This is a genomic window from Pseudarthrobacter albicanus, assembly GCF_018224015.1.
GTDB classification, from domain to species: Bacteria; Actinomycetota; Actinomycetes; order Actinomycetales; family Micrococcaceae; genus Arthrobacter; species Arthrobacter albicanus.
The window spans coordinates 1-55,226 of sequence record NZ_JAGPOT010000004.1; the positions used below are offsets into that span (position 1 = coordinate 1).

General features: G+C 65.6%; 59 protein-coding genes and 3 pseudogenes (1 of these 62 running past the window's edge). 31 read left to right on the forward strand and 31 right to left on the reverse strand.

Annotated features, from left to right (window positions below):
- A partial coding sequence (locus tag J9611_RS01125; protein ID WP_211876903.1) for a helix-turn-helix domain-containing protein occupies window positions 1-264 on the reverse strand: 264 nt, incomplete at its 3' end.
- 93 nt (window positions 265-357) lie between these two features.
- On the opposite strand from J9611_RS01125, the pseudogene arr reads away from it, so the two are divergent.
- Both arr and J9611_RS01130 read left to right on the forward strand, forming a co-directional pair.
- Window positions 358-726, forward strand: a pseudogene (arr, locus tag J9611_RS22650) (NAD(+)--rifampin ADP-ribosyltransferase); the annotation flags it as partial.
- Window positions 727-1,485 (forward strand): DUF6994 family protein, encoded by a 759-nt coding sequence (locus tag J9611_RS01130; protein ID WP_372447742.1) that lies wholly within the window; start codon window positions 727-729, stop codon window positions 1,483-1,485.
- A gap of 198 nt (window positions 1,486-1,683) precedes the next feature.
- Here J9611_RS01130 and J9611_RS01135 read toward each other — a convergent pair whose 3' ends face one another.
- Both J9611_RS01135 and J9611_RS01140 read right to left on the reverse strand, forming a co-directional pair.
- Entirely contained in the window at window positions 1,684-2,037 is a 354-nt protein-coding gene (locus tag J9611_RS01135) for a type II toxin-antitoxin system HicB family antitoxin (protein ID WP_211876905.1), read from the reverse strand.
- Window positions 2,038-2,286 (reverse strand): toxin HicA, encoded by a 249-nt coding sequence (locus J9611_RS01140; protein WP_211876906.1) that lies wholly within the window; start codon window positions 2,284-2,286, stop codon window positions 2,038-2,040. It lies immediately after the preceding gene.
- Window positions 2,287-2,454: 168 nt separating this feature from the next.
- On the opposite strand from J9611_RS01140, the pseudogene J9611_RS21665 reads away from it, so the two are divergent.
- A pseudogene (locus J9611_RS21665) lies at window positions 2,455-2,574 on the forward strand (ArsR family transcriptional regulator); the annotation flags it as partial.
- A gap of 95 nt (window positions 2,575-2,669) precedes the next feature.
- On the opposite strand, the gene J9611_RS01145 reads toward J9611_RS21665, so the two are convergent.
- On the reverse strand, window positions 2,670-3,035 hold the full coding sequence (locus J9611_RS01145; protein WP_246527212.1) for a class I SAM-dependent methyltransferase: 366 nt from the start codon (window positions 3,033-3,035) through the stop codon (window positions 2,670-2,672).
- A gap of 152 nt (window positions 3,036-3,187) precedes the next feature.
- On the opposite strand from J9611_RS01145, the gene J9611_RS01150 reads away from it, so the two are divergent.
- Window positions 3,188-3,340 carry a hypothetical protein gene (locus J9611_RS01150; RefSeq protein ID WP_211876908.1) on the forward strand — a complete coding sequence of 51 codons (153 nt, stop codon included), beginning with the start codon at window positions 3,188-3,190 and terminating at the stop codon, window positions 3,338-3,340.
- Window positions 3,341-3,530: 190 nt separating this feature from the next.
- Here J9611_RS01150 and J9611_RS01155 read toward each other — a convergent pair whose 3' ends face one another.
- Together J9611_RS01155 and J9611_RS01160 are read right to left on the reverse strand one after the other, a co-directional pair.
- The gene (locus tag J9611_RS01155; protein WP_211877115.1) at window positions 3,531-4,085 is read right to left on the reverse strand and encodes an NADPH-dependent FMN reductase; all 555 of its coding nucleotides are present in this window, start codon (window positions 4,083-4,085) and stop codon (window positions 3,531-3,533) included.
- Window positions 4,086-4,391: 306 nt separating this feature from the next.
- Complete coding sequence (locus J9611_RS01160) at window positions 4,392-4,973, reverse strand: NADPH-dependent FMN reductase (protein ID WP_211876910.1); 582 nt, start codon at window positions 4,971-4,973, stop codon at window positions 4,392-4,394.
- A 107-nt stretch (window positions 4,974-5,080) separates the two neighbouring features.
- On the opposite strand from J9611_RS01160, the gene J9611_RS01165 reads away from it, so the two are divergent.
- A complete protein-coding gene (locus J9611_RS01165; protein ID WP_211877117.1) occupies window positions 5,081-5,545 on the forward strand; it encodes a MarR family winged helix-turn-helix transcriptional regulator in 465 nt (154 codons plus the stop codon).
- Between the two features lie 66 nt (window positions 5,546-5,611).
- Window positions 5,612-5,734: a hypothetical protein gene (locus J9611_RS22265; RefSeq protein WP_281414505.1), complete on the forward strand. Its 123-nt coding sequence runs from the start codon at window positions 5,612-5,614 to the stop codon at window positions 5,732-5,734.
- A 33-nt stretch (window positions 5,735-5,767) separates the two neighbouring features.
- Here J9611_RS22265 and J9611_RS01170 read toward each other — a convergent pair whose 3' ends face one another.
- Entirely contained in the window at window positions 5,768-6,103 is a 336-nt protein-coding gene (locus tag J9611_RS01170; protein ID WP_211876913.1) for a cupin domain-containing protein, read from the reverse strand.
- A 94-nt stretch (window positions 6,104-6,197) separates the two neighbouring features.
- A complete protein-coding gene (locus tag J9611_RS01175; protein WP_211876914.1) occupies window positions 6,198-6,869 on the reverse strand; it encodes a hypothetical protein in 672 nt (223 codons plus the stop codon).
- Window positions 6,870-6,956: 87 nt separating this feature from the next.
- Between J9611_RS01175 and J9611_RS01180 the strand changes: the two genes are divergently transcribed.
- Entirely contained in the window at window positions 6,957-7,712 is a 756-nt protein-coding gene (locus J9611_RS01180; protein WP_211876915.1) for an ArsR/SmtB family transcription factor, read from the forward strand.
- Between the two features lie 133 nt (window positions 7,713-7,845).
- Here the strand turns inward: J9611_RS01180 and J9611_RS01185 are convergent, their stop codons facing one another.
- Entirely contained in the window at window positions 7,846-8,745 is a 900-nt protein-coding gene (locus J9611_RS01185) for an acyl-CoA dehydrogenase family protein (protein ID WP_246527213.1), read from the reverse strand.
- On the opposite strand from J9611_RS01185, the gene J9611_RS21670 reads away from it, so the two are divergent.
- The 3 genes from J9611_RS21670 (at window position 8,738) to J9611_RS01200 (ending at window position 10,889) form a co-directional block, all read left to right on the forward strand.
- The gene (locus J9611_RS21670) at window positions 8,738-8,992 is read left to right on the forward strand and encodes an FCD domain-containing protein (RefSeq protein WP_307856994.1); all 255 of its coding nucleotides are present in this window, start codon (window positions 8,738-8,740) and stop codon (window positions 8,990-8,992) included. The genes J9611_RS01185 and J9611_RS21670 overlap by 8 nt on opposite strands.
- A gap of 218 nt (window positions 8,993-9,210) precedes the next feature.
- Entirely contained in the window at window positions 9,211-9,450 is a 240-nt protein-coding gene (locus J9611_RS01195) for a DUF2188 domain-containing protein (protein ID WP_211876917.1), read from the forward strand.
- A gap of 248 nt (window positions 9,451-9,698) precedes the next feature.
- On the forward strand, window positions 9,699-10,889 hold the full coding sequence (locus tag J9611_RS01200; RefSeq protein WP_211876918.1) for an aminotransferase class V-fold PLP-dependent enzyme: 1,191 nt from the start codon (window positions 9,699-9,701) through the stop codon (window positions 10,887-10,889).
- Between the two features lie 31 nt (window positions 10,890-10,920).
- Here the strand turns inward: J9611_RS01200 and egtD are convergent, their stop codons facing one another.
- The 4 genes from egtD to egtA are packed head-to-tail and all read right to left on the reverse strand — an operon-like array spanning window position 10,921 to window position 15,351.
- The gene (gene egtD, locus J9611_RS01205; RefSeq protein ID WP_211876919.1) at window positions 10,921-11,907 is read right to left on the reverse strand and encodes an L-histidine N(alpha)-methyltransferase; all 987 of its coding nucleotides are present in this window, start codon (window positions 11,905-11,907) and stop codon (window positions 10,921-10,923) included.
- Window positions 11,904-12,668: an ergothioneine biosynthesis protein EgtC gene (gene egtC, locus J9611_RS01210; RefSeq protein WP_211876920.1), complete on the reverse strand. Its 765-nt coding sequence runs from the start codon at window positions 12,666-12,668 to the stop codon at window positions 11,904-11,906. Before egtC ends, egtD begins: the two co-directional genes overlap by 4 nt.
- A 3-nt stretch (window positions 12,669-12,671) precedes the next feature.
- Entirely contained in the window at window positions 12,672-14,069 is a 1,398-nt protein-coding gene (gene egtB, locus J9611_RS01215) for an ergothioneine biosynthesis protein EgtB (protein WP_211876922.1), read from the reverse strand.
- Entirely contained in the window at window positions 14,059-15,351 is a 1,293-nt protein-coding gene (gene egtA / locus J9611_RS01220; protein WP_211876924.1) for an ergothioneine biosynthesis glutamate--cysteine ligase EgtA, read from the reverse strand. The genes egtB and egtA overlap by 11 nt, the downstream gene beginning before the upstream one ends.
- Window positions 15,352-15,803: 452 nt before the next feature.
- On the opposite strand from egtA, the gene J9611_RS01225 reads away from it, so the two are divergent.
- Window positions 15,804-15,950 (forward strand): hypothetical protein, encoded by a 147-nt coding sequence (locus J9611_RS01225; protein ID WP_211876932.1) that lies wholly within the window; start codon window positions 15,804-15,806, stop codon window positions 15,948-15,950.
- A 35-nt stretch (window positions 15,951-15,985) separates the two neighbouring features.
- Here J9611_RS01225 and J9611_RS01230 read toward each other — a convergent pair whose 3' ends face one another.
- From J9611_RS01230 to J9611_RS01240, 3 genes are read right to left on the reverse strand one after another with little or no spacing between them, the layout of a single operon-like run.
- A complete protein-coding gene (locus J9611_RS01230; protein ID WP_211876945.1) occupies window positions 15,986-16,765 on the reverse strand; it encodes a carbon-nitrogen hydrolase family protein in 780 nt (259 codons plus the stop codon).
- A 49-nt stretch (window positions 16,766-16,814) separates the two neighbouring features.
- Complete coding sequence (locus J9611_RS01235) at window positions 16,815-18,167, reverse strand: APC family permease (protein WP_211876946.1); 1,353 nt, start codon at window positions 18,165-18,167, stop codon at window positions 16,815-16,817.
- Between the two features lie 9 nt (window positions 18,168-18,176).
- Window positions 18,177-19,055, reverse strand: a complete 879-nt coding sequence (locus J9611_RS01240) for a carbon-nitrogen hydrolase family protein (RefSeq protein WP_211876948.1) — start codon at window positions 19,053-19,055, stop codon at window positions 18,177-18,179.
- Between the two features lie 94 nt (window positions 19,056-19,149).
- Here J9611_RS01240 and J9611_RS01245 point away from each other — a divergent pair, with 94 nt between their 5' ends.
- A complete protein-coding gene (locus J9611_RS01245) occupies window positions 19,150-19,914 on the forward strand; it encodes a FadR/GntR family transcriptional regulator (protein ID WP_211876950.1) in 765 nt (254 codons plus the stop codon).
- A gap of 73 nt (window positions 19,915-19,987) precedes the next feature.
- On the opposite strand, the gene J9611_RS01250 is transcribed toward J9611_RS01245, so the two are convergent.
- A complete protein-coding gene (locus J9611_RS01250) occupies window positions 19,988-21,496 on the reverse strand; it encodes an MFS transporter (RefSeq protein WP_211876952.1) in 1,509 nt (502 codons plus the stop codon).
- A gap of 132 nt (window positions 21,497-21,628) precedes the next feature.
- On the opposite strand from J9611_RS01250, the gene J9611_RS01255 reads away from it, so the two are divergent.
- Window positions 21,629-22,324, forward strand: a complete 696-nt coding sequence (locus tag J9611_RS01255; protein WP_211876955.1) for an ArsR/SmtB family transcription factor — start codon at window positions 21,629-21,631, stop codon at window positions 22,322-22,324.
- Between the two features lie 34 nt (window positions 22,325-22,358).
- Complete coding sequence (locus tag J9611_RS01260) at window positions 22,359-22,712, forward strand: SRPBCC family protein (RefSeq protein ID WP_211876957.1); 354 nt, start codon at window positions 22,359-22,361, stop codon at window positions 22,710-22,712.
- A gap of 55 nt (window positions 22,713-22,767) precedes the next feature.
- On the opposite strand, the gene J9611_RS01265 is transcribed toward J9611_RS01260, so the two are convergent.
- The 3 genes from J9611_RS01265 to J9611_RS01275 form a co-directional block, all read right to left on the reverse strand.
- Window positions 22,768-22,926, reverse strand: coding sequence for an ArsR/SmtB family transcription factor (locus J9611_RS01265; RefSeq protein ID WP_211876959.1), 159 nt, complete (start codon window positions 22,924-22,926; stop codon window positions 22,768-22,770).
- A gap of 88 nt (window positions 22,927-23,014) precedes the next feature.
- The gene (locus J9611_RS01270) at window positions 23,015-23,872 is read right to left on the reverse strand and encodes an alpha/beta hydrolase (RefSeq protein ID WP_211876961.1); all 858 of its coding nucleotides are present in this window, start codon (window positions 23,870-23,872) and stop codon (window positions 23,015-23,017) included.
- A gap of 36 nt (window positions 23,873-23,908) precedes the next feature.
- Window positions 23,909-24,154, reverse strand: coding sequence for a hypothetical protein (locus J9611_RS01275; RefSeq protein WP_211876963.1), 246 nt, complete (start codon window positions 24,152-24,154; stop codon window positions 23,909-23,911).
- Window positions 24,155-24,302: 148 nt separating this feature from the next.
- Between J9611_RS01275 and J9611_RS22270 the strand changes: the two genes are divergently transcribed.
- Window positions 24,303-24,428: a hypothetical protein gene (locus J9611_RS22270; protein WP_281414506.1), complete on the forward strand. Its 126-nt coding sequence runs from the start codon at window positions 24,303-24,305 to the stop codon at window positions 24,426-24,428.
- 110 nt (window positions 24,429-24,538) lie between these two features.
- Here the strand turns inward: J9611_RS22270 and J9611_RS01280 are convergent, their stop codons facing one another.
- From J9611_RS01280 to J9611_RS01295, 4 genes are all read right to left on the reverse strand, one after another.
- The gene (locus tag J9611_RS01280) at window positions 24,539-24,841 is read right to left on the reverse strand and encodes an acyl-CoA dehydrogenase family protein (RefSeq protein WP_246527214.1); all 303 of its coding nucleotides are present in this window, start codon (window positions 24,839-24,841) and stop codon (window positions 24,539-24,541) included.
- A 55-nt stretch (window positions 24,842-24,896) separates the two neighbouring features.
- Window positions 24,897-25,715: a DUF1206 domain-containing protein gene (locus J9611_RS01285; RefSeq protein WP_211876964.1), complete on the reverse strand. Its 819-nt coding sequence runs from the start codon at window positions 25,713-25,715 to the stop codon at window positions 24,897-24,899.
- A gap of 243 nt (window positions 25,716-25,958) precedes the next feature.
- The gene (locus J9611_RS01290) at window positions 25,959-26,321 is read right to left on the reverse strand and encodes a VOC family protein (RefSeq protein ID WP_211876965.1); all 363 of its coding nucleotides are present in this window, start codon (window positions 26,319-26,321) and stop codon (window positions 25,959-25,961) included.
- A gap of 61 nt (window positions 26,322-26,382) precedes the next feature.
- Window positions 26,383-26,895: a sigma-70 family RNA polymerase sigma factor gene (locus J9611_RS01295; protein WP_211876967.1), complete on the reverse strand. Its 513-nt coding sequence runs from the start codon at window positions 26,893-26,895 to the stop codon at window positions 26,383-26,385.
- Between the two features lie 490 nt (window positions 26,896-27,385).
- On the opposite strand from J9611_RS01295, the gene J9611_RS01300 reads away from it, so the two are divergent.
- From J9611_RS01300 to J9611_RS22655, 4 genes are all read left to right on the forward strand, one after another.
- Window positions 27,386-27,985 carry a citrate synthase family protein gene (locus J9611_RS01300; RefSeq protein WP_211876969.1) on the forward strand — a complete coding sequence of 200 codons (600 nt, stop codon included), beginning with the start codon at window positions 27,386-27,388 and terminating at the stop codon, window positions 27,983-27,985.
- Window positions 27,957-28,190 carry a hypothetical protein gene (locus tag J9611_RS01305; protein ID WP_504741510.1) on the forward strand — a complete coding sequence of 78 codons (234 nt, stop codon included), beginning with the start codon at window positions 27,957-27,959 and terminating at the stop codon, window positions 28,188-28,190. Before J9611_RS01300 ends, J9611_RS01305 begins: the two co-directional genes overlap by 29 nt.
- 396 nt (window positions 28,191-28,586) lie before the next feature.
- On the forward strand, window positions 28,587-29,462 hold the full coding sequence (locus J9611_RS01310) for a Fic family protein (protein ID WP_246527215.1): 876 nt from the start codon (window positions 28,587-28,589) through the stop codon (window positions 29,460-29,462).
- Between the two features lie 4 nt (window positions 29,463-29,466).
- Window positions 29,467-29,883, forward strand: a complete 417-nt coding sequence (locus J9611_RS22655; RefSeq protein WP_372447743.1) for an acyl-CoA dehydrogenase family protein — start codon at window positions 29,467-29,469, stop codon at window positions 29,881-29,883.
- Between the two features lie 179 nt (window positions 29,884-30,062).
- Here the strand turns inward: J9611_RS22655 and J9611_RS01320 are convergent, their stop codons facing one another.
- Complete coding sequence (locus J9611_RS01320) at window positions 30,063-31,469, reverse strand: amino acid permease (protein ID WP_372447739.1); 1,407 nt, start codon at window positions 31,467-31,469, stop codon at window positions 30,063-30,065.
- 320 nt (window positions 31,470-31,789) lie between these two features.
- Between J9611_RS01320 and hisC the strand changes: the two genes are divergently transcribed.
- From hisC to J9611_RS01345, 6 genes and pseudogenes are all read left to right on the forward strand, one after another.
- Window positions 31,790-32,875 carry a histidinol-phosphate transaminase gene (gene hisC, locus J9611_RS01325; RefSeq protein ID WP_211876973.1) on the forward strand — a complete coding sequence of 362 codons (1,086 nt, stop codon included), beginning with the start codon at window positions 31,790-31,792 and terminating at the stop codon, window positions 32,873-32,875.
- A 14-nt stretch (window positions 32,876-32,889) separates the two neighbouring features.
- Window positions 32,890-34,545 (forward strand): thiamine pyrophosphate-binding protein, encoded by a 1,656-nt coding sequence (locus J9611_RS01330; RefSeq protein WP_211876974.1) that lies wholly within the window; start codon window positions 32,890-32,892, stop codon window positions 34,543-34,545.
- A 69-nt stretch (window positions 34,546-34,614) separates the two neighbouring features.
- Window positions 34,615-34,875, forward strand: a pseudogene (locus J9611_RS22660) (helix-turn-helix domain-containing protein); the annotation flags it as partial.
- A 73-nt stretch (window positions 34,876-34,948) separates the two neighbouring features.
- On the forward strand, window positions 34,949-35,254 hold the full coding sequence (locus J9611_RS21675) for a hypothetical protein (protein WP_246527216.1): 306 nt from the start codon (window positions 34,949-34,951) through the stop codon (window positions 35,252-35,254).
- A 46-nt stretch (window positions 35,255-35,300) separates the two neighbouring features.
- The gene (locus tag J9611_RS01340; protein WP_211876977.1) at window positions 35,301-38,879 is read left to right on the forward strand and encodes a DEAD/DEAH box helicase; all 3,579 of its coding nucleotides are present in this window, start codon (window positions 35,301-35,303) and stop codon (window positions 38,877-38,879) included.
- A gap of 311 nt (window positions 38,880-39,190) precedes the next feature.
- The gene (locus tag J9611_RS01345; protein ID WP_211876979.1) at window positions 39,191-39,484 is read left to right on the forward strand and encodes a hypothetical protein; all 294 of its coding nucleotides are present in this window, start codon (window positions 39,191-39,193) and stop codon (window positions 39,482-39,484) included.
- Between the two features lie 625 nt (window positions 39,485-40,109).
- On the opposite strand, the gene J9611_RS01350 is transcribed toward J9611_RS01345, so the two are convergent.
- The 4 genes from J9611_RS01350 to J9611_RS01365 all read right to left on the reverse strand — a co-directional run bounded on the left by J9611_RS01350 (window position 40,110) and on the right by J9611_RS01365 (window position 44,159).
- A complete protein-coding gene (locus J9611_RS01350; RefSeq protein ID WP_211876981.1) occupies window positions 40,110-40,316 on the reverse strand; it encodes an SRPBCC family protein in 207 nt (68 codons plus the stop codon).
- Window positions 40,317-40,379: 63 nt separating this feature from the next.
- A complete protein-coding gene (locus J9611_RS01355; RefSeq protein ID WP_211876982.1) occupies window positions 40,380-41,468 on the reverse strand; it encodes an IS630 family transposase in 1,089 nt (362 codons plus the stop codon).
- Window positions 41,469-41,496: 28 nt separating this feature from the next.
- Complete coding sequence (locus J9611_RS01360) at window positions 41,497-42,741, reverse strand: amidohydrolase (protein ID WP_211876984.1); 1,245 nt, start codon at window positions 42,739-42,741, stop codon at window positions 41,497-41,499.
- Complete coding sequence (locus J9611_RS01365) at window positions 42,738-44,159, reverse strand: MFS transporter (protein WP_211876989.1); 1,422 nt, start codon at window positions 44,157-44,159, stop codon at window positions 42,738-42,740. Before J9611_RS01365 ends, J9611_RS01360 begins: the two co-directional genes overlap by 4 nt.
- Window positions 44,160-44,289: 130 nt before the next feature.
- On the opposite strand from J9611_RS01365, the gene J9611_RS01370 reads away from it, so the two are divergent.
- Window positions 44,290-45,291, forward strand: a complete 1,002-nt coding sequence (locus J9611_RS01370) for an Lrp/AsnC family transcriptional regulator (protein WP_211877003.1) — start codon at window positions 44,290-44,292, stop codon at window positions 45,289-45,291.
- A 145-nt stretch (window positions 45,292-45,436) separates the two neighbouring features.
- On the opposite strand, the gene J9611_RS01375 is transcribed toward J9611_RS01370, so the two are convergent.
- The gene (locus tag J9611_RS01375) at window positions 45,437-45,700 is read right to left on the reverse strand and encodes a ribbon-helix-helix protein, CopG family (protein ID WP_211877011.1); all 264 of its coding nucleotides are present in this window, start codon (window positions 45,698-45,700) and stop codon (window positions 45,437-45,439) included.
- 230 nt (window positions 45,701-45,930) lie between these two features.
- On the opposite strand from J9611_RS01375, the gene J9611_RS01380 reads away from it, so the two are divergent.
- The 5 genes from J9611_RS01380 (at window position 45,931) to J9611_RS01400 (ending at window position 54,578) form a co-directional block, all read left to right on the forward strand.
- Window positions 45,931-47,046, forward strand: a complete 1,116-nt coding sequence (locus tag J9611_RS01380) for a sigma-70 family RNA polymerase sigma factor (RefSeq protein WP_211877013.1) — start codon at window positions 45,931-45,933, stop codon at window positions 47,044-47,046.
- 37 nt (window positions 47,047-47,083) lie between these two features.
- Complete coding sequence (locus J9611_RS01385) at window positions 47,084-49,750, forward strand: PD-(D/E)XK nuclease family protein (RefSeq protein ID WP_211877014.1); 2,667 nt, start codon at window positions 47,084-47,086, stop codon at window positions 49,748-49,750.
- Window positions 49,747-52,896, forward strand: a complete 3,150-nt coding sequence (locus J9611_RS01390; RefSeq protein WP_211877015.1) for a UvrD-helicase domain-containing protein — start codon at window positions 49,747-49,749, stop codon at window positions 52,894-52,896. The genes J9611_RS01385 and J9611_RS01390 overlap by 4 nt, the downstream gene beginning before the upstream one ends.
- Before the next feature lie 189 nt (window positions 52,897-53,085).
- The gene (locus J9611_RS01395) at window positions 53,086-54,180 is read left to right on the forward strand and encodes a glycerophosphodiester phosphodiesterase family protein (protein WP_211877017.1); all 1,095 of its coding nucleotides are present in this window, start codon (window positions 53,086-53,088) and stop codon (window positions 54,178-54,180) included.
- A 221-nt stretch (window positions 54,181-54,401) separates the two neighbouring features.
- Window positions 54,402-54,578, forward strand: coding sequence for a CsbD family protein (locus tag J9611_RS01400; RefSeq protein ID WP_211877018.1), 177 nt, complete (start codon window positions 54,402-54,404; stop codon window positions 54,576-54,578).
- Between the two features lie 58 nt (window positions 54,579-54,636).
- On the opposite strand, the gene J9611_RS01405 is transcribed toward J9611_RS01400, so the two are convergent.
- On the reverse strand, window positions 54,637-55,226 hold the 3' portion of the coding sequence (locus tag J9611_RS01405; protein ID WP_211877020.1) for an MFS transporter. It continues 769 nt past the right edge of the window; only the last 590 of its 1,359 coding nucleotides appear in the window; the start codon falls outside the window, past its right edge; it ends in the stop codon at window positions 54,637-54,639.

Sequence of the window (55,226 nt, forward strand, 5' to 3'; positions counted from 1 at the left end):
AATCTCCCGGTCCCGGCCCGGGCGCTGGACATCGGACAGGGCCTCGATCCCGCCCTCGGCATAGCGGTTGCGCCATTTCAGGACCGTGGGTGCCGAGAAGCCGGTGGTCTTCTCGATCTGGATATTCGGCATCCCGTCGGCAGCCAGCAGGACAGCGCGGGCCCGCAGGGCCAGGGTTGCCGTGGAGGATTTTCCGCGGGTCAGCGCCTCCAGGGCCTCGCGGTCCCCGTTGCGCAGTTCCAGTGCCTTTGCCAGATAAACCATGGGTCAAGTCTGACAAAAATTCATACCCAAAGGAATCAACGACACGCTACACTAGCATCACGGCATTAGCTGCACAAACTGATGGGGGAAAAGATGAGTGAACAGGGTCATGCGGAGGCAACGGCCGGTCCCAAGGATCCAGGGCCGTTCTATCACGGCACCAAGGCAAACCTGCAGGCCGGGAACCTGTTGGTCCCCGGCTACGCCTCCAACTTCGGGGGACGGAAGGCGACCAACCATATCTACTTCACCCCTACCCTCGATGCGGCCAGGTGGGGCGCTGAAGTCAGCGCGGGCGAGGGATTTGGCAGGATCTACCGGGTGGAACCCACCGGCCCCTTCGAGGACGATCCCAACCTGGGCGACAAGAAGTTCCCCGGCAACCCTGCCCGGTCCTACCGCACGCGAGAACCCATCCGCGTGCTTGACGAAGTCCGGGGCTGGCAGGCGCACTCCCCCGAGATGCGGGTCTTCGATACTTCGTTCGACTACAAAACCGACAAGCCGGCGAAGACCAAACCCGACGCGGACAGAGACAGTCCCAGGCTCCGGTCGCTCCATCAGCTGCTGTGGACCAAGAAACTGCGCTCCGGCGTCCTTTTCGCACCGACCCCGCCACCGGCTCGTCGGGACGGCTACCTCATCTTCACTGACACCTCCGGGGCGCGGCATTGGTACGGCAGCGACGCCATTACCAGCTCCTACACCAACTGGCTACGTCCGAGGCCTCTGGTCGACGCCATCGCCGCTCTCAACGAGGAGCAGCGGGCCCGCTACCTCAACCCGCCGTACACCATCGGCAGTTCGATGATTTGGCCCGTCAGGTCGAAGGACCGACCCACCATAAACCAGGCACGAGGGCTCAGGTCGCTGATCGGTGACCGCATGGACCTCACCCTTGAGTGCATCCGGCGTCACTACGCAGGAGAGCCAGAGAGTCCCCTCACCGATGTCCTCAACGCCTACGCGGACTTCTTCGCGCTCTTCGACGGGTTCACGGAGTTCGTGGACTTCTTCCACTTCCAAGACCTAGTGACTCCCGACTACGACGAGGTTCGGTTCTACCTGCCGTTCGACAACTTCAAGCGTGCCGGGACACCGGCCACAACGGAGGAGTACGTGACGTCCCGTGAGGCCATGCTGGACTTCATTGCCAGTCGAAACCGTCGGATAGCCAAATGGCTTGAAGACAACGGCCCCGACACCGAGATTGGGGAGTAGCGCATTAGATCTTCCGCCGATAGGTGGGCTTGGTCGTACAATTACACGCTCCCGCTGGCCGATGACGCAATCATCCACCAGCTGCCGCCTGAACCTCTTAGGCCGTCAGCCGCTCCATTTCGTACTTGTTGAGGGGCACGCCGTGGTTGGGCGGCCTGGCCCACGGACTGCTCCGCCCCGGCTCCGCGCCGTCTTCAGCTAGGCCGTCAACAACTCAGTGGCGTATTTGTTCAAGGGCACTCCGTGATTGGCAGCCTCAATTGCCAGCTTCCGATGAAGCTCAGGGGGTACCCGAAGGTTAAGCCTGCCACTAAATGTTTGGGTCGAAATGGGTTGCGGCACCGGTTCGCCAGAATCCGTCAGTTCGTCGATGACATCTGACACCAAGCGTTCGACGCCGCGAAGTGCCTCGAACTGATCCTCATCCAGCCACGACAGCGAAGGGAACTCAAGGACAGTGGCAACGAACTCCTGATCCTCCGGCGACCACTGAACCGAGTATCGGTACTGCGCAATCGGCGACGGAACGGCTTCTGCTTTTCGAGTGGACATCTACTTCTCCTTGCTCCGATCAATGGCGGCTATGGCTTGTTTCACCTGATACGGCGTTGCCTTACCGTTCTTGTTCTGCAGATTGATTCTGGGATCCCCCGCCCAGGGCATTTTGAATATCGCGTTGTGGCTCCCAGAACCCGACCTAGGTTCGCCAAAATAGTGAGCGCAAAGTTTGAGCATGTCGGTGTACGAGACATTCTCAGGTGTTTTCCTAGCTTGCTGTTCGATCTTCTCGATGCTCGCCATAAGACCATGGTGCCACTTTTGGCACCGCGACTCAAGCGTTCTTTGCCTCGCCGTTTGCCGATAGGGACCATGGGCCGGTGACCTCAGACCTTCACAGCATCTTCGAAAGAAACGCCTTCGTCCTGTCGTGCCGCGGATGCACCGCAGGAACGTCGACTTGCCGGAGGTCTCCGCGAAGGCGCCAACGACCACCTCTACGGTGTCTGGCCGAGTATCCTTTCCGGCCTCAAGACCTGGCTGGAAACCGGCCAAAAGCTCACCACTCCCGGCTCACTCATGCACACGTGACGCGACGGTCGGCACCCAGCCCACGCGCCGCCGTCGTAATTCCCGACGGTGGCCGCTGGCCAGGTGACCCGTCGGCTGCGCCGCATTGCCCCGGACTATCGGCGAACAAGCCGCCACAGGGACGTGACCTCGGCCTTGCGCGCCTCGAACAGAGGATCGTCGCGGTCCGATGCCTTCGGATGCGTTGGCTTGGTGTCGAGCCGTTCCGTCACCTTCAGCCCGGCCGCCTTGATGGCGGCCAGCAGATCCTCACGCGACCGCAGGCCAAGGTGCTCGGCCAGGTCGGAGAGGACAAGCCAGCCCTCACCGCCCGGCTCCAGATGGTCGGGGAGTCCGTTCAGGAAGCGGAACAGCATCCTGCTCCCGGGGTCGTAGACGGCGCTGTCCAGGCTGGAATGCGGCGTGGCCGGAATCCAGGGCGGGTTGCACACGATGAGCGGTGCCCGTCCGGGCGGGAACATGTCGGTCAGGACGGCCTCAGCACGGTCCGCGACACCGAGGTTCCGGAAATTCTCGCCGGCGCAGGCGATTGCACGCGGTTCATTGTCCCCCAGACTCAGCGCGCGGGACGCACACCTGCTCCGGACCAACGCTGCGGGAGGCGCCCGCGCCCGTGGTTCGCAACAGCGGCAACGGCCAGGATGTCTGCTGGCGGCTGTCCATCGAACAGAACGTCGCGGCCGCCCGGCGGCTGCACTACTGGAGGTGTGCGGACGGCGTGGTGGAACTGTCACGGGTAACCGTCCACGACGGCACGGACGCATGACTGGACGCGGCGGGGAGTAGGAAACGTCAAACGCTCTCTCACCTTTGGCGGCCAACCGACCAACGCTCTCTCACCTCCGGCGGCCGGGATCGACGACGCGCCGAGACAATATAAAACTCACGGCCGCGAGGCCACCCCTTCGAAGGGTGTCGTCGCGGCCGTAAGTTGAGCTTGGCAGTGCGGGGATGTCCTAGCGGACGGTGGCGAAGCCCTTGGTCCACGAGACCAGCTGGTCCACCATTGGGGTAAGGGTGCCGGCGTTCTGCTCGGTCGGCTTGAACTCGGAGAAGTTCTCGAAGTCGTCGAACAGGGAGAACATCACCTGGTTGCGGACGTGAGCCACCTGCAGTTCGGAGAGGGACTCTCGCAGGTGCTCGACGGCGCGGGCGCCGCCCATGGAACCGTAGGACACGAAGCCCGCGGCCTTGTTGTTGAACTCGACGTTCAGGTAAGACAGCGCGTTAACCAGAACCGGGCCTGCGGTGTGGTTGTACTCGTGCACCACGAACAGGAAGCCGTCGAACTCGCTGATCTTGGCGGACCAGGCCTTGGTGACCGGGTTCTGGTAGTTCTGGTAGGCGGCGGGATAGGCCTCGTCCAGCAGGGGGAGTTTGAAGTCGGCGATGTCCACGAGTTCGAAGTCTGCGTCCGAACGGCCGGCAACCTGGGCCGCGACCCACTCGGCGACGGACTTGTTCACGCTGCCCGGACGGCTGGCGCCTGTGATGATGGCAATCTTGGGCAGGCCATTCTCCACCAGGGGATCGGCAGCCGGGGCAACCTCCAGGGCAGCTTCAACGGCAGCCTTCGCGGTAGCGTCACTCACGCTCGGTGCTACCGACGCTGCAGAGTGACTGGCTTTGGACTTGCGGGAAAAAATTTTGAACCAGGACATAAAGCCTCACCGTTCAGGATAGTTGATGTTTCAATGATTATATGCGGCACTTTGATGACGTGTCAACAAAAATTGCCTTGAAGTTCAGGAAGCTGCCGGATTCAAGGAAGGGCTCCTCGGTATAGCCGGGGAGCCCTTCTTGACTGCTGGAAACGCTTAGACGCTGGCGACAGCCAACTGCTCGTCGCGCACAGACTCCATGGCGCGGGACCAGACGGTGAGCTGGTCGACCATCGGGGCCAGGGTGCCGGCGTTCTGCTCGGTCGGCTTGAACTCGGAGAAGTTCTCAAAGTCGGTGAACAGGGAGAACATGACCTGGTTGCGGACGTGAGCCACCTGCAGCTCGGAGAGGACACCGCGGAGGTGCTCAACGGCGCGGACGCCGCCCATGGAACCGTAGGACACGAAGCCGGCGGCCTTGTTGTTGAACTCGGCGTTCAGGTACGACAGTGCGTTGACCAGAACGGGTCCGGCAGTGTGGTTGTACTCGTGAGCGACGATAATGTAACCGTCGAACTCGCTGATCTTGGCGGACCAGGCCTTGGTGTGGTCGTTCTGGTAGTTCTGGTAGGCGGCCGGGTAGCCCTCATCCAGCAGGGGGAGGTTGAAGTCGGCGATGTTTACCAGTTCAAACTCAGCGTCCGTGCGGTCGGCGACCTGGGCGAGAACCCACTCGGCGACGGACTTGTTGACGCTACCCGGACGGCTGGCGCCGGTGACGATCGCAATCTTGGTCATGGTTTATCCCCTTTAGGAATGAAGGTTGTTGACGTGTCACTAAACATGTTGACACATCAACAATATGACGTCAAACTTGAACTATCAACTAAAGGGGAGAAATTGTGATGGAGAACACGCAATGGCTGGATGAGCGCGAGACCGGAGTCTGGCGCGGATTCCTTGAGGCATCGCAGCTACTGGTGGCCTCCATGGACCGTCACCTGGTGCGGGAGTCGCAGCTTTCCGGGGCCGAATATGCAGTGCTCGCTCCACTCTCGGAGCACGCCGACGGCGTAGTTCGCGCCCGCGATCTGGGCAAGTCCCTGGGCTGGGACCGCAGCCGCCTGTCCCACCTGCTCAAGCGGATGGAAGCCAGGGGCCTGCTGGAGCGAAAGAACTGTTCCTCCGATGCCCGCGGCCTGGACGTGGAGATCACCCCGGCCGGCCGGAATGCCATAGAGCTGGCGGCACCGGGTCATCTGGAGTTCGTCCGTACCCACTTCTTCGACCAGCTCACCCGCGACGAACAGGATGCCCTGGCGTCGGCGAGCCGGAAGATCATGGCGACGCTTCAGCCCGAATGCGACTAGTCCTGTCCTGTTTTTCCGCAGCATCACCCTTGACATGTGACTAAATAGTCACATGTTCTTGACTCCATGAACGCCGTCTTCAAGGCACTCTCGGACCCCACCTGGGAGATCGAACCGGTGGGCGATTCCTGCCACCTCACCGTCACCCACAGCGCCCGGCGCACCCAAGGCGCGGCGCCGCCGTCGTAATTCCCGACGGCGGCCGCTGGCCAGGTGCCGGCGCTAGCGGCCGCTCTTGACCACCGTGAACAGCACCGCCGAGTCCTCCACCGCTTCGAGGCTGTGCAACCCGTCGGGGACAATCAGGGGGGCGCCCTCCCTGCCGTGCCACGACTCGCCTCCGGCCTTCAGCCAGACGGATCCCTTGAGCACATAGACAGTCGCCTCGCCGGGGTTCCGGTGTTCGCTGAGCTGCGTGCCGGCACGGAACGCCATGACCGTCTGCCGCAGCTTCTTTTCGTGACCGCCGAAAGCTGTATCCGCAGCCCGCCCGCTGGGTGCCGCCACCGCAGCCGCGATCTGCTGACGCGCCGGGGCATCAATCGATATCTTCTGCATGCGCCAACCGTACCCACAATCTGCAGCGGCCGGCAGACTGGAGTGGGAGCCCAACGTCGAGGAGGGTGTTTGGAGAACCGGAGCTCCGGCCGGATCATTCCGAGTCGCGCGGTGCGGTCAATTCTCCGGCGATCTTCTCTTCCAGCGCCGCCACCGTGGCCTCGGGCAGGACGATGAGTCCATCCAGTTCCCGCCGGGCGCGCTTGTACGCGGTTTGCCGTTCCGCCGGTGTGGCGGCTTGGTCGGAGGCGATGTTGAGCAACTTCCTAGCCGTCGCCAGGCGCTGGCGTTCCGGCTCAGTGAAGTTATGGTCCTTGATCCGCTTGGCTTCGCGCTCTGCGACGTCGAACGCCAGTTCAAAGGCGTTCACGGCCGACCGGTACTCCCCCAGCCGGGCCGCATTCGTAATGTCGCCTGGGTCGGCTGGCCGCAAACCGTCCGCCTCCTTCTTCGCCCGGAGGAAAGCAACAGTGAGCGGTTCCCGCACATCACTCATGACCGGAAAATCGATAAGTTTCCCCAGATCGAGCTCGTAGTCCAGCCACCGCCGGTTCACGGCGTCGTGTGCCGCCATCAGCGCGGCAACCTCGGCGTGGCTGGCTTGCTCCGCCTGCACGGCCTGGTTCTTGAGTTTGTACAGCTCCACCTTGCGCCGGTGCCGGCGTTCGCTGGCTATCGACCACTGGCGCATCCATCCGCCGGCCATTCCGCCGATAGGGAAGATGAGCCACCAGTAGTGGCCAAGGAAGTCAAAGAAGGGTTGCACGGATTCATCCTCCCACCGACCCAGCCGCACCCCAAGCAGGGCAGAAAACCGTTGACATGTGACCAATCAGTCACCTATTCTTGAACCGTGGACGCCGTATTCAAGGCCCTGGCCGACCCCACCCGCCGGGACCTGCTCGATGAGCTCTTCCGGGAAGACGGGCAGACCCTGCACGCCCTTGAGGCCCGCTTCGACATGACGCGCTACGGCGTCATGAAGCACCTCAAGATCCTGGAGGAAGCCGGCCTGGTGGTCACCCGCCGTCGGGGCCGGGAGAAACTCCATTTCCTCAATCCGGTGCCCATCCGCCTGGTCCACGACCGCTGGGTCAGCAAATATGCACAACCATGGGCCGCTGCCCTCAGCGACCTCAAATCGAGATTGGAAAGTCCCATGGAAAAGATCTTCGAAATCTACATCAGGACCACTCCGGAACGGCTTTGGGAAGCCATCACGGACAGCGGGATCCGCAGCAAATACCAGTTCGGGAACACCCACACAGCGGACTGGACACCGGGCGGCCACTACGAGATGCACAACCCCAAGGCCAACGGCATGGTCCTGGGCGAAGGCGAAAACATCGAGGTCGATCCCCCGCGCAAACTGGTCCAGACCATGCGCGCCCTCTGGGACGACGACGTCAAGGCCGAGGGCACCTCCCGTGTCACCTGGGAGATCGAACCGGTGGGCGATTCCTGCCACCTCACCGTCACCCACAGCGACCTCCGCGAAGGCGCCAACGACCAGCTGTACGGCGGGTGGCCCATGATTCTCTCCGGCCTGAAGACCTGGCTGGAAACCGGGGAACTGCTGACCACCCCCGGCTCCCTCATGTACACCTGACAGCGCCCGGCGCACCCAAGGCGCGGCGCCGCCGTCGTAATTCCCGACGGCGGCCGCTGGCCAGCTGCCGCTGCACGCGCCCGTCCCCAATTCCCAGGCGGACACCGCGGACGGCCCCACCCCACCCCGCCCCTCAGTAGGTCCGCGGCAGACCCAGGACCTTGGTGGCGACGAAGTTCTTGATCATGTTGTTGTTGACCGGGGCGACCTGGAACATGCGGGTTTCGCGGAACTTGCGTTCGACGTCGTACTCATCGACGAAGCCGTACCCGCCGTGGGTGTCCAGGCAGGCGTTGGCGGCGGCCCAGCTGGCCTCGGAGGCGAGGTGCTTGGCCATGTTGGCCTCGGCGCCGCAGGGCTCGCCGGCGTCGAAGAGCCGCGCCGCCTCGTAGCGCATCATGTCCGCGGCACGGACCTTCATGTAGGCGTCGGTGATGGGGAACGCCACGCCCTGGTTGGCGCCGATCTGCCGGCCGAAGACTTCGCGGCTGTTCGCGTAGGCCACCGCCCGGTCCGTGAACCAGTAGCCGTCGCCGACGGCTTCGGAGGCCAGCAGGATGCGCTCGGCGTTCCAGCCGTCCAGGACGTAGCGGAAGCCCTTGCCCACCTGGCCGATCACGGCGGAGGCGGGCACGCGCATGCCCTGGTAGTGGACCTGGTTGGTCGCGTAGTTGAACATGGTGCGGACCTTGACCACCTTGAGCGTGTCCGGCTGTTCCGCACGGACCTGGCGCAGATCCACCAGGAACAGCTTCAGGCCGTGGGTCTTGTTCCCGTTCTTCGGGGTGGTGCGCGCGAGGACGAGGGCGAGGTCGGATTCCTCGATCCGGCTGGTCCAGCTCTTGTGGCCGGTGATGATGAAATCATCGCCGTCGCGCACGGCCGCGGTCTCGATGCTGGTGGTGTCCGAGCCGGCCTTGTCCTCGGTGATGGAGAAGGCCTGCAGCCGCAGCTTCCCGGCGGCGATCTGCGGCAGGTACTCCTGCTTCTGGGCGTCACTGCCGTGGCGCAGCAGCGCGCCCATCGTGTACATCCCGCGGCAGTTCTACTCTGCCATCCCCGGCTGGCCCCGGGCCACCATGGACGACCACGCCGAACTCCTCGCGGGCATCAAGGCCAAGGACCCGGAGGCAACGCGGGCCGCGATGCAGCAGCACATCGTCCACTCCGGCGAGCTGCTGGCCGCCCACTTCGATGCCCGCGTCGCCGCCGCGCAGACGGACGCCGCGCAGACAGACGCCGCGCACACGGACGACGCCGGACGGCTGGCTTCGGCCTGAGCTTCCGGCTCCCGGCTGTCGGCTGCCGTGCCCGGATCGGCCGAGGATACGCATCTCGTTGATGCAACTTTCCCGTACTCGCCGAGGCGGGTTGCTGGGAAATTTAACCTTGTCTTTACGCAGATACCGGAGTCGACTATATGTGGGGCTTGCGTTGTGCCAGTTGCGTGGCTTGGCGGGGCCCGATCAAGGGGATGGACAACCGCTAGGAGAAAGTCATGTCCACACCAGGGAGTGAGCAAAAAGAAGCGAAGCCGTACGTCTTCCACGTGATGCCAATTGAAGGCGAGGACAACAAGAAGTGGGATCTGCACAGGTTTCGGACCAGCAAGCATGAGCATTTCCACACCGTGCAGGAGGCAGTGACGGCCGCACACGAGGAGGCCGGTAAGCACTCGGCCCACATTGTCATACACGCCCTCGACGGGCACGCCTACCGGGAGTACGACCTGCACTGAAACGAAAATCCCGTCAGGGTATTGCCAACGACAAGTCAACGACGAAGGCGCTTGCTTCGCAGTTCAACGAAGCAAGCACCTTTTCACAGGGGGTGGCGTCACCACCGGCCGGCTGTCCGTCCGCACCGCGAATCCCCTGTCCGGGCTCCCCAAGGAAGATGTGCTTGCCTTGGCCGCGCTCCTGGCCCGGCGTCCTTGCGGCCGGGGCCACGCTCACTTCCGGGCCCATTTGCGGCAGGATGTGGTCTATGTCAATTGATGTCGAAGCGGTGCGCCGGCAGACCCGTGGTGTCCTGGGCGTGACCCATCTGAACAATGCGGGGAGCTCGCTGGCCCCCGGTCCTGTCGTGGACACCGTGGTGGGTCATTTACGCCGTGAGGAGGAGATCGGCGGCTATGAGGCGGCAGAGGAGGCTGCTGATCGGCTGGAGGGCGTGTACTCCTCGGTGGCGCGGCTGATCGGGGCGGCGCCGGACGAGATAGCCCTGGCCGAAAGCGGCAGCCGCGCCTGGGCGATGGCGGTGTACAGCTTCCCCTTTGTCCCCGGGACGCGGCTGCTGATCGGCCGCACCGAGTACGCCGGCAACGTCATTGCGCTGCGGCAGCTTGCGCGGCGCAACGGCCTGCAGATTGTGGTGCTCGACGACGATCCCCACGGGCAGCTTGACGTGGAGCACCTGCAGCGGGAGCTTGACCGCGGAGACGTGGCCCTGGTCGCCCTGACGCATGTGCCCATGGCCAACGGCCTGGTAAATCCGGCGGCGGAGGTGGGCAGACGCTGCCGCGCTGCCGGCGTGATGTTCGTGCTCGACGCCTGCCAGTCGGTGGGCCAGATGCCGTTGGACGTGCAGTCCTTGGGCTGCGACGTGCTGGCGGGAACGGGACGGAAGTTTCTGCGCGGACCGCGCGGCACCGCGTTCCTCTATGTGCGCGCCTCGGTCCTGGAACGGCTTGAGCCGGCCATGCTGGACGGGCATTCCGCCGTTCCGGCCGGCGCCGGGGGCCTTGAAGTCCGCGGCGATGCCCGGCGCTTCGAGAGCTGGGAGAGCAGCGCCGCCGGAAGGCTGGGCCTGGGCCGGGCAGTCGACTACGCCCTGGCCCTGGGCCTGGACGCTGTGCAGGAGCGCGTGGCCGGGCTCGCGGAGCAGCTGCGGGCCGAGCTGGCCGCCGTTCCCGCGGTCACCGTCCACGACCGCGGGATCACCCGGTGCGGCATCGTCACGTTTTCGGTGAAGGGAAACGACGCCCGGAACGTCAGGACCCGGCTGGCGGAGCACCGGATCAACGTCTCCGTGGCACCCGCGCCCTCCGCCCCGGCAGACTCCGCCCCCACCGGGACGCGGCATGGGCCGGACCTGGTGGTGCGGGCCTCGGTGCACTACTACAACACCGAGACCGAGATCCAGCGGCTGGTCAGCGTCCTTCCGGGAACGTCGTAGGGTATCTGAGGGTGCCCGTCCGCCGGCCAGCCTAGTTGGCTTCGGCCAGGGTCATGGCGTAACGGTTCTGCCGGTCGGTCCACTGCCCGGCGATGGAGAACCCGGCTGCCTCCATCTCTTCGACCACGCCCTCGAGGCGGAACTTGGCCGAAATCTCCGTGCGCAGTTCCTCCCCCTCGTGGAACCGGACGTCCATGCCAACCCCCGGCAGGCGCACCAGCATGGGCCTGCTGGCGCGCAGCCGCATCTCGATCCACTCCTCCTGTGGCATCCACACCGCCACGTGCTCAAACGCCATCACGTCGAAGTCGGCGCCCAGCTCGGTGTTGAGGACGCGCAGCACGTTCCGGTTAAAGTCCGCGGTGACCCCCTCGGCGTCGGCGTAGGCCGGAACAAGGACATGCGGTGACTTCACCAGATCCGTGCCAAGAAGCAGCGAACCGCCGTCGTCGCCCAGCAACTCGCGGACGCTGGAGAGAAAGCGGGCCCTCGCCGCCGGCTCAAAATTACCGATGGTGCCGCCCAGGAACGCCACCATGCGGCGTCCCGCCCGCGGCAGCAGGTGCAGCTGGGTCTCAAAATCCGCTGCCACGGCCTGCAGCTCAAGGTCGGGGAAGGCAGGAGCCAATTCGTTGCGGGCCTCCAGCAGTGCACTGTCGCTGACATCCACGGCAACGTAACGGCGCAGGGATCCCTCCTCCCTCAGCGCATTGAGCAGCAGCGGGGTTTTCCGGGACGATCCGGACCCGAGCTCGATCAGCGTCTGCGCCGGACTCGCGGCCGCCATCTCTGCTGCAAAGAGCTCCAGCACCTCACGTTCGGCCCGTGTCGGGTAGTACTCCGGCAGGCCTGTGATGCGCTCAAACAGTTCGCTGCCCAGCTTGTCATAGAACCACTTGGGCGGGAGCGTTTTCGGCGACGCGGTGAGCCCGGCCCGCACATCGGCGCGCAGGCTGCGTCCCAGGTGGTCCGGAGGCAGGTGGTGAATGATGTCGGGTCGGTCGGTGGAGAGGCTCATGGGGCTACCTGTTCCTTCGTGAGGTTGGGAATCGGACGTATGTCGACGTGGCCGGCGGTGGCGGTCAGAAGGCAGCCGTCCGGCACCTCATGCCAGCCGGGGCCGTCGTCGAAGGGTTCACTGGCCACCACGACACTCCCGGGGCCGGTCCGCCAAAAAAGGGTATCGCCGGCGGCCGTGGCCGCGATGCCGGTGCCGTCGGTGAGCAGAAAGTTCAGCCGGCCGCCGGTGACGGCAGCGACACTGCCGACCACGTGCGCCAGCGCATCCCCGGCGGAGTCCCCCGCAGCGAGCCGTTCCAGGACGAGGGCCCAGAGCAGGGCGGAGTCGACCTGGGCTTCAAGGGCCAGCAGACGGCCTGGCGGAAGGGAAGCGGCCAGGCCTTCCAAGGCATCCGGCCAGCCCTCGACGCGGCCGTTGTGGCTGAAGAGCCAGGGGCCGTGCGCATACGGGGCGGCAGCCGACTCCTCCTGCGTCATCCCCGATGTCGCTGACCGGACGGCCGCGAGCACGGCCCCGCTGGAGGTAACCCGGGCGACGTCGGCGAAGGACCTGTCCGCCCAGAACGGGATCGCGCGGCGGTACCGGGCAGGTACAGGATCCCCCGGGGCATACCATCCGACGCCGAACCCGTCAGCGTTCACCGTCCCGTTCCGCTGCCGCCTGGGCGCCCAGGACTGCGTCAACAGCCCGTACGCCGGGGCGAGCAGGAGCTCCGCCAGCGGCATCGGTGACCCGAGGTAAGCAAGATGACGACACACGGGCTAACGCACCTCGCCGGGTCCGGCGTCGCGCGCCGTGCGGAAGCCGGCAAAGATCTGCCGCCGGACCGGGTAGTCCCAATTCCGGAAGGTCCCCCGGCACGCGGCCGGGTCCGCCGCCCAGGAGCCTCCGCGCAGCACCTTGTAGTCGGACCCGAAAAACACTTCGCTGTATTCCTGATACGGGAACGCGCTGAACCCGGAGTAGGGGCGGAAGTCACTGGAGACCCATTCCCAGACATCACCGATGAGCTGGCGCACCCCCAGCGGTGAGGCGCCGCCGGGATAGGACCCGGCGGGGGAAGGCCGCAGGGCTGATCCGCCAAGGTTCGCGTGATGGGGCGCAGGATCGTCATCCCCCCACGGGTAGCGCCGCGAACACCCGGACCCGGGGTCATAGCGCGCCGCCTTTTCCCACTCCGCCTCGGTCGGAAGCCGGCGCCCGGCCCAGCGGGCATACGCGTCCGCTTCGAACCAGCACACGTGCTGCACCGGCTCATCCTCCGGCACCGGTTCAACGACGCCGAACCTGGTCCTGATCCACCGGTCGCCGTCGCGTTCCCAGTACTGGGGCGCCACCAGCCCGGCTTCCCGGACGTGGTCCCATCCCTGGGCCGTCCACCAGCGGGGGTTCCGGTACCCGCCGTCGTCGATGAAAGACCGGTAGGCGCCGTTGGTCACCGGAACGGTGTCGATCCAGTAGCCGGGCACGTCCACCGCGTGGGCCGGGCGTTCGTTGTCCAGGGCCCACGGTTCCACCGAGGTCCCCATCATGAACGTCCCCGCAGGGACCAGCACCTCCTTCGCCAGGGAGTGCCGGTCCGCGGGGAGGACGTCGGCCGCCAATGGCCGGGCCTGCAGGACGGGCAGGCCGACGCGGAGCTGGTGCGTGGCCAGCATCGTCTCGTCGTGCTGCTGCTCGTGCTGGATGATCATTCCGAAGGCGAAGCCGCGGTCCACCAGCGGCGAGCCTTCCAAAGGGGTCCGGTCCAGGATATCGAGCGCTTTGGCACGGACCTGGGCAATGTATTTTCGGGACTCCTCCGGCGAGAGCAGCGGCAGCGAGGGCCGGGCGCTGCGCGGATGCCGGAACGCGTCGTACATCCGGTCGAGGTCGCACCGCAACGGCTCCATTTTCCCGACGTCGCGCACCAGCCAGATTTCCTCCTGGCTGCCGACATGCGCCAGATCCCAGACCAGCGGTGACATCAGCGGCGAGTGCTGCTTCAGCAACTCCTCCTCGTCGCACTCAGTCAGCGCATGCGTCCGGTTCCGGGCCCTTTCCAGCCCCTCGGCGATGAAAGCCCTGAGAGTTTCCGGATCGGTGCCGGCTCCGGGATCGGTGCCGGCTCCGGCTCCGGCTCCGGCTCCGGCTCCGGCTCCGGGAAGGTTATCTGGCATTTTCGCGATCCTCCTCGTACTGTGACGGACCAAAATAGCTCCCGGTTCGTTGCCACCGGTCCAGCCGCTCCTCCGCAGGGCACCGGCCCCGCGCCGTATAGCGGTCCACGAAATCTTCCGCCCGGGTGCGCGTGGCGGCGTCCACCCCCAGACGGGGCAATGCCATCAGCGCGGCCTCGGCGCAGCCGAGGGCCGCCGAGGCAAGCAAGGGATCAGCCAGGGCGTGACGGGCGGCGGTCCTGTTCGGATCGGACAGGGAAGCAACGGGGGCGCAGGCCTCCGCGGCGAGGCCTGCTGCGTGTTCATCGTCCATGAGCGCGGTCACCATGGCCGTGACCGGCTCCCAGTCACTGCCTGCCTGGGCGTCGATCACCCGGATCTCCACGAACCCCCGTGGCCGGACCGGCGGGAACAGGGTTGTCAGGTGGTATTCCAGGTCATCCAGCGTGGCGGGCCTCGGGCCTTCCCCGCGGAGCCAGTTCCGCATCGTCAGCCCGCGCGGGGCTTTCCATGACGCCTCCTCTGACGGGATGCACAGCACCAGCGCGTCCAGGGCGTAGCGTGCCCAGGCCAGGCGCGGGTCCGCCGAGGGGGGAACCGTGGCGGTCCGGGTCGGGTCCATGGCCAGCCAGATACGCTGCCGGTTGCTGCGCCAGCCGCTGGGGACGCCGTCAAGGAACGGGGAATTGGCAAACATGGCCACGAGGACCGGCAGGAGATTGTGCAGCCGCGCCCAACGTTGCGCCGCGCCGGTGGGCCCGGGATTGTCGAACCCGGCCTCCAGTGAAACCTGCAGGGAAGCCGTGGAGCACATCATCGTTCGTCCGGCGGGGCCGAAACGGTCGAAATGGTGCTCCATGGCGGCATACCGTGGATGATCCAAAGTCCGTAGAGGTGGCCGGCCAGGGTCCAGGGCCACCGCGCCGAAGCAAAGGCCGCCGTCCGCCAGCAGTGCCTCAACGGCTGCAAGGTCTGCGCGGGTCGCCGCAATGAGAGCGGGAAGACCAGGCGCGCAGGCTGAGCTGACCTCCAGCTGGCCGCCGGGCTCAAAGGTGATCACTCCCCCGCCAGGCAGCGGTCCCTCCGAGGCCGCCATGGCGCCGCTGACCCGCGCCACGGGGACCGGAAACCGCGGATCCGAGACGTCGTGGACCAATCGCTCGACCTCCACCCCGGCAGCACCCGGCGGCCCGGTCTTGAAGCACACGGAGGCAACGTACACCTCGGCATCGGACTCGGAGAGCGGGCGGATGTCACGCCCGGGCAGCCATGCAGAGCTCACGCCACACCATTCCTTCCGCCGCGGTTGACTTCAAACGGCAAGCTAAACAGCCCCCATTCCGCCTTGTCAACGGCCCGGCCGGTTCCAACCAGGCCCATCGCTGCGACGGCACGGTCTCCTCTCCGCTGAAAACTTCCTTCAAAACCGCCGCACCAACCACTCCGAAGGCAACGCCGCCATTCCGTCCCGTTCTTAAGCCAGGGTTAAGTTTCCCCGTCCCGACTCCCCAATCCCTGTGAGCTGCACCACATTGGAATCAGCCACAAACACAGCCCCTCGCGGGGCGACGGGAACAAGGGTGTTCGCCGTCGGCTTCCTGATGCGGCCCCTCGGTGGCTGGATCCTGGGCATGTACGCTGACCGGTATGGACGCCGCAGCGCCCTGGCGCTCTCGGTCCTGCTCATGAGCGGCGGCACGCCCGGACGTTCCGGCGTCGGCGGTGGGCCCGATCGTGGAAATCCTCGTGACCCGGGCCGCCGAGCTGATTCCGGCAGGCGCCCTGGGCGCCCAGTACCTGGACGCCCGGTCGCTCATCTCCACGTCGGGAATCGCGCTGCACCCGGGCGCAGCGGCAGCGTACCGGCGCCTGCACGGGTAGGCAGCGGTACAGGACGTAACCTTCAGTCGCGGCATCTACAGCCGGCGCTGCCGGAACGTCGGGAACGCCTCCCGCACCCGGGCCACCGTCTCGAGCGAGACATCCACCGCCCGGACACCAGGTTCGAGTCCGAGATCAACTTCAATGACCCCCATGGGATCAAGCAGGATGCTGCGGCCCACGGAAACCGGCGGTGCCTGGCATACCCCTGCCACGTACACGCTGTTTTCGATGGCGCGCGCAGCATTCAGCGCCAGCCACTGCTCGGTCTTGTGGGTTCCCGGCACCCAGGACGAGCAGACCAGCAGGACCTGGGCGCCGGCATCGGCCAGTGATCTGGCCAGCTCCGGGAACCGCAGGTCGTAGCAGGTCATCAGGCCGAAGCGCGCTCCCCCGGACTCGAACACCACCGGACTCGTGGACGGGCCGGGCCTGATGAACGTCGATTCCCCGAAGCCCTGCGCGTCGAAGAGGTGGATCTTCCGGTAGAAGGCCAGCTGGTTTCCCTCCGGCCCGAAAGCGACCAGGGTGTTGTAGGCCTTCCCCGGTTCCCCGGCCTCTTCCACCACGCCCGCCACCAGCGCGATGCGGTGACGGCGGGCGGTGCGGGCCAGTTCCTGGCAGATGGGACCGTCCAGCGGCTCGGCCACCTCGGGGAACGAGGCGTCCACGGTCTTTTTCTCGTACGTGGAGTATTCCGGGAAGGCGACCAGCGAGGCGCCGTCGAGCGCGGCCGCAGCGGCGAACCGTTCGATCGCAGCAAGGTTGGCGTTGATGTCGGTGCCCGACGCCAGCTGCCCGAACGCTATCCTCACGGTTTTTCCTTCCCTTTGGTCAGGCCGCGGCCCGGGTCAGGCGTCCAGCTCAGGCGGCCGCCTCAACCGTCGCCTTTTCCGTGGCCGCCATTTCCGGCGGTGCCGCTTTGAAACCGCGCGTGATCAGTGCCAGAACCACTATGCCCAGCACCAGCCACGACAATCCCAGCGTAATGGCGTTGCTGTCCAGCTGTGAGAGCAGGTACGCGCAGACGATGGCTCCGATCACCGGGACCACCACGTAGGACACGGGGTTCAGCTGGTTCCCGGCACGGCGCTGGCGCACGTAGTGGAACACCACCGAGGCGTTGACCAGGGTGAAGGCGGTGAAGGCACCGAAGTTGATGAACGACGTGGAGGTGGCCACGTCCAGGAAGATCGCGATCAGGCCGACAATGCCGGTAAGGATCAGGTTCACCACCGGGGTGTGGAATTTCGCGCTGAGCCGGCCGAAGACCGCATTGGGGAGGACGGAGTCACGTCCCATGGCGTACAGCAGGCGCGAGGCGCTGGCCTGGGCTGCAAGGCCGGACGCGAACTGCGCCACCACCAGGCCGGCGAGGAAGACTGCCCCGAACAGCTGGCCGCCGATCTGCAGTGCGATGGAGCTGGCCGCGGAGGCCGAGTCCTCGAATACCCCGCCGGGGTGGACCAGCTGGGTCACGTAGGACACGGTCACGAAGATGCCGCCGCCGATCAGGGCGATGAGCATGATGGCGCGGGGCATGTTCTTGCGCGGATCGATGGTCTCCTCGGTCAGGGTGGTGACGGCGTCGAACCCGAGGAACGAGTACGCGGCGATGGCGGCCCCGGCGGAGATGGTGGCGAAGCTGGAGGTGTCGTTGAAGAACGGCTGGGTGCTGGCCAGGCCGCCGGCGCCCGTGGTGGACACCACGTTGCCGATGGACAGTGCCACGAAGAACACGATGACCAGCAGCTGGAACGCCATCAGCACATAGTTGGCCTTGTCCGCCACCTTGATGCCCAGGATGTTCAGCAGTGTGGTGATGAGGATGAAGCCCACGATCCAGACACCGATGGGGATGCCGGGGAACTGGGCGCTCAGGTAGGAGCCGCCGATGAGCCAGATGACCATGGGCAGGAAGAGGTAGTCCAGCAGGATGGCCCAGCCCACGAGGAACCCGACCCTGGGATCGATGGACCGGCGGACGTAGGTGTAGGCGGAACCGGCCACGGGGTAGGCGATGGCCATCCTGCCGTAGCTGTGGGCCGTGAACAGCATGGCGACGAGTGCCACCAGGTAGGCGGCCGGCGACGCCCCGCCGGTGGTTTCGGCGATGATGCCGAAGATCCCCAGGACGATCAGCGGGGTCAGGTACGCCAGGCCGAACAGGACCAGGGAGGGCAGTTTCAGCGTGCGGGTGAGGGTGGGAGTTGTCACGGTGGTTCCTTAGGCGTTGAAGGTCTGGGGAGCCCAGGTGGCCGGACTGATCCGGCCCTGGTAGACGGGCAGTTCGACGGCGTCCTCGCCGTCGCGGAACTGGGACCAGGGGCGGTTGAGGTTTTCGGTGCCGTGGGTTCTGACGTGCTCGACGGCGGCGAGGTCCAGTTCCGCCGTGAGCAGCACCGGGGCATCGTCGGCGGCCTCGGCGAGGGTGTTGCCCTCCGGGTCGACGATGATGCTCAGTCCTTTGCCGGTGGGACCGGCGCAGTTGACGCTGACCACGAAGACCTGGTTCACGATGGCGTTGGCCTTGGCGAGCACCAGTTCCTGCCGGCGGTCCGGGGTGGTGGTCTTGACGACGTTGAGGATGACCTCGGCGCCCATCCAGGCGAGCTGGCGTGACACCTCCGGGAACCACGCGTCGTAGCAGATGTTCAGGCCCACCCTGCCGACGCCGGCCAGGTCCACGGTGGTGAACCGGTCGCCGGGGTCGTAGGGCTCGAACGGGCGCCAGGGGAAGACCTTCCGGTAATAGCCGGCAAGCTCTCCCTCCGGGGACAGGACCAGCTGGGTGTTGAACAGCTGCCCTTCCGGGCCGCGCTCGCACACGCTGCCCGGGACCAGCCAGATGCCCAGGTCGGCCGCAAGCTGCCGGAGCTCCTTGACCCGGGGACCCTCCAGCGGTTCGGCGGAGTCCTGGAGCACTTCGGTGCGCTGCTGGTCGGGGTCGGAATCCCCGAACAGGTGCAGCTCCGGAAAGACCACCAGCGTGCTGTGGGGCTGGACGGCGAGGGCGGCAGTGACCTCGTCCGCGAAAGCCGAGACGGGTTCGCCGATGAGCCGGGGCCGGGCCTGGGCAGCGATGAGGGGAAGGATGCGTTGCATGGTGTTCTCCACGTTGGGGATGTGATCTGCACTATATTAGATCAGAATGATCCAATTATGGGAAGGGGCGGGGGTGGGCCGTAAAGTAGCGGTTATGACCCGTCAGTTGGAGGACACCGCCGACCATTCGCCCATCGGCGCCGGCAGGCTGGCCGGAATCGACCGGCGGAGCGCCATCGATGCCGTCCGGCTGCGGATCGGCATGGCGATTTCGCTGGGGCTGCTGAAACCCGGCGAGCGCCTGCCCGGCCAGGAGGACGTGGCCCTGGGCCTGTCGGTCAGCCCGATCACCGCCCGCCGTGCGCTGGCGAGCCTGGCGGAACAGGGCGTGGTGGTCCGCCGCCGCGGCAGGGGCGGCGGAACGTTTGTCGCCGACGAGCCCCCGCGGAGCGTGCTGGCCGGACTCTCGGCATCACCGGCCGAGTCGCAGGCGGTGAACCGGCTCGTGGACCGGAGGCTGCTGTTCGAATGCGCTGTAACGCACTACGCGGCGCTCAATGCCACGGCTGAGCAGCTGGACGAGCTCGAGCGGCTGACCCGTGACATGGCCGAATCCGCGGACTGGTCCGACTACCACCAGGCCGACGAGCAGTTCCATCAGCTGGTGGGCACCGCGTCGGGGCTGGGAACCGCGGTGGATGCGTACCACGAGACGCTGGCAGAGCTCTATGCCTACTTCATCCCCTACCCGATCGAGCTGCTGCACAAATCAAACTGCGACCACGTCGCGCTGGTGGCAGCCCTGCGTGCCGGCGACGGCAACGAAGCCGTGGAGGTCTCCCGCAAACACGTGGACATCCTTCACCGGACAATGTTCATGGGCCTGACGGGCGGCGGAGCAAGCTCCACATCCGCTTGAAGCACGACGGCGGCGCACATCTCGGGCGGCCGCCTCACCGGCGCCGTCACCCGGCTTGCGCACTCCTCCTCCGTCAGCGCTCCCCCGCCCTCCCGTGAGGTCCCGCGTGCGCCGCCCGCGCGGCCTCGTAGCTGCTATCGAACGGCAGCGTGTCCATGTCCAGCAGGGGGTTCTCGTCCTGCGTCGCCACCAGTTCGCGGGCCGCTTCTTCCGAGTCCACGCTGGGCATTGACCCGGGCAGGTGCCGCTGGGCGGACTCCGGCAGGAAGTAGATGGTGACTGCAGCAATTGCCGAGGTGGCCATCAGGTAGTAGGCCGGCATCATGTCGTTGCCTGTCGCCTGAATGAGTGCGGCAATGATGAACGGGCTAGTGCCACCGAAGATTGCAACGGCGAAATTGTAGGCGATGCCCATGGCTCCGTAGCGGTGGGCCGTTGGGAACAGCGCCGGCAGCGCCGACGCGAGATTGGCCACGTAGAACGTCACCGGGAAGGCGACAAGGGCGAGACCAGTGATCGTGGCCGGGATGGTTCCGATCGAGATCAGAACGAACGCGGGGAACGACAGAACCACCGTACTGATGGCACCGATCCACAGCACGGGGCGCCGCCCGATTTTGTCCGAGAGATGCCCGGTCAGCGGGATGCACAGGGACATGACCACCAGGACCGGGATGGTCAGGAGAGTCCCGTGGATCTCGTCGTATCCCTTGTTGCTGGAAAGGTACGTCGGCATGTAAGACGTGAGGGCGTAGCCCACCGTGTTGGCAGCCGCCACTAGGATCATTGCGAGCACGATCCTGCGCCAGTAGGCCCTAAAAATCCCTGCAGGGCCCATGGCACCGAGCACCTCGCCTGTCTCTGGGTGCCGGGCTGATTCCTCTTCCGCTTCCAGGGTTGCCTGGAAGACGGGCGATTCCTCAATCTTCATCCGGAAGTAAATGGCGATGATGCCAAGCGGACCGGCAACCAGGAACGGGATGCGCCAGCCCCATGCCACCATTTGCTCCTGGCCCAGAGTCAACTGAAGCACGGAGACCAGACTCGCGCCTATCGCAAATCCCAGGTAGCTGCCCATGTCGAGGAAGCTGGCGAAGAAGCCGCGGCGGCGGTCCGGGGAATGCTCGCAAACGAACGTGGTGGCGCCCGCGTACTCGCCGCCGGTGGAAAAGCCCTGGACCAGCTTCGTGACCACCAGCAGCACCGCGGCCCAGATGCCCAGCACGGCGTAGCCCGGGAGCAGCCCGACGGCGAAGGTCGCTGCCGCCATCAGCATCAGGGTCATGGCCAGCACCTTCTGGCGGCCAATCTTGTCCCCCAGCCAGCCGAAGAAGATGCCGCCCAGGGGGCGGGCGATAAACGTGGCGCCGAAGGTTCCCAGCAGGAACAGATTCTGCACCGCTTTGTCGGCCTCGGGCAGGAACACCGGGCCCATAGTGGTAATCAGATAGCCGAACACACCGACGTCGTACCACTCCATGGTGTTGCCGACGATGGTGCCGCCCAGCGCTTTCCTCAGCGTGGGATGGTGAACAACATTGACGTCCGAGACACGGAGGCGGCGGATTTTCGAGGGTTGCATTTTTCATTCCTCCACTGGAGGTCATGCGTCATCCCCAAATGGCGCCTTCTTTGGCGTTGGACTCGCGGCGCTCCGACCATTTTCGCACCGCTGCCCGGGCACATCAATGAAATGCAATGCTTCTCCGGTTGATTGTGGCAGCAAGACGGGCAGACCCTCCACGCGCTCGGGGCCCGCTTCGACATGACCCGGTACGGCGTCATGAAGCACCTCAAGCAGCTGGAGGAAGCCGGCCTGGTGGTCACCCGCCGTCGGGGCCGCGAGAAACTCCACTTCCTCAATCCGGTGCCCATCCGCCTGATCCACGACCGCTGGGTCAGCAAATATGCAGAACCATGGGCCGCTGCCCTCAGCGACCTCAAAACCCGATTGGAAAGTCCCATGGAAAAGATCTTCGAAATCTATATCAAGACCACCCTGGAGCGGCTCTGGGAGGCCATCACGGACAGCGGGATCCGCAGCAAGTACCAGTTCGGCATGAACATCAGCTCGGACTGGACGCCCGGATCCCGGTTCGAGATGGCACCGAATGGCGGCGACGTCCTGGGCGAGGGCGAAAACATCGAGGTGGACCCGCCCCGGAAGCTCGTCCAGACTATGCGCGCTCTCTGGGGAGAGGACGTCAAGGCCGAAGGCACGTCGCGGATCACGTGGGAGATCGAGCCTGTGGGCGACGATTCCTGCCACCTCACCGTCACGCACGACCAGCTCCGCGAAGGCGCCAACGAACAGCTCTACGGCGGCTGGCCAATGATCCTCTCCGGCCTCAAGACCTGGCTGGAAACCGGCCAGCTCCTCACGACGCCCGGCTCCCTCATGTACACCTAAGGCAAAAGGCACCGCGAAACCGGTCGCCGCCGTCGTGCTCCCCTGCCAAAGCCTCCTGCCCTCTGGTCCACTTCCTCTGCTGTCCACCGGGTGCCATGGGCCGCCCGATGGAGAGCCTTTCCACCTCTCCGGCGAGTTCCTGGAGATCGACCCGCCGTGGCGCCTTGTCTCCACATTCGCCTGGGAGGAACCCACTGCCGATGACCGCGAAACTGTCGTCGATCTCTCGCTCGGGAGGACAGGCAATGCCACCCGCCTTGTGCTCTCGCAGGTACCGTTCCTCACCGACGAACGGCTTGAACTGCACAGCGGCGGCTGGACTGAGTCGTTTGAGACCCGCATACGGGGCGCCGGAATTTTAGTGCCAAGGTACACGCGGCACGGGTGAACATCGCACCGAGGTTTGGACGACGGTCAAGCGTCCGTACTACCGTCCGACAAATTCAAAACCGTATCGAGGAGGCGGGAAACCGCTCTTCAATCTCTGGCCGCAATGAGATGAAACAGCGGGTGCCTTCCGGACGGCTGTAGACGAGGCCAGCTTCACGAAGGGTCTTCATGTGGTGGCTCAGCGTCGACTGGGCAATCAGGAGCCCACTCATGACCAGCTGGACCCTAGCAGGACACAGGGTGATCGTGACCGGCGGAACCAAAGGAATCGGTGCCGCGTTCGCCGACAGGTTCGGGCATCTACTTCGCCCAGCCCACCTTCCGGAGCCAGCCCGTCAGGATGGGCAGAACTGTGGAACTGTGCATCGCGCTCATGTGGTCGAGGCCGGGGAGTATTTGGACGTCCCATCCGGCCTCGATGAGCGCTCCCTTGTGCGTCGCCAAGGGCTCACCGATCCTCACCTGAACGTCGCCCCATTTCGGCCCGTAATCGATCCGGTCGTCCGCACCGGCGAAGGCGAGCCGTGGCAAGTCACGCGGGACCGCGGCGGCAAAGTCGTCGAAACCTTGGAGGGCCTCGTACAGGGTTACGAATTGGCGGGTTTGTGCCTCGGTCGTTTGAATGGTGGCGGAATCCCAGTCGCCGGGCTCGACTTCTACGGCCGGTGATGCAGCCTGGTCGGGTGACTGGGACGCCGAATGCGCTGCCCGGGTGACGGCCAACATGCTCTTGTACGGTCCATCGAGGGGCGGGAATCCGCCCATGGCCAGCGCCCGGAGACGATCGGTGCGGATTGCGAGCTGCAGGCCGCTGAGCGCCAGCCAGGAGTAGCCGTAGTAGGCGAAGACCTCAGCACCAGCTGCGTCGGCTATGGCCAGGAGATCAGCCGCGACATTCCCCGGGGTGAGGGTGTCCGGTGCCGGATGGGCCATCCGGTGTCCTTCGTAGTCGGCCGCGATCACCCGGTTCGATCCGGCAAGCCCATTGACCAGGTTGGGCCCCAGATCAGGGTCGGCGCCCCACAGGCGCATCGTCTCGGCTTCCGCCGGTGTGCGGGGGGCGAGATTGGCGGGCACCAACAGCGCGGGTCCGTCCCCCTGAATGGCGACATGTATGGTGGTGCCGTCGTGCAAAACGGCCTCGGCGGTATCAGCCACGGCTTTACCCTTCGATTTGAGTGCAACTTCGACACGTTAGAGCATGTCACTGGTCGCCGCCTGCGCACGCTCATGGAGGAGCCCGGCCTGAAGCTGCCAAAAGCTCAGGACCTGAAGAAGTAAGCAGCCGCCCCGCGGGAGGGACTTCTTCGTGGCTGTCGCGATGGGAGACCAGCCCGTCAGGCTGCCGGCCGGATCCGTGCTCATCAGCGCCATACCGCAGCGCCGCGGCGAATGGCCCAGTGCGAGGCGCGACTCGGGGATGGCTCCGATCTGCCGCATAAGACTCATCGTGTCGGAGACGCCCCAGTGTTCAGCGACCTTGCCGAATTCGACGCTTCGGCCGGTTGGCGCTATACCCAGCCTCGGAATGAATTGACGTAGAACACTACGCTTTCCCTGCCGGCGGTTGTCCGGGAAGGGCCTCCCCGTGATCGATAAAATCATCCGTCACCAACTCATTGACGAGAGCGACATTTCCACCCTCAAAACCTCGGTTAAAAAACGCTGGCTCAGTTCAGCGCCGCCAGCCATTACCGACTCCTTTGTGGTTTGAAGCATGGAAGGCCATCTTCCCACTCCCGCCGCACCGCACAGCACCGCATCTGGAATTTTGCCGTTATCAGGGTCTCCTGGGCACACAATCCGGCCCGTATATTGCCCGTGTCAGGCCTGACCTCCGGATGCCGGGAAGCGCATGCCCTGGTAGCGGACCTGGTTGGTCGCGTAGTTGAACATGGTGCGGACCTTGACCACCTTGAGCGTGTCCGGCTGCTCCGCCCGGACCTGGCGCGGGTCCACCAGAAACAGGGTGAGGCCATGGGTCTTGTACCCGTTCTTCGGGGTGGTCCGGGCGAGGACAAAGGCGAGGTCGGATTCCTCGATCCGGCTGGTCCAGCTCTTGTGCCCGGTGATCATGAAATCGTCCCCGTCGCGCACGGCTGCGGTCTCGATACTGGTGGTGTCCAAGCCGGCCGTTCCCCTCAAGTCAATGGAGCAGGAGTCGGCCGCGCCGGTGGGCAGCTTACATCCGCGCGAATTTGGCCTTCACGATCAGGTAAAGCCCGTAACAGATCAGGCCGACGCCGACGGCGGTCAGCATATAAACCCCGTACGGCTGCTCGCGCAGCGCCTTCAGTCCACCATCCAGGCCGGTGGACTCCTGCGGGCGGGCGCTAACGGTGGCAATGATGAACAGCAATCCCACCAGAAACAGCGCGACGCCCTCCGCGACGTATCCGACCACGCCCAGCCCCGTAATAACGGACCGGCCGGTGCCCGAGGCCGGCAGCCGCAGATCCTTCTTGAACGATGCCTTGCATCCGAGGACCACGAAGACAATGCCGACGACGGCGACCGCGGCCCCGATCACGACCAGCAGGAATGGACCCCCGGGTGCTTTCATGATTGAGACCGTGAAATCGCTCGTGGACTGTCCGCTGTTCTTGCTGTTTCCGCTCGCGGAGGCAGCGAACGTCAGCGCCATGACGGCGAACACCACCGCCTTGCCGGCTGCGGAAAGTTTCTTCCCCACCTTCTTCTTGGCCTCCAGCTGACCGTAATCGAACACGGCGTTACTGGTTTGCCAGAGCGCCAGAGCCACACAGGCGGCGAATCCGGCCCACAGCAGCAGCAGCCCCTGCGGCTGGCTGGCGAGCTGGGCGACGGCACCGGCCTGATCCGCCTGTCCCCCCTTGCCGAAGGCCAACTGGATCGCGACGTACCCGATCAGAAGGTGCAACACGCCGCTGACGGCAAAACCCGCCCTGGCGGCAATCACGAGAGCCCGGGAGTTCGAAGCATCCTCCACCGCGTCCGCGGCATCCTTCAGCTCTTTCTTCATTTCCGACCCTTCGCGCAAGCGCAGATGCGGCGGTGTGTAATACGCCTATTTTGTCACGGGAGCACACGCTCAGAAAGGCCTGGTCGGAGCCGGCGAAAACACCGCTGACGGCTCACAGAGCGCTTCTACCGCGGCCGCCTCGACTTTGCGGTCACCCACGGCGGAGGGCTGACCGCCGTCGTCCGCTGTCCGTCCGCCGTTGAGCCCGGGAGTTCTTGCCGTGCAGCACCGGAATGGACGCCATCATCGCCCGGACTCCGCCAGGTAGAGTTCGTTGCCGTCCGGATCGGTGAAGAAGGCCAGCCTCAGGCCTCCTGCCTCGGCCCTGGACCCGTGGAAGACCACGCCGCGCCCCTCCAGCGTCGAGACCACCCCTTCGATCGGCTCGTCAACACCCAGGCCCACGGTCACCGCCCCGGCGGTTCCCGGCACCGGACTGCCGGCCCCGGCGGGGTGCAGGCCCAGCACCATCCCGTCGCCGGCATCAATGCTGGCCCAATGGTCACCGGCCCGGAAGGCCAGTCCCAGACCCAGGACCTCGGTGTAGAACAACACCGAACGGTCCATGCCGCTCACGTAAATCGTCGCGTTCCCGCCCCTGATCATAAGGGCCCACTACCGCCGAACAACCGTTCCCGGGGCCGGAGCCACCGTGGATGGATGGTCTTCATGGAGTTCCCTGCTGTTCACCGATTTGCCCCCAGCCATCAAGGATGGTCCGGAGTGCCCTGACTGCATGGAAGGCGCGCGATTTCACCAGGCCGGTTGGAATGTTCAGTTGCGCCGACGCCTCACCTACCGTGAAGCGGCGGTAGTGCAGTGCCACCAGCACGTCCAGGTGTTCCCTGCTGAGCCTCATCAGGGCCTCTTCCATCGGGACCCGGTTGAGCACATCGATCCGCTCTGTTGCCCGGACGGGATCGGCCACGTCACGTTCCTCACCCTCCTGCGGCCGGCGCTGTGACGTTCGGTGGTTGTCGATCAGGACGTTTCGCGCCGTCCGGAACAGGTAACTGCGCATACTGCCGCTAGTCTTGGGCGCTTGCTGGACCCGCAGCACCGTCTCGTGCACGATGCCGTCCGCCAGCACAGGGTCCCGTGACGCGCTCAGCACGAACCGGCGCAGGGCGCTGCCGTGCTCGCTGTAGATCGCCGCAACAACGTCCTCGTCAGGCGCCATGCGCTTACCTCCCCTGCGGTGCGGCCAAGATCCGTGACGGGTGTTCCCGGCAGCGACAGCACGCCCGGAGCCCGAGGTTTAACCTAACCCAGACGGTCTGGAATTGAACCAGTATTTACCGAAGTGCTTCCTCCAAGTAGCGCCCGTGCCCCAAGCAGCCCTCGCCGACGTCGAGTCCATCAACGTGGGCGTCATCAAAGCCGGCGCAACACTGGTCTCGGATCCCGGCCGAGGTACAGATCCGGCTGGCCGACGGCACCGTCATTGAAAAGTCCGAGGACGCCTTCCGCGGCGCCCCCGAGGACAGGGCCACCTGGGCCGATATTGTCCTCAAGGCCGAAGGGCTGCTCGGTGAATCATCCGCAGCAGCCCTGGCGGAATCCATCGGGAACCTGCAGGACGGGCTGCCCCTGACCGGCCAGATCGCCCTGCCGCTCTTCGTCGGTTAACAGAACGAACGTCCACCCCCTTATCAGGAAGTTGTGAGTCAATGGCGAAAAACACCCGCGGCGGCCGGCCCATCCGCTCCAGCATCACCAGGGCCACACCCGAGAGCGTCCACGTGCACGGACTGGACCTCACCGAGCTTCTGGGGAAGGTCAACCTGGGCGACTTTGCCTTTCTGGAACTGTTCAAGCGGCTTCCGGACGAGCGCGAATCCATTCTCATCAATGCCATGCTCGTTTCACTCGTGGAGCACGGCGTCACGCCCAGTGTCATCGCCGCCAGAATGACCATCATGGGTGCTCCGGAATCCCTGCGGGGCGCCGTTACTGCTGGCCTGCTGGGCCTGGGCAACACCTTTGTCGGGACCATCGAGGGTGCCGCCCGGGTCTGGCAGCAGGAACTTCCCGGCGGAGGCCGGCACGGCATCACCCCGCCGGACCGGCTGGGCGACGATGGGATCACCGCTTTGGCGGTAAGATCGTTGATGAGCACAAAGCGGCAGGCAAACCGCTGGCCGGCATTGGCCATCCCGTGCATAAGCCCGTGGACCCCGGGCCCAGCGGCTTTTCGCCCTCGCCGCAGAACTGGGTTTCGACGGCTCGGGCCCCCGCCTGATGACCGCTATCTCCGCCGTCGCCAGTGAACGCTCGGGCAAGATCCTGCCCGTCAACGTCACCGGCGCCATCGGAGCCTTGTTGGCGACTCTCGGTATTCCCTGGAACGTCGCCCGGGGCCTTGGCGTCATGGCCCGCGCCGTTGGCCTGGTGGGCCATCTGCTGGAAGAGTCCGAAAATCCGATGGCCGGCACGATTTGGAGCGAGACCGAAGAGGAGGCCGTCAAACCCTGACGGCGCTTTGCCCGTAGACGGGGCCCGGGCATTGGCGGATGGTCCCTGACCGTCCGCGATGCCGGGCCCTGGCATGGAACTCGGACGTGGCGAGGGCCGCACGGATGTGCTGATGAAGCACCGAACGACGACGGCGTGTGACTGGGCGGGGTCGGTTCCATGACGCGGGTGGCGGAGTTGGGCATCGACGCCGTGGCCCCGCTGTACGGGTTGCTGGAGTTACTCCGCTGGAAGGGTTGGAAGAGGTACAGCGGGTGCTGCCAGGGGCGCGTCCTAAACAGCAACAGCCCTCGCACTATCTAGATTTCACGCATAAAGTCTGAATAGCGATCCCCTTGTTTAGCATTTTGAAGCAACCCGATGAGAGACCCATGGCCTGTGCACGGCAGCAAGGTCATGCCGTGGAAAGCCTCCGGAGGCGTCCCGCGTGAAGACCGTGAATTCACCGAGGTCACAGTCTCCCTTCCGCCCATGATCGCGGAGTGCTGGTACCACCCGGGCCGGGAGTCCCTGGTCGCGCTGGAGGAAGCCGCCGTCGCCGTTGCATCCCTGGATGTGAAGGCAGGGTCCTGGATGGCCGCCATCAGCGGCTTCCTGCTTCGCAGTGAGTCGGTGTCATCCTCCAGGATCGAACATGTGGAGGCCAAGCGCGAAGACTACGCCCGCGCGATGATCGGGCTCAAAGCCAGCGCCGACGCCCGGTCGATGGCTGCCGCGACCGATGCCAACCAGACGATGATCGACGACGCCGGACAGACCGGCGCCGTCAGGCTTGAAGCCATGCTGACCGCGCACGGGATCCTGATGAAGGACGACACGCTGGACTCCGAATTCGCCGGGAAGATCCGTGACATCCAGAACTGGATCGGCGGCAGTGACTATTCGCCCAGAGGTGCCATCCACGTGCCGCCGCCCCCGGATCTCGTGCCCGGGCTGCTGGAGGACCTCATGGCCTTCAGCAACCGCAAGGACCTCCCCATCATGGCGCAGGCGGCCATCGCCCACGCCCAGTTCGAATCCATCCGTGCCTCCGAAGCCGCCAGTGAATCCGTCTCCGCATTGGACTCCCTTCCTGCCATCTGGACAGAGGCGGCCAGGCCCCGGAAAGGATCGGCAGATGCCAGGATCATTCCCTGGCTGCTGGAACGCCCGGTATTCGAAGCACACAGCGCTGCGCATATCGCCGGGGTGGCCGAAAGTTCCGTTTATGGGGCATGGGAGCGCCCTTCCCACCCCGGAGGAACGCTTCGAAGCCACCCGGCCCATCTATGAGGAAATGGTGGCCCGCGGCTACCTCAAGTTGCAGATCCACGAACCCCTCGGAGGCCCCATGACCAGCCTGATCGACCTGGCCTTGGTCGCCGAGGAACTCATCGCCGTGGAATCAAGCGTTCCCCTCTCGATCATGTCCACCGGACTGGGACTGATGCCGCTGCTGTTCTTCGGCACGCCCGAACAGCACGTACGGTTCCTGCCTCCTTCGTCAACGGAACCGGGGCGCCGCTGGCCGCACTGGCCTTCAGCGAACCCGACGGATCCGCCAACCCCAACCCGGAACGGGGATTCCAAACGTACGCCACCCGAGACGGCGACGAGTGGGTCATCACCGGCCAAAAGATATACACACCCCACGCCAAGGGCTGGGACGGCTCCCACCCAGACCTGTTCGCCGTCGGTGCACGCACCGACATGACGAGCGGCCGTGGCGGGACCTGGAATACCGGCGGTTGCTGGGCAGCCAGTCGTGGAGCTGGCCGTTGAAGTCCTGGAACCAGGCTGATATGGATTTTGCAGAGGCAGCAATGCAGGCATTTGATCAGGCGCCCCGAGGGAAAGTGTTGGCGTGTATACGGCTACTCCAGCAGATGCTACTTAGGCCTTAGATATGTGCGTCCGCCGGCTGCGGGAGTATTCCGCTATCTTGCACGCGACGGCGATGCCCGCGGTGAGCGCGAAGGTGGACAGCAGCTGCGTCCTGGCGGACGGGTCGAGACAGGTCAGCATGAGGATGGCTGCCAGAATCCCCATTCCGGCGAGAGTCAGGTAGGGAAAGGCTCGCATCTTCAGCGTGAGGACCTGGCCGTCCCGGTCTGCCTTCCGGCGGAGTACGAATTGGGACATGAGGACGGATGCCCAGACGAGGAGAACGGTCGACCCCACGAGGTTCAACAGTGCGGGCAGTATGCGGGCGGGGAAGAAGAATTCCAACACGGTGGACGCGACCCCTACTGCTACCGATATGAGTACGGCAAGGACGGGTGCCTTGGCTTTGTTGAGCCGCAGGAGCACTTTGGGTGCGTCGCCGCGTTCGGCCAGTGAATAGATCATCCTGGAGGCACCGTAAAGGTTGGCGTTGAGCGCCGAAAGGAGGGCCACGACAGCCACGAGGATGATGGCGGTCTCTGCGCCCGGGATTCGTGCGGTGGCCAGGACTGCGGCGAAGGGAGAGCTGAGCTGTTCAGAATCCCAGGGGACTACGGTCACGATGATGGCCAGTGAGCCGATGTAGAAGACCATGATGCGCCAAACCACGGTCCGGATGGCCTGGCCCACGCTCCGGACCGGATCGGCGGTTTCGGCTGCGGCGACGCTCACGATTTCCGTTCCACCGAACGCGAAGACCACGACGAGAAGGGCGGAGGAAATACCGGGCCAACCGGACGGTGCGAAACCGCCGTGGCCGAAGAGGTTCGTCAGTCCCGGGGCGGGAGAGTTGGGCAGCCAGCCAAAGATCAGGGCCGCGCCGATAATAAGAAACACGATGATGGCGGCGACCTTGAGTATGGCGAACCAAAATTCGAATTCGCCATAGTTTTTCACGCCCGCAACGTTGATGACTGAGAAGACGGCGATGAAGAGCAGGGTCAGCAGCCATACCGGCAGTTCCGGGAAAATTGTGGCGAAGAGGCCGGCTGCGCCGACGGCTTCGGCGGCGATCACCACAACGAGCTGGAACCACCAGAGCCAGCCGACCGTTGATCCGGCGGTCTTTCCGAAAGCTTTCTGCGTGTAGACGGAGAAGGCCCCCGTGCTGGGACTGGCTGCGGCCAGCTCGCCCAGGGCCTGCATCACGATGATGACGAGGGTGCCGGCCACGAGATAGGAGATCAGCACGGCGGGGCCGGCTGCCTGCACACCGACCCCTGAACCCAAAAACAGCCCGGCGCCGATGGCGCTGCCGAGCCCCATCATGGTCAGCTGGCGTGATTTCAAAGATCGTCCCAAGCCGGGCTGTGCGCCCGGGGGCGCAACGGTGGTTGTCGTAGCAGCAGTATTCATGCAGATGCCTCGCAAGCGTCAGGAGGTGGACGTGCTCCGCCTCGAAGAAATTTGGGATTCCCGGCGGTACATCCAGTCGGCGGGAGACGCCCTCGAGCCGGGTGTCTCGAAGTGACGCTAGTCACTCAGGGAAGTGTGAGCAACGTCCCGGGAAAACCGTATGCAATTTGTCCATCAGGAACGCGCAAGGCGCGGCAGTTATTGCAATCTGCCCCGTGTTGACGCGACAGCTTGTTTATGCGGCTTCCCTTATTTAGCCTCGGGGCAGAAGCGCGCCGTGCTGCAACGGCCCCATAGTTCCGGCTGCCTAGGAGAATCCAATGAACATTCCACACCGTGCAGGGCTCGAAAACTTCCCGCCCTATCGCCAGGGAAAGGCTCCCAGGGGCATCGATGGCCTGAGGGCTTTTAAGCTCTCCTCCAACGAGAATCCGTACCCGCCACTGCCCTCCGTGCTGGCGGCGGTGACCGGTGCGGTGGCGAGCATCAACCTCTACCCGGAGATGGCCGCGGAGGATCTTACCCGGGCCATCGCCGGTCGCTGGGCGGTTTCACCAGACAACATAGGGCTCGGGGCCGGTTCCGTTGAAGTGGCCAGTCAGATCATCCATGCGGTGACCGACCCGGGCGACCTTGTGATGTTCCCCTGGCGGTCCTTTGAGGCGTACCCGCTTCTCGCCACCGCGGCAGGCGCCACACCGCAGCCTGTACCGCTGGCAGCGAATGGAAGCCACGACCTGGCCGCGATGGCGGCGGCAGTGACCCCGAGAACCAGAGTGATCTTCATCTGCAACCCGAACAACCCCAACGGCGCGGTACTCAGTGCTGCCGCCGTGGAAACCTTCATCCAGTCGGTTCCTTCGGATACCGTCGTCGTGTTGGATGAGGCCTACGTCCACTTCAACTGTGACCCGGACACCGCCGTCGGGATCGACATGTTCCGCAAATACCCCAACGTCGCCGTTCTGCACACTTTTTCGAAGGCGTATGGGCTGGCCGGGTTGCGCCTCGGGTATGCCATCGCCGCCCCGGAACTGGTCATCACTCTCCGCAAGGTTGCTGTCCCGTTTGGCGTCACAGCCCTGGCCCAGCAGGCTGCCATGGCATCCCTGCGCGCCGAATCCGAACTTCAGGAGCGAATCGACGTCCTGGTCACCGAACGCCGGCGCGTGCACGCTGCATTGCTGGACGCCGGGCTGCCCGTTCTGCCATCCGAGGCCAACTTCCTATGGCTTGACAGCCGGGACCGAACCGGCGCCCTCGCCGGCCTGTTTGAGGACAACGCTCTTTCCATCCGTGCCTTTCCCGGAGAAGGGATCCGCATCACCATAGGCACTCCCGAAGCCAACGACAGGATTTTGGACGTAGCCCGACAGGCAGCCTCCCTGCTGGCCCCACTGCCCTGACCTAAGGAACCGACATGACCGAACACCTGAACGTATCCGATGTCGTTGCCGAGGTTTGCGCACGGCACACCGAGGCCGTATTCGGCCTGATGGGCAACGGCAACGCCTTTTTCACCAGCAACCTCACCCGCCGCGGCCTGCCGTACATCAGCGCCAGGCACGAGGCCGGCACGGTGGCCATGGCAGACGCCTACCACCGGGCATCCGGCAAGATCGCTGTGGCCACCGTGACCTACGGGGCAGGCTTCACCAACTCGTTGACCGCCCTGACCGAGGCCGCCAAAGCACGGACCCCAATGGTGGTCGTCGTTGGTGAAGCCCCGACAACCGGGCTGCGGCCGTGGGACATTGACCAGCTGATGGTCGCCCAGGGCCTGGGGGTTCTGACCCTCACCGTCGCGGCAGGAAACGCGGCCCGCGTCACCGAAGAGGCCTGGTCGACCGCCCGGCGCGAGCGGCGCCCCGTGGTCCTGTCCATTCCCTATGACCTCTCCAGCGAGATCGCCGGCCCCCAGGAACCGGCAACAGAGCAGCGATCTGCCCACCAGACAGCACCGGACCCCGGCGTGATCCAACGCATCGCGACAATGCTGGTCCGGGCCGAGCGACCCTTGATCCTGGCCGGCAACGGTGCTGTCGTCTCCGGCGCCGGAGCGGCCCTGGTGGAACTGGGCGATAAGATCGGAGCCCTCTTCGCCACGTCCGTTAGGGCCCGCAACTACCTCAAAACCCCTTGGGACCTGGGTATAGCAGGGGGCTTCGCCCGGACCGCACCGCTGCACCTCATGCGCACGGCAGACGTCATACTCGTCGCGGGCGCCAGCCTCAACGCCTTCCAGACGCGCTACGGCTCCCTCTTCGCAGAAGATGCCGAGGTAATACAGATCGACGAACTCGATGCCGCTACCAACCCCAGGGTCACCTGCTTCGTTCAGGCCGACGCCACAACAATGGCACAGTCACTCACCGCGGCAGTCTCCCCCCTGGATAATGGTTGGCGGACCAGACACCCCGAAGTGATCACCGCTTCCTTCTCGCATGATCCACCCGCTGACGAATTTGCACCCGACGGGCGGCTGAATCCCCGGGCTGTCGCACAGCAACTCGACGCCCTGCTGCCCACCCAGCGCACCATCGTCCAGGACGGCGGCCACTTCTGCGGCTGGATCCCCATGTACTGCCAAGCCCCTGACCCGCAGGGACTCATGATGGTCGGCACGGCCTTCCAATCGATTGGCCTGGGCATCCCGGCAGCAGCCGGGGCAGCCGTGGCACGCCCTGACCGGATCACCGTTTTGATTTCCGGGGACGGCGGCGCCCTGATGGCTCTTGCGGATCTCGATTCAGCCGTCCGTGCCATCCCGAGCGGGGTAATGATCGTCTTCAACGATGCCGCCTACGGGGCCGAAATCCACCAATACGCGGCACGCGGCCTCGACGACACAGCCATGCAAATAAAAGAAGTCGACTTTAGCGCTGTAGGACGGGCGATGGGCGCCCAAGGCGTGAAGATGCGGTCACTCGCTGACCTTCAGGGGCTGAAAGAATGGCTTGCCGCCGGCGCCGAGGGCCTATTCGTGCTCGACGTGGCCATCTCACAGAGCGAGGTCGCCGAGTACATGCGCGAAAGCATGGCGCCCATCCTGGCTTCAGAGACAAGGGCCGGCTAGTGCGGTGACCGGAAAGGTTGACCGGGTTTGGGAACGTGCCGGTCTGGTGGCATGGCTGAACGTGTGAAAATGCGCCGGCTCAGTCCGGCGGAAGGGCAGCAGCTGCTGCGGATCGTGCGCCGCGGGGAGCCGAAGCAGGTCCGGAGTGTGGTCCGGTGGCGGCGGGCGACGATGCTTTTGGCTTCGGCGGGCGGGAATTCGGTACCGGTCATCGCCCGGCTGCTCGCCGCGGACGAGGACACCGTGCGGGCGGTGATCCACCGGTTCAACGAGATCGGGCTGGACTGCCTGGACCCTGACTGGGCGGGAGGCCGTCCCCGCCTGCTCAGCGGCGTCGAGGAGGACTTCGTCGCCGCGACGGCCCTGACCCGCCCGGGCAAGCTGGGGGTGCCCCTTCTCGCACTTGTCGATTCGCAAGCTGGCCGGGTACCTGGGCGAACGCCCGGACCGGCCGGTCCACATTGGCCGGGAGGCGCTGCGTACCCTGCTGCACCGGCACCGGATCACGTTCCAGCACACCTCGACCTGGAAGGAATCCACCGACCCGGACATCGAGGCGAAGCTGGAGAGGATCGAGGACGTGCTCGACCACCATCCGGACCGGGCCTTCGCGTTCGACGAGTTCGGCCCACTGGGCATCCGCCCAAACGCCGGGACCGGCTGGGCCCGGCCGGGTCATTCATTCCCGTGCCGCAGGCGCGGACGATGACCGGGTGCTCCCGACAGGCTCGCCTGCCAACGGGTACCGTTAAGCCGTGACTTTACCGCCGCCGCCCCAACTCGCCGACCCTGTGATCACCCGCCTGGTGGGCAGCACCTCCCTGAGCCGCGGCCGCACCTACGCGCGCAAGGGCGCCGTTTCCAGCATCGAGTGGAATCCCAAGAACCTGGAGTTAAGAGGCAAGGTCCAAGGCAACCGCAGCGCCCCCTACCGGACTAAAGTCTGGTTCAAGGACGGCGTCAAGGGTCTGCGTGTTGAGCGGGGCGAGTGCTCCTGCCCCATGGTCTTCAACTGCAAGCACGTCGCCGCTTTGCTCCTGGAAATCAGCAACGGGTTTGTCCTGGAGCATCCGGCGCTGCTGGACGTTCCGCCGGCCCCGGCGAGCGCTCAAGCTCCGAAGCAGCCCGCGCCCGCCGTTCAGAACTCAGTTCAGAACTCAGTTCAGAAACCTGTTCAGAAACCTGTCCAGGAGGAGGCACCTCCCGCGCCCTGGCAGGAGCAGATCCATTCCCTTCTTCACCCGGAAGCGGCTCCACGGCACCCGGGTTTCGCCGGCGGACAGGCCATCCGCAGCGCCGGCGCGCCAACGCTGCGGCTCGGTGTGCAGCTGGAACTGCACGAATCCAGTTCCAGCCAGCCCGCCTGGTACCAGCGTGGCCGCGTTGATCCGTGGCAAAACCAATCCGCCCCGCCGCTCAGCCTGACCGCCAGGCCGGTGAAACAGAATGCCAAGGGCAAGTGGCTGGTGGGCCAGCTGCGCTGGGATACCTTCGCGCATTCGCGCTACGGATACCAACTCCAGGAATTCAGTCCGGAACAGATCCGCTGGATGCGCACCTTTGCCACGCTCTACGCTGCCGAGGGCTCGCAGTGGCCGTACATGCACCTGCCCCTGGAGCGCTTCGACAGCCCGCTGCTCTGGCGGCTCCTCGCCCAGGCCAGCGAAATCGGTGTGGCGCTGGTCGCCGCAAAGGCCGGCGACGCCGTCGTAATTCATGAGCCGGTCACCATTTCCCTGGACATCCGCGATCACGACGGCGGGCTGGGGCTGGCACCGTACGTCGGCATCGGCGGCAGTTCCGCGGACCGCACCGCGATGGGCGTGATCGGCCAGCCCGGCCACGGACTGTTCTGGTGGGACGCCGCCACAGGGCCGGGCACCTCCACGGCTCCCCATGGTTTCCATCTGGCCCCGAGCAAAGCGCCTGTTCCTGACGCCATCCGTCCGCTGATCCACCACCGCACTGAACTGCTGGTTCCGGCGGCGGCCCGCGGTTCCTTCCTGGGTGCCATCTTCCCGCAACTGGCCCAGGCAGCGGATGTCATCTGCAGCGACGCCTCCGTGGACCTGCCGCAGATCCTGCCGCCGGAGCTGGTCCTGACAGCCGCCCACATCCCCGGTGAGGACGCGGCAGACGCGGCGCCGTCCGGCCGGACCCCGCGCCGCCGTGCGGCAGCAGCGCCGCAGGATCCCGGCGCGCTGCAGCTTCAATGGCACTGGGAGTACGCGTCCGCCGGCACCGTCACCCGCCAGCCGCTGCCCGACGCCGGCACCGGCTACCGCGACCCCACGTTCGAAGCCCAGCTGCTGGCCCGGGTGGCCGGGGTCCTGGACCCGTTTCCGGCTGCCTGGCAGGAGCAGTTCCCGGACCAGCCCTCCGGCCACCCCGGCAGCACCGTCCCGGCGGTGCTCAGAAACCTCGCCGCCGCCCGGTTCACCGCCGAGGCACTCCCCGTGCTGGAACAGCTCGAGCACCTCCGGGTAGTCACCACGGGCACAGTGCCGGACTACAGCGAGCTGACCGATACCCCGCTCATCGGCATCAGCACCAAGGGAACGGACGACGGCGACTGGTTTGACTTGGGCGTCACCGTCACCCTGGGCGGGGAAGACGTCCCCTTCGACCAGCTCTTCCGCGCCCTGGCAGCAGGCGAAGAACACCTGATGCTGTCCAACGGCAACTACTTCCGGCTCGACCAGCCCGAATTCCTCCAGCTGCGCCGCCTGATCGAGGAAGCCCGTGCCCTGCAGGACCACGAAGGGCCCCTGCGGATCAGCCGCTACCAGGCCGGGCTCTGGGACGAGCTCGAGGAACTGGCGGCAACGGCCAAACAAGCCGATTCCTGGCGGCGGAGCGTCGGTGGACTGCTGCGGTTCACGGAGCTTCTGGACGTGCCGCCGCCGGCGGGACTCAACGCTTCACTGCGCCCCTACCAGCAGGACGGCTTCAACTGGCTGGCCTTCCTGTGGCAGCAGGGCCTGGGCGGCGTGCTCGCGGACGATATGGGCCTGGGCAAGACCCTCCAGGCCATCGCCCTGATCTGCCACGCCAAGAACGGCATCGGCGCTCCGGACCGGGACGACACCGCGAGGCGCCCCTTCCTGGTGGTCGCCCCGACCTCCGTGGTGCCCAACTGGGCCGCGGAAATCGGACGTTTCGCCCCCGGGCTGCGCGTCACCGCCGTCACGGACACGCTGCAGCGCAGCGGGACGGATCTGGCGGCGCTCGCCGCCGGGTCCGACGTCGTGGTTGTTTCCTACACGCTCTTCCGGCTCGACTATGAGGCCTACGCCGCGCAGCAGTGGGCCGGGCTGGTACTGGACGAGGCACAGTTTGTGAAGAATCCGGCCACCAAGGCCAGCCAGAACGCCCGCCGCTTCCCGGCCCCGTTCAAGCTCGCCATCACGGGCACGCCCATGGAGAACAACCTGATGGAGTTGTGGTCCATGTTCGCGATCACCGCTCCCGGGCTGTTCCCGTCGTCGAAGAATTTCGCCGACTACTACCAGAAGCCGGTGGAGAAAGAAGGGAACGCGGCGAAACTGGCGCAATTACGACGCCGGATCCGGCCCCTGATGATGCGGCGCACCAAGGACCTGGTCGCCAGGGACCTGCCCGCCAAACAGGAACAGGTGCTGGAGCTGGAGCTGGCGCCGCGGCACCGCACCATTTACCAGCGGCAACTACAGCGCGAACGGCAGAAGGTTCTGGGGCTGCTGGGGGACATGGACAAGAACCGCTTCGCGATCTTCAAGTCCCTCACCACCTTGCGCAGGCTCAGCCTGGACGCATCCCTGGTGGACGAGAAATACGCGTCCGTCCCTTCCAGCAAGCTCGATGCCCTGTTGGAGCAGCTCCGCGACATCGCGGCCGAGGGACACCGCGCCCTGATCTTCAGCCAGTTCACCGGCTTCCTTTCCAAGGCCGCGGCACGCCTTGACGCGGAAGGCATCCCGTACGCCTACCTGGACGGCAAGACCCGCCGGCGCGGCGAGGTGATCGAGCAGTTCAAGTCCGGAAGCGCGCCGGTGTTCCTCATCAGCCTCAAGGCCGGCGGGTTCGGACTGAACCTGACCGAGGCCGACTATGTGTTCCTGCTGGACCCCTGGTGGAATCCCGCTTCGGAGGCCCAAGCCGTTGACCGGACCCACAGGATCGGCCAGAGCCGGAATGTCATGGTCTACCGGCTGGTGGCCAGGGACACCATCGAGGAGAAAGTCATGGCGCTCAAGGAAAAGAAGGCCAAGCTGTTTACCGCCGTCCTGGACGACGACGCGATGTTCGCCTCGGCACTGTCGGCGGAGGACGTGCGGGGGTTGTTCGACAGCTGAGGCACGCCGATGGTTGCGGCATCGACGTCCGGGCGGGCCTGCCGCTGCTGTCCCCCCATCGTGCAGCCGGGTCTTATTACGCTCGTGTCTATCTGGCTAGACGGATTTTGTCTAGGGGCCTAGACTTTCTACATGATGAAGCGGAAGGACCTCCTTAGAGAGGCCAAGCGACTCGAAATCTAGAAGTCTAAGGACCAAATTCAATGAGACTAACGGCAGTTGCGCAGCGCTCCGGGTCGTGGTGGGCCGTTGAAGTTCCCGAAGTACCGGGTCTGTTTACACAGGCCAAGCGCCTGGACCAGGTGGCAGCCATGGTCAAAGACGCGGCATCGTCCCTGACAGGAATACCTGAGGACTCGTTTCAAGTAATCGTTTCCGTCCATCTAGGCGGAAAACTCGAAGAAGCCGTGGATGCAGCCCTGGACGCCGCGAACCGGTTGGCCGAACTTCAGGCCAAAGCGGCCACGACCAGCCGAGTGGCGGCCCGGTGCCTGGCGGAGGACGGCCTGACCGTCCGGGAAATCGGAGAAGTTCTTGGGGTTTCGCACCAGCGCGCCCATCAATTAGTCGGCCGTAAAGCCGAAAAGACCGGCAGCCGAAAATAGCCGGCTCAGACCCAGGGCTCTGGCAAGCGTTGGTGCGGGCTCGGGTGGCGGGGATTACCCCGATGGCGGCGCTGAAGGATCTGCGTCGGGTGCTGCCGGGGGCGAATCCGAACCCGCTGTTCCGTCGGCTGCTGAGCGGCGCCTCGGAGGATCGCGCGCAGCCTCGGGCTCGCTCATAGCCAGCGGCAACCGGGGTACAGCAGCACGCTGGAGTGCGACGGCATAGTCTGCGAGTCCCACCCGGCGCACGGCGATCACCAGCCGCGGGTTTCGACTGCAGCAGCGCCGAGCGCCGAGCAGCTCGGCACTAATTGTTGGAAATCGCCCGCGGTGTCCCGTCGCTACGGCCAGGTCTGTGGAGTTTGGCGATAAATGGCGGCGTTCTGTGACCGCTCGATATCGCAATCCCGGGCTTTGCGTCGTCTTGCATCCCATGGGTTACGAGGCAGATCGGTTGCGAGACACCTGACTCGCTGAAGGAGTACCGGGAGCGGTTCACTCAGAAGGACGACATGCTCGAAGCGATCGTAGAACTGGCCTTGATTGTGTACCGTTCCGGAGACAATGACATCCCCGTGCTGGGCCAGCAATCGATTCATGCGAATTGCGTCCCAGATGCCATCCCTCACCGGGCGATCTGGGACTGTCCCAGGTAATCCCCGGGGGAAACGAGCACCTCCTGCCATCCGCCGTAGAAGCTTCCATCGCCCTTGGTCCCGTCGACGCCGCGCAGATCGAATGTCATGCGCGTGCCTTCGTGAACCGGCTCGAGGGTGACCGTAATGACTGGAGTGTCATCTGGGTCGCCGTTCGGGTGGCCCCAGGTGAACACGAGGCGCTCGAAGCGGAGTTATTGGTTCGCCCTCCCCGCCGGAATTAGACCTAGTGGTGTGTCTCAGTTTTGCTTGACGGCTTGGAGTGCGACGCGGCCTCGGGCGACTTTTTCGAGGATGGATTCCGCTGTCGCCGTCCACACCAGGGGCTTGGGCTCGTCGTTGTGGGCGGCGAGGTAGTCCTCGATCGCTGAGATCAGATCCGGCACGGAATGGAACGCGCCGCGGCGCAGCGCCTTGTCGGTGAGTTCCCTGAACCACCGCTCCACCAGGTTCAGCCAGGACGAGGAGGTGGGCGTGAAATGCAGGTGGAACCGCGGATGTTTCTCCAGCCAGGCCCTGACGTTGGCGTGTTTGTGTGTCGCGTAATTGTCGAGGATAAGATGCACGGCCAGCCCGTCCGGGACTTCCTTCTCGAGTGTTTTCAGGAATGTCAGGAACTCGTTGTGACGGTGCTTGGGCAGACAGGAACCGATGACCTTTCCGCTGGCGACGTCCAGGGCGGCAAACAGGGTCGTCGTGCCGTTGCGCTTGTAGTCATGGGTCATCGTTTCGCCCCGGCCCTTCTTCATCGGCAGTGACGGCTGGGTGCGGTCCAACGCCTGGATCGAGGACTTCTCATCCATGCACAACACGATCGCCTGCTCCGGCGGGTTCAGATACAGGCCCACCACATCGATGAGTTTCTCCTCGAACCGCGGATCGGTGGAAAGCTTGAACGCCTCGACCCGGTGCGGCTTCAGCCCGCGCGCCGCCCAGATCCGCTGCACCTGCGCCGGAGACACCCCGGACTTCGCCGCCATGCTCCGCACCGACCAGTGCGTATGCCCTTCCGGCTTGGAGTTCAGCGTCAACTCAACGATCTCATCGATCTTTGACTGCGGAATCACCGGCGTGCGGCCCCGCCCGCCACGAACCTTCCCCAGCTTCGCCAGACCCTCGTCCCCGAACCGGGCCCGCCATGAACGCACCGTCCCCGGGCTGACCCCGGCGACCTTCGCGATCGATCCATTGGCCAGCCCCTCCGCGGCCATCAACAAGACCTGTGCCCGCTGCACCTCACGATGGGACGCCGTCTGCGATCTCGACAACACCTCCAACGCGGCACGCTGACCATCGGAGACCACCAAAGCAGAAGCAGGATTCGACATGCCCCCAGTTTAACAGAACACTCATCGACTATTTTGGAGACACACCACTAGACTTGGCGGAGGAGAGGCCGCTCCGGAGCAGGCGCTCCCGCTGCTCTGGATCCACTGCCGCCACACTGGCGGCCATAGCCAAGCCGAAGGCGCCGTCCACCACCGCCCGGTCTGCGGAGGCGGAGGAACCGTGGGCGGCGAACTCGGCTGTGTGGTGGGCGGCGCCGCCCACGTTGTAACCGAGCAGCGGGTGGATGCTCGGCACCAGCTGGGAGACGTTGCCCATGTCCGTGGATGCCACCGGCTCCTCGTTGAAGACGACATCCCTCCCCCGGGCTGCCATCGCCGTCCGGTACGCCTCGGAGAGGAACCGGTCCTGCCGCAGTTCCGCGTAGGCGTTGCCCGTAGGTGTGACGGTGAGTGTGCTGCCGGTGGCATGTGCGCCGGCCTGAAGGCAGCGCCGCACGCGATCCTCGATAACGCGCAGCTTCGCGAGGCTGGGCGAACGCATTTCCACGCTGGCCCGGGCGCGCCCAGGGATGACGTTGGCGGCGCTCCCGCCTTCTGTGACGATCAGGGAAACTATGGAGCCAGACGGAAGCTGTTGCCGTGCCAGGGCAATGGCGGTTTGCGCGATTACGAGGGCGTCCAGGGCATTGATCCCTTCCTCTGGCGCCGCAGCGGCGTGCGCCGGCCGGCCCTCGTAGAGCACGTCCCACATGCACATGGCCAAGGACGAGCCGCCAACGATGTCTTCGGCGCCGGCGTGGGCCATCATGGCGAGTGAAACGTCCTCGAAATGGCCTTCCTTGATCAGGTCGACCTTGCCGCCGGTGGTCTCCTCCGCTGGGGTGCCCAGCACCTTGACGGTGATGCCGAGTTCCCCGGCTACGGTTGCCAGCGCGAGCGCCGCGCCCACGGTGGAAGCCGCGTTCACGTTATGTCCGCAGGCGTGGCCAATATCCGGCAGGGCGTCGTATTCAACACAGAGCGCGACTACGAGCTCACCGGATCCGAACCGGGCGCTGAAGGCAGTGGGAAGCTCGGGCTGGGAGCTGTCAAAGCTGAAGCCGGCGGACCGGAGCAGCGTACTGACTCGTTGGGCGGCCCTGAACTCTTGGCCGCCAAGTTCGGGATCGGCGTGAATCGCGTGGCTCAGCCCAAGGATTTCGGACTTCCAGCGCTCCAGGGCCGCAGAGACGCTGCGTTCGATTCCGGTCTCGGAGGCCGGGGCCGGCCCGACAGGCTTCGGAACAGCAGTTTTCAGACCAGCCGTGTTCATGCGGGGACCTCTGCTGCCTGCCGCTTGGGATAGCGGGCAGAAGCTACCGCTGCGATCAGTGCTGCCACGGCCAATACACCCCAGATGGAGACGAGGCCGCCGTTGCTGATGTGCCCGGACTCGGCGGAGGATGAGGAGATGAGTTTCACGACGGCGGCGCCCACGGCGATGCCGGCAGTCAAGGCCAGTTCGTTGAGTCCGGCCGCCGTCGAGGTCTCCTCCAGCGGCACGCCCTCCACGGACAGCGCCCGGGTCCCTGCCTGGTAGATGCCAAGGCTCAGGTTGAACATCGCGAACCCGGCGCAGTACCCGGCCAGGGAGCCGTGGGCGACGGTCATGACCGCGAAGCCGCCGGCCAGCAGAAGACCCGCGAAGACAAGGGTGGCGCGTTCGCCGAACACTCTGAGCATCCGCGCGGTCAACAGCGAAGATGCCAGCGAGAACACAGACGCCGCGGCGAGGACGATGGCGATCATGAGGGGGCTGAGACCAAATCCGTAGCCTGTTTTGGCGGGGCTGGCGTGCAGAAAGATCCCGTTCGTACCGAAGTAGCTGATGGATGCGAAGCCGAAGAAGAACGTGGCCAGTGAGACTGTGCGGATACGTGGATTGGCGAGCATGCGCAGGTCCATGAACCTCTTCCCGCTCTCCGGGCTCCGGGCGTCGAGCACAGCCCAGAAGGCCAGCAGCGTGAGTCCCAGAAGTCCGGATCCGAGCGTCCGGGCATCCAGCCAGCCCCAGTCCGGGCCCATCGAAAGGGCCACGACGAAGCCGATCAGGCCGAGGGAACAGGCCAGCAGGGGCACGAGGGCGATTCCCTCCCGCGTCGGGGTGCCGGCGTCGGGCAACAGGAAGGAACAGACAAGGGCAACCACGGCAAAGGGCACAGCCACCCAGAAACCGAGCGTGGGGTCGTTGACGCCGACAATCCCTGCCAGCAGCCCACCTGCGCCGACCATGATCATGAGCATGCCGATCATCACGCTGACGCCCGTGCGGGTGTGCCCGGGGCTGCTCACCCGCAGGATTCCCATCATCAGCGGAATGAAGCCCACAACGCAGGTGAGCAGGACAATGCCGACGGTCACTGTCCACAGCGACGGCCACAGCGCCATCATGAGTACCGCCAGCGCGACGACAGCTGTTGACCAGCGAAGCACAAGTCTGTATCCGTAGCTGTCGCCGAGCCGGGAGATGATCGGCGTGAGCACGGCAAAGCTGACGTTCGAGATCAGGAAGATGCCGTTGATCGTCGGATCATCGATCGAGAAGACGGGCCCGAGCGCGGGCAGGATGGGGTTCAGGTAGCCCTGGGTGACCCCGCTGAGGGATTCGATCAGGGCCATTGCCATGATCATGCCGGTGATCGTCCGGCGCGTGACGGCCGCCGTCGCCGGTGCCGCTGTCCTGCTTGCCATGTGCTTCCTTGCGGTTCGGGGCGCCGTGCGCCTGGAGTGATGCGAGTCACCACGCTAGTTCCTCATCCGAGACCTCCCGATATATTGATGAAAAATCCCCGTAGGAGTACATAATCTGAAAGAATCGGCCATGATCTCCGAATTGGACCTTGAAATCGTGAACGCCCTGCAGATCAATCCCCGGGCGGACTGGTCCCGGGTGGCGGACGTGCTCGGCCTTTCCGGGCCCACCATCGCCCGCCGCTGGACCGCCCTCGCCGACCAAGGCCTTGCGTGGATCACCCCGGCTCCGGGGCCGCGCTATCTCAACGCCGGCTGGTCCGCATTCGTTCATCTGTCGTCCCTGCCGGGCGAGCATGAGGCGCTCATCCGGCGGCTCTGCGCCGAGCCCGCCTTCGGTACTGTGTCCCTGGTTTCGGGTCCTCACGATCTGTTCGTGGACTGCTTCGCGTCGAGCCACGAGGAACTCATGGGGATCGTCACCGGGGGGTTCGCGGACCTGCCGGGGGTGACGCGCAGGGAGGTTGTCTTTGTCACGGAGCTCTACCGGCAGGCTTCGGAATGGCGCAGCGGAACCCTGGAACCGGCGCTGGCGCGGCTCATGGCAAAGGAGTCGCTGCCCGTCCCGTCTGCCTACGCGCCGGACCGGCTGGATGCCACTCTGCTCGAGGAGTTGGCCCGCGATGGGCGGGCCAGTTGGGCAGAGCTGGGCGCCGCCTGCGGTGTGTCCCCCCAGACGGCAAGGAGGCGGGTGGAGCGGTTCCTCGCGGCCGGCTACATGACGATGAGGTGCGATACTTCGGTCGCCGCCCGGCAGGGCCTGCGGGAGGTGAGTCTAAGTCTCAACGTTCCCGCGACCCAGGTTGACGCCATCGGCCGGTACTTCGCAGGCCTGCCGAGTTGCCGGTTGAGCGCACAGGTCCTGGGCGCGCAGAACCTGTTGGTGACACTGTGGGTCCGCGACTATCTGGAGGTCCAAGGTCATGAACGCGAGCTGGCAGCACGAGCCCCGGGAAGCACCGTGATCTCCCGGGAAGCGGTGGTGCGCACCTACAAGCGGCTCGGCCACCTGTTGGACGAGTCCGGGCGAAGCTGCAGCGTGGTCCCCCTGCCACTGTGGCGCGAGGCCTAGCAACCGCTTAGCCTTATAACCCACCGACCCGCGGCTGGTCCTGAGTTCGTTTCGGGACTGGCCGCGGTTTGTGTTTTCGGGGTTGAGGAGGATCCGTGCCGTCGTTAGCGCAGTCCTTGCGGGCGGGGGTCTAACCGGCCGGGACCTACGCGGACTTGAGCCATGCCTGGAGTGCTTGGCGGACTACTTCACTGCGCGTTGAATGATCTTGCTCCGCCCGCCTGGAGAGGGCGGCATTAAGGTCCGGGTCCAACCGGATTGCGGCCACCTGGGCAATCTCCGCTCCGATCCGGGGACGGCCGCGTTTCTTGAGGGCTGCCACGTCATAGCCGGCCACGGCTTCGTCAGCCCACTGGGCTATCTGGCTTTCAGTGACCGCTTGGCCGTTCATGGTTTCGTTTTCCTTCATAGCCGTTTCTCCTCTCAAGGCAGTAAGTCCAAGTATTTGGCACGTGCTTTCATTGCGTGGCTGTACGTCCACGCGTATTTCGTATAACGAAAACATTACTGCTGTACCCGTTCTTGGCGCGAGGATCCCCCCGGGCGGGGTTTGGACGGCGTCGAAGCACCGCCCGGATATTGTCACACCGGCCACGTAGTCTGCCTTCACGAGCTTGAAGAGCCCAACCGGGGGATGACATGGCGGACCTGATCCACGAGGCAATCGACAGGACGGACTCCGGGCCTGCCGCGGCCGCCTCGGTGCCTGAATCATTCGGGCCGAATGACGCCGACCGGCCGGAATCACTGGCAGACAGCGAGGGGGTCACCGACGACGCCGTCGCGGACTATCTGCGCCGGCTGCGCCAATACGACTTGCTCACTGCCGAGCAGGAGGTGGAACTGGCCCAAGAGATCGAGGCAGGACTTTTCGCGGAACAGCTTTTGGCTGACGGAACACCGCGGCCCCGGCGGGACCTAAGGGAGCTTCGGACCATCGTCCTTCTGGGCAAGCGTGCCGCCGACACGCTGCTCCACGCCAACCTTCGGCTCGTAGTGTCGATTGCCAAGCACTACACCCACCGGGGCCTCGACTTTCTGGACCTGATCCAGGAAGGGAACCTGGGACTGCACAAGGCCGTCTGCAGGTTCGACTTCACCAAGGGTTTCAGATTCTCCACCTACGCCACGTTGTGCATCCGGCAGGCCATCACGCGTGCGCTGGCTGATCAGGGCCGCCTTATCCGGCTGCCGGTCAACGTCGTCGAGCAGGTGCAGAAACTCCGGTCAGCACAACGGACGGCCGCAATGGCGGGGACCGTGTGCAGCATCGAAGATCTTGGCCGGCTGACGGAGAATTCGATCGGAAAGGTTGAATATCTGCTGACCTTGGACAAGCCGGTTTATTCGCTGGACAGCCAGGTGCCCGACGGCAAAGGCGGAACCGAAGCGCTGGCCGAACAGCTGCTGGATCCCACTGATCCCGACGCGGCGGATTCGCTCTTCCATCAACAGATGAAGGAGCGGGTACATGCCGTACTCGACACGCTCGAGGAGCGGGAGGCAGGGGTCATTGCGATGCGCTTCGGCATGACGGGCGGTGAAGAGACGAGCCTGGATGCGGTCGGGAAGGTGTACGGCATGACCCGCGAATGCATCCGCCAGATCGAGGTCACGGCCATGAAGAAGCTCAAGGACCCGTCCCGGTCCAACGTCCTGCGGCAGTATCACTTCGACGGCGACAGCTCAGTCGGCCCGGAGCCCTCAATCGGCGCGGAGACGGCGCCGGAGCCTGCGCCGGCGGAGCACGTATGATCGAGGAACTGTCGGTCCAACACATCCGGGGGATGATGTGAACGTTTTGTTTGGCTTGTATCTGGACCGCGCTCCGTGGACCTACCGCAATTCCGCACTGGGCCAGGTCCGGCTAGGGCCGCTGGGGCTGGCCCAGCTGCTCCAGACCCGGCTCGGCCTGACCGGGCCCGACGTCCGCCACTCGACCCGGATCCGGCAGTTCATGGCCCGTCTCCAGGAGCAGGACGCCCCGGACGCCTGGTTCCACGGGTCCTTCTCTGTCGACCCCTGGTCCACCGCGATGGACCTGCTGAACCTGCGCGACGAGCTCGTGGTCAACGGCTGGACCGGCATCGCGCCGGACCGGTCAACCGCCAAGCTGAAGGCCCTCGCTTCCCTCGAGCAGAGCCCGCTTCCCCTCGACCGGGCATTCGCCGACCATCCCCTGGAACTCGTGCGCGAACTCGGGAGCGATCCCACCGCCCACTGGCCGCTCGGGATCAGCCGGCTGGAACTCCAGCACCCCCGGGCCTCGTTCCCCGCCATCTGGCTGCGCCTCATCGGCGCCCTCGAACGCCGCGGCGTGAGCGTCATAGAGCCGGCCCCGCAGACGGGGGCGGTCGGCGAGGTCACCGTCCTCGTCGCCAAGACCGAGTGGGAGGCAGCCGAGCACGCCGCCCGGTGGCTCGCCTCCGCCGAACACCCCGGCACGGACCGCGCCGCCGTCGTCGCCTCCGCGGGCACGGCCCTGCTGGACCAGGAACTGCAACGCCGCGGCCTGCCGCGGATCGGCGTCGGCAGCCGCTCCCGCTGGCGCGCCCTGGACCAGATCATTCCGCTGTTCTTCAACGTGATCTGGGGGCCGGTGGACGTCCAGCTGCTGGGCGAATTCCTCAACCTCCCCGTCAGCCCCGTCCGGCGCGGCGCCGCACGGCACCTGCTCCGCGCCCTCTCCGCCCAGCCCGGCACCGGCGGCGAGGAATGGCTGCGCGCGCTTGCGAACATAAGCAGCGACGAAACCCTCGGCCCCGGCGTCGCGGCAGAGCTGGACCTGCTGCTCAGCACCGGACTCCTCACGGACGACGGGACCGTCAGCGGCAGCACCGTCGTCGAACGCGCGCAGTGGCTGCGCACCCAGCTCAGCCGCCGCGTCCAGCTGCATCCCCAGCTGGAATCCGTGCTCAGCCAGCTCAACGAATTCACCGCCCTGATCGACGGGCCGGAGCCGGTGACGCGGAAGACGATTGCCCGGATCCTGGAATCCGTCATTCCCGCCGGTGCCAGTCCCCTGGCCGCCGGCGACGCCGCGCCGTGGGTCACGCTGCACGGCCCCGGCGAACTCTGCGACGACGTCGACACGCTTCTCTGGTGGGGATGCCAGGATGACGGCCATGCCCCGCCCCGCTACTGGGACGAGGCGGAACGGCAGGCGCTACAGACTATCGGCGTCGAACTGCCCGATCCTGCCGCCCTGGCCGAGCTGGAACTCGCGGTGGCAGTGAACGCCGCGAGGCACTGCCGGCGGCTATTGCTGGTGCGCGCCGCCGAGATCAGCGGGGAGCCGACGAAGTCCCACCCGGTGCTGTCATCGCTTGCCTTCGGCGCCCTGCCCGTGCCGCTGCCCGGAACCCCGGAGGAGAACAAGAAGGCTGTTGAACATGCCATCGCGGCCTTCACCGTGACTCCCGCGGATCTGGTGCACGACGGCGTCTGGCGCCTCGCCGGCCGGACCGCTGCGGTCACACCCGTGCGGCCTTCCCCCGCCCGGCTTCTGCCGGCAGCCCACGAACTGGGCCCCCGCCCCGCCTTCATGCCCGAGCGGCTCTCCTACTCGCAGCTGAGCACCCTGATCGGCTGCTCCCTGAAGTGGGTGCTGGAGAAGAAGGGCCGGCTGAAGGTCGGCGACGCGCAATCCGTCCCCACCGGAAACACCATGATCGGCACCCTGGTCCACAAGGTCGTCGAGGAACTCTTCGGCGAGCTGTACGCCGGGAACCGGGCCGTGCCGGAGCCGGCGGAAGTCCAGGCCAAACTGGACCAGCTCGTGCCGCACTACGCCTCGGAGCTGCTGTTGCCGGGCAAGGGCAGCAGACTCGCCGGCCTCCGGCCCATCATCGAAAACTCCGTCATCAAGCTGTTCCAGACCTTGCAGACCCAGGGCGTCCACATCCGCGCCACCGAGCACGCCTTTGACAAGCCAGCCTCCTTCAACGTCAACGGAGCCCGGATCGAGGTCCAGGTCTCCGGCTCCATCGACGTCCTCGCCGCAGACCACCGGGCTGATCCGGTGGTGATCGACCTCAAATGGACCAACCGCTCAAAGTACCGCCGGGAAGAGATCACCAACGGCGACGCGATGCAGCTCGCCCTGTACCACTGGGCCTTGGACGACGGGCCGGACCCGATGTCCACCGTCGCCGAGGACGCCGCCATGTCCTACTACCTGCTCAAACAAGGCGAGTTTGCCTCCACCAGCAAACTCTTCGGGCCGGCCCTGGCCAGCCCGGCGTCCAGCCGGGGCACCTGGCAGCGTTCCGTCCGCGCCGCCGAATTCTCCATCGCGGAAGTGGTCGGCGGACGGGTCCTCGCCGCCGGACGGCAGGAACTGGGCTCCTCCGACGAGCAGCGGGAAGCCGCGACCGCGGACGGCAGGCTCTACCAGAAGCCTCCCTGCAACTTCTGCGACTTCTCCGCCCTCTGCGGCCTCAAGGGGGACCTTTCATGAACCACGCGTTGAGCAACGTCACGATGATCACGGCCAGCGCCGGCACCGGCAAGACGTACAGCCTGATGGGCGAAATCGCCCGCGAAATCCACAACGGCACGAGGCCCGGCCAGATCCTCGCCACCACCTTCACCAAGAAGGCCGCCGCCGAACTCATCGACCGCGTCCAGGCCGAACTGTTCGGCCAGGAACGCCCCGACGCCGCCCGGCAGATGTCGGTGAGCATGGTGGGCACCGTCAACAGCGTCTGCAGCCGCCTGCTCCAGGAATACGCCGTCGACGCCGGGCTCTCGCCCGCGCTGCAGGTCATCGCCGAGGACGAGCAGCTCCGGATCTTCCAGCTGGCCACGGACGACGTGTTCGCAGAGTTCACCCCGCGGATCCAGCCGCTCGCCCGGCGCCTGGGGCACGACGGCGAAGCGGACATCCGGGGCAGCGACACCGACTGGCGGACAATCGTCCGCGACATCACGGACGCCGCGCGCAGCAACAGGATCGCCCCCGCGAGCCTGGCCCGGTCCGCCTCCTTGTCCTGGCAGGGACTGCAGCAGATCCTGGGTCCGGCGGGCCTCGACGACCGTGCTTCCTGGTCCAACCAGCTCCTCCAGGGCCTCATGGGCCTCCGCACGCTGGCCGCTGACATTGCCGAAGCCGGCAAGACTCCGCCCAAGAACCTGGTCGCCTCGATCACCCTGCTCGAGCCTGTCCTGTCCCATGCGTCGCCGGAGGATGCGCCCTGGCGTTTCTGGATCGACGCGGCAGGGGTGTCGAACGCGGACGCCAAACGGCAGCTGGAAAGCTACATTTCGGCGGTCGAAACCGATCTGGCGGCCAACCCGGCCTTCCAGACCGAGCTGCGGGAGTTCACCGAGCTCGTGTTTGCCTGTGCCGCGTCGTGCCTGGACCGCTTCGCCGACTTCAAGCGCCAGTACGGGCTCATCGACTTCGCGGACCAGGAAACCCTGGTCCTGGACCTGCTGGAAAACAACCAGGAGTTCCGCGCGTCCATCGCCGGGCGGATCAGGTTCATGGTGGTGGACGAGTTCCAGGACACCAGCCCGCTGCAGCTCCAGCTCTTCACGAAGTTTGCCGAGCTGGTGGACAAAGTTGTCTGGGTGGGCGACTCCAAGCAGGCCATCTACGAGTTCCGGGGCACGGACCCGGAACTAATGAGGGCCGTCGCCGCCCACGTGGAGAACAAACGTCAGCTGCACCATTCGTGGCGGTCCAAGGAAGCCGTCATCGACCTCTCCAACGAGATCAGCCTCGCCATGTTCCCGGATCTCGCCGACACCGAAGTCAGGCTGACGGTTCCGGAGGCCCGGCTCGAGGCTTCGCATCCCAAGAACGCCCTCGGCGGTTCGCGGGAGGCCTGGACCCTCGCAGCGAAGACGGTGCCGGCACAGCGCCGGGCCATCGCCGCCGGCGTCGTGGACCTGATCCAGCGCCGCGGCCTCAAGGCGTCCGACGTCGCCGTCCTCACCCGGTCCAACGCCGGCGTGGCGGCCATCGCTGCCGCACTGACAGCGCTCGGGGTCAAGGCAACCACCAACACGTCCTCGCTGTTCGCCGCCCGGGAAATCCAGCTGGTCCGTGCCGGGATGGCCTTCGTCGCCTCCGACGACGACACGGTGGCCCTGGCTGAACTGGCCCACCTGCATCCGGACCATCCCCAATTCAGCCGCTGGGTCCCTGCGTTATTCGACGCCGCGGAGCCGAAGGAGGAACTCCAGCGCTGGGCCAGCGCGCCATTGGTGTCCGGGCTGGTGGAGCTTCGCGGCCTGGCCACGCTGTGCACCCCCACGGAGATCATGGAGGAAGTGGTCTCCCGGCTCGGTGTTGCCCGGCTCATCAAGTCGTGGAGCAGCCCCGGAACCCGGCTCAAGAACCTGGACGCGCTGCGCTCGATGCTGGAGCGGTACTACGAATCCTGTGCCGCCCTGGGCAAGCCCGTCACCCTCAGCGGCTCGCTGACGTTCCTGGCCGACGCCGACAGTGCCGGCAGCGAGAACTTCGGCGACGACGTCGTCAATGTCCTGACCTACCACAAGGCCAAGGGGCTGGAATGGCCGGCGGTGGTGCTGGCCGGGCTCGATGCCGACGTTGCGGCGAAGCCGTGGGGCGTCGCCGTCGAAGGAGTGCCGGAGATCGATGTCCGGAACCCCCTCGTGGGCCGCTGGATCCGCTTCTGGCCCTGGCCGTTCGGCGCCAAGGGATTCAAGCCGCTCTCCGCAGCGGCAGACGAATCGGCTGTCGCGCAGCGTGTTCTGGCGCGGCGGCAGGCCGACTCGGCGCGGGTGCTCTACGTGGGCCTGACCCGCTCGGTCAGCGTGACCTGCCTCGCCGCCGCCAAACCTGCACCGGCCTCGCTGAACACCCTGGGGCATGGCCCGATTGTGGAGTGGACCGCGGGCGCCGGGAGTGAAGGCACCTTGGTCATTCAGGGCCGCGACGGTGAACGCAGGCTGTCCGTCGAGACCTTCAGCTACGAGCCGGCCGACGGGCGGCCAGCAGACGGCGCAGGCGCAGGCGGGGAGTTCGAGGATTCCCTCACCGTCGCGTCCCCGGTATCCCGGAAGCCGGCGCGCGTCACAGCCAGCTCCCTGGAAAGTTTCGGCTGCGTGGCCGACGTCACCGAGGCCGCAGCCCTGGGGCCGCAGCTGATCGCCCACGGGGCCGCCCACTGGGACCACGTCGGCTCGGCCATCCACGGCTATTTCGCCCTGCCCCTTGCTGAGATGGGCGAGGACGTCCGGCTCGCAGCGGCGCAGCGGCTCCTTGACCGCTGGGGCGCGGCATCCGCCGTCGAACCTCACGTTGTGGTGGAAGCGGGCGAACGCATGCTCGCGTTCTTCGCCCGGCACTACCCCGGGGCGACGCTCATTACCGAGCAGTCCGTCGCCTGGCGGAACGCCGACAACCAGCTTATGGAAGGGTGGATCGACCTCCTGCTGGAGACGCCGGCCGGATATGTGCTGGTGGACCACAAGTCCTATCCGGGCAAGGATCCGATCGGCCACATCAAGGACAAGTACGTGGGCCAGATGCGCGGGTACACGGAGGCGATCCAGACGATCACCGGGCGGCCGGTCGTCGAGACCCTGATCCATATGCCGGCGCTGGGCAAGATGTACCGGATCAGCTGACCTTCACCATCACCGGTGTAAATCCGCCGACGACGGCACCCCGGTGCCGCTGCCTCGGCCTGCCTGAGGCAGGCTTCGTTTGTTCACCCCGGGTCCAGCTCACCGCACACAGCAGTCCATCTGCCCTCCCTACCGTGGTGGGGTCACCGGCGGACCGCCGGCAACCGCCATCCGGAAGGAACCATCACCATGCGCACAGTCCTGACCGCCGCGGCCGCCGCCGCGCTCATCGCCTCTTTGGCGAGCCCCGCCGTCGCCGCTTCAACCCCCGAAGCAGGCTCCGCGCCGTCGTCGAACGCTGCCGGAACCGCAAGGTCCGACATCAAAACCAACGAACGCAACGGTTCTTTTGACCTGCAGTCCCACCGCGGAGGCCGCGGCGAGTGGACCGAGGAATCCCTGGCCGCGTTCGCCAATTCGCTGAAGCTCGGCGTGACGACGCTGGAGCTGGACACCCACCTGACCGACGACGGCCACATCATCGTCTGGCACGACGACACCATCCAGGCGGACAAGTGCCGCGACACCGCTCCGGCAACCCCGGGCGACGCCGGCTTCCCCTACGTCGGTGACCGGGTCGCCGAGCTGTCGCTCGCCCAGATCAAGACGCTGGACTGCGGCTATACCCCGCTGTTGGGATACCCGGAGCAGGACGTGGTCGAGGGCAACCGGATCGCCGAGCTCAAGGACGTATTCCAGCTGGTCCGCAATGCCGATGCCAAGAAGGTCCGCTTCAACATCGAGACCAAGGTGGAGGACGGCCGGTCCGGCGGCGAAGGCATGGTGGCCCTGACCAAGGCCGTGGTCGCGGAGATCTACACGGCCGGCATGGCCGAACGCACCACCGTCCAGTCGTTCGACTGGTCCTCGCTGAACCTGACCAGGAAAATCGCCCCGGAACTGCCGCTCGCCGCCCTCTCCAGCGGCGACGCCTGGCTCGAGGTGGGCAAGCTCGGCGCCAGCCCCAACCTCGGCGGCATCGACATCGACACCTACGGCGGGTCCCTCGCCAAGGCAGCGGCGGCCCAGGGCTACGACGTCATCTCCCCCGCCTTCGGCTCCGTCACGCCCCAGATGATCGCCGAAGCCCACGAGCTTGGCCTGCCCGTGCTCCCCTGGACCGTCAACACCGCTTCGGACATGACGCGGCTGATGGACCTCGGCGTTGACGGCATCATCACCGACTACCCCACCCGGCTGCGGACCCTCATGGAAGAGCGCGGCCTGAAGCTCCCGAAGGCCTACGAGCCCAAGGGCCAGGAGAATGCCGGCGACGCCTCATAAGGTTTCAGGACGAGCTCTCCGGGACCGGTGTGGCCGTTCAACTCGTGGACGCCACACCGGGCCAAAGTGCATGGGACCGCCACACGATTTTCCCACCGGCGTCCTGCCCCATCAGTGACTGCGTGGCACCGAAGGCTTGGGCGAGGCACGGAGAGTGTCTAGGATTAAATGGTGATCTGCCGGCAACCCGCCGGTAGCAACCAACCGCAGGGAGAATCACCATGGGTTTGGATGACAAGATCAAGAACACCGCCGAAAACATCGGCGGCAAGGGCAAGGAAGCCGCCGGTGCAGCGACCGGCGATGAAAGCCTGAAGGCCGAAGGCAAGGGCGATCAGGCGAAGTCGGACCTGAAGCAGGCCGGAGAGAAAGTCAAGGACGCTTTCAAGAAGGACTGACGGCAATCACAGCAGCAGGGTGCGGATCCGGCAGGAGCCGCACCCTGCGGCGTCGTTCTTACCGCTGCTCCCGCCACCCCAGCGTCACCACAAACGCAACCGCACCGAGGCCCAGCATCACGAATACCATCAGCCCCCAGTTGTCCTGGTTGACGCCGCTGCCGTAGAAGATGCCGATCAGCACGGTCGCGGTGATCGCCCCGAGGTAGCGGCAGGTCTGGAAGATCCCGGCGGCCACACCCCGTTCCTGCGGCTGGGTGGAAACGTACATGCCCTGGCTGGAGGCGATGCTGACGACGCAGTACGGCACGCCCAGCAGGGCCGTCAGCGCCAGCACCAGCGGGATGGCCAGCGACGCCGTCAGCAGCCACATCATCCCTGCGGCCGCCACCAGCAGTACGACGCCGGCGATCAGGACGCGCTTGACGCCGAGCCGATCGATCGCGCGGACGGCGAACGGCGTCCCAATCACCGAGATCGCGGCCAGCGGCAGCATCAGCAGGCCTACGATTCCGGGGTCGTAGCCCGCGGCTTGCTGCAGCAGCTGCGGCAGCCCGAAGAACGCGAAATAGTAGACGCCGTTGAACAGCGCGAAGCCCAGGTAGACCAGCAGCAGCGGCCGGTTCCGGCCGAGCAGCCGCAGGTCCA

What these genes read in the sequence shown, in the direction of transcription:
- J9611_RS01130 (WP_372447742.1), top strand. Translation starts at nt 727, where the DNA reads ATGCGGGTCTTCGATACTTCGTTCGACTACAAAACCGACAAGCCGGCG.
- J9611_RS01135 (WP_211876905.1), bottom strand. Translation starts at nt 2,037, where the DNA reads ATGTCCACTCGAAAAGCAGAAGCCGTTCCGTCGCCGATTGCGCAGTAC.
- J9611_RS01140 (WP_211876906.1), bottom strand. Translation starts at nt 2,286, where the DNA reads ATGGCGAGCATCGAGAAGATCGAACAGCAAGCTAGGAAAACACCTGAG.
- J9611_RS01145 (WP_246527212.1), bottom strand. Translation starts at nt 3,035, where the DNA reads ATGTTCCCGCCCGGACGGGCACCGCTCATCGTGTGCAACCCGCCCTGG.
- J9611_RS01160 (WP_211876910.1), bottom strand. Translation starts at nt 4,973, where the DNA reads ATGACCAAGATTGCGATCGTCACCGGCGCCAGCCGTCCGGGTAGCGTC.
- J9611_RS01165 (WP_211877117.1), top strand. Translation starts at nt 5,081, where the DNA reads ATGGAGAACACGCAATGGCTGGATGAGCGCGAGACCGGAGTCTGGCGC.
- J9611_RS22265 (WP_281414505.1), top strand. Translation starts at nt 5,612, where the DNA reads ATGAACGCCGTCTTCAAGGCACTCTCGGACCCCACCTGGGAGATCGAA.
- J9611_RS01170 (WP_211876913.1), bottom strand. Translation starts at nt 6,103, where the DNA reads ATGCAGAAGATATCGATTGATGCCCCGGCGCGTCAGCAGATCGCGGCT.
- J9611_RS01185 (WP_246527213.1), bottom strand. Translation starts at nt 8,745, where the DNA reads ATGTACACGATGGGCGCGCTGCTGCGCCACGGCAGTGACGCCCAGAAG.
- J9611_RS01195 (WP_211876917.1), top strand. Translation starts at nt 9,211, where the DNA reads ATGTCCACACCAGGGAGTGAGCAAAAAGAAGCGAAGCCGTACGTCTTC.
- J9611_RS01200 (WP_211876918.1), top strand. Translation starts at nt 9,699, where the DNA reads ATGTCAATTGATGTCGAAGCGGTGCGCCGGCAGACCCGTGGTGTCCTG.
- egtD (WP_211876919.1), bottom strand. Translation starts at nt 11,907, where the DNA reads ATGAGCCTCTCCACCGACCGACCCGACATCATTCACCACCTGCCTCCG.
- egtB (WP_211876922.1), bottom strand. Translation starts at nt 14,069, where the DNA reads ATGCCAGATAACCTTCCCGGAGCCGGAGCCGGAGCCGGAGCCGGAGCC.
- J9611_RS01240 (WP_211876948.1), bottom strand. Translation starts at nt 19,055, where the DNA reads ATGCAACGCATCCTTCCCCTCATCGCTGCCCAGGCCCGGCCCCGGCTC.
- J9611_RS01245 (WP_211876950.1), top strand. Translation starts at nt 19,150, where the DNA reads ATGACCCGTCAGTTGGAGGACACCGCCGACCATTCGCCCATCGGCGCC.
- J9611_RS01250 (WP_211876952.1), bottom strand. Translation starts at nt 21,496, where the DNA reads ATGCAACCCTCGAAAATCCGCCGCCTCCGTGTCTCGGACGTCAATGTT.
- J9611_RS01265 (WP_211876959.1), bottom strand. Translation starts at nt 22,926, where the DNA reads ATGAGTGGGCTCCTGATTGCCCAGTCGACGCTGAGCCACCACATGAAG.
- J9611_RS01275 (WP_211876963.1), bottom strand. Translation starts at nt 24,154, where the DNA reads ATGCGGCAGATCGGAGCCATCCCCGAGTCGCGCCTCGCACTGGGCCAT.
- J9611_RS01285 (WP_211876964.1), bottom strand. Translation starts at nt 25,715, where the DNA reads ATGAAGAAAGAGCTGAAGGATGCCGCGGACGCGGTGGAGGATGCTTCG.
- J9611_RS01290 (WP_211876965.1), bottom strand. Translation starts at nt 26,321, where the DNA reads ATGATCAGGGGCGGGAACGCGACGATTTACGTGAGCGGCATGGACCGT.
- J9611_RS01295 (WP_211876967.1), bottom strand. Translation starts at nt 26,895, where the DNA reads ATGGCGCCTGACGAGGACGTTGTTGCGGCGATCTACAGCGAGCACGGC.
- J9611_RS01300 (WP_211876969.1), top strand. Translation starts at nt 27,386, where the DNA reads ATGGCGAAAAACACCCGCGGCGGCCGGCCCATCCGCTCCAGCATCACC.
- J9611_RS01305 (WP_504741510.1), top strand. Translation starts at nt 27,957, where the DNA reads ATGACCGCTATCTCCGCCGTCGCCAGTGAACGCTCGGGCAAGATCCTG.
- J9611_RS01310 (WP_246527215.1), top strand. Translation starts at nt 28,587, where the DNA reads ATGCCGTGGAAAGCCTCCGGAGGCGTCCCGCGTGAAGACCGTGAATTC.
- J9611_RS22655 (WP_372447743.1), top strand. Translation starts at nt 29,467, where the DNA reads ATGGTGGCCCGCGGCTACCTCAAGTTGCAGATCCACGAACCCCTCGGA.
- J9611_RS01320 (WP_372447739.1), bottom strand. Translation starts at nt 31,469, where the DNA reads ATGAATACTGCTGCTACGACAACCACCGTTGCGCCCCCGGGCGCACAG.
- hisC (WP_211876973.1), top strand. Translation starts at nt 31,790, where the DNA reads ATGAACATTCCACACCGTGCAGGGCTCGAAAACTTCCCGCCCTATCGC.
- J9611_RS01330 (WP_211876974.1), top strand. Translation starts at nt 32,890, where the DNA reads ATGACCGAACACCTGAACGTATCCGATGTCGTTGCCGAGGTTTGCGCA.
- J9611_RS01345 (WP_211876979.1), top strand. Translation starts at nt 39,191, where the DNA reads ATGGTCAAAGACGCGGCATCGTCCCTGACAGGAATACCTGAGGACTCG.
- J9611_RS01355 (WP_211876982.1), bottom strand. Translation starts at nt 41,468, where the DNA reads ATGTCGAATCCTGCTTCTGCTTTGGTGGTCTCCGATGGTCAGCGTGCC.
- J9611_RS01360 (WP_211876984.1), bottom strand. Translation starts at nt 42,741, where the DNA reads ATGAACACGGCTGGTCTGAAAACTGCTGTTCCGAAGCCTGTCGGGCCG.
- J9611_RS01365 (WP_211876989.1), bottom strand. Translation starts at nt 44,159, where the DNA reads ATGGCAAGCAGGACAGCGGCACCGGCGACGGCGGCCGTCACGCGCCGG.
- J9611_RS01370 (WP_211877003.1), top strand. Translation starts at nt 44,290, where the DNA reads ATGATCTCCGAATTGGACCTTGAAATCGTGAACGCCCTGCAGATCAAT.
- J9611_RS01375 (WP_211877011.1), bottom strand. Translation starts at nt 45,700, where the DNA reads ATGAAGGAAAACGAAACCATGAACGGCCAAGCGGTCACTGAAAGCCAG.
- J9611_RS01380 (WP_211877013.1), top strand. Translation starts at nt 45,931, where the DNA reads ATGGCGGACCTGATCCACGAGGCAATCGACAGGACGGACTCCGGGCCT.
- J9611_RS01390 (WP_211877015.1), top strand. Translation starts at nt 49,747, where the DNA reads ATGAACCACGCGTTGAGCAACGTCACGATGATCACGGCCAGCGCCGGC.
- J9611_RS01395 (WP_211877017.1), top strand. Translation starts at nt 53,086, where the DNA reads ATGCGCACAGTCCTGACCGCCGCGGCCGCCGCCGCGCTCATCGCCTCT.
- J9611_RS01400 (WP_211877018.1), top strand. Translation starts at nt 54,402, where the DNA reads ATGGGTTTGGATGACAAGATCAAGAACACCGCCGAAAACATCGGCGGC.